Genomic DNA, 47,215 nt, shown 5'->3' on the forward strand with positions numbered 1-47,215 from the left:
CTGCTACATGACAGGAAGGAGCGAAGTCGCGCAATTGGCCTCGCATGCCTTCGTGCAGAACCTGTGCGCGCCATGAAGGCGCAGCCTCATCTCACACCGTGCATAAAGGAAGTACCATGAAGATGCGATATCCAAGACTTGCAACCACACTGGCAATCGTTGTGTGCGGGCTCTGGGTCCCTGCTGTGCAAGCGAACGGCATTTCATTCGAGAATTTTTCCTCCTCCAATGCGGCACAGGCTTTTGGCGGCTCATATCATATGTTGCCCCTGATAATTATGGGGCAAGCGAGCGAGTCGTTGAAATGGATGGAAATGATGCAGGGCATGAAGGCTGCAAATACAGGTAAAAATGAACTGCTGCCATTGCTGATGATGGCGAAAGGAGTATGAGCATACTTGGGATATGAATGCGCCTGGGGTGAATATGGGCGATATCGCAATGGTGGCTTGCCACAGCGAACTGGCCGATGAGAGCTTTCGCTCCAGGCGCCCACAGGCAACGCATGCATTTGTGCAAAACCTGTGCATTCCCTGGTCGTTAGTATCAATTCAAAAACGATGAGATAAAGGGGTTGAAATGAGATTTCGATATGAAAAATCATTGTCCACTATGGTGGTATTTGGTGTTTTAATGTCCTCCTCCGCGCTGCATGCGAATAATATTTATTTTTCGGAAGATGGTCTAATAAATTTGGAAAATAGCAGCCTGCATGCGGATGGTGGTTTCGTTAGAGCTGTCTCCCAATATTATTGTAAAGCTGTTTTGCTATTGAAAAATGACGAGCTGGAAGTTGGTTATTGCCTGTGGCATTCCTTTAAGAAATTTCATTAATCGGACCTTGAGAACAGGCTGTGCTAACTATTTGATTTCACGTGACTCGTTGTCCCGGCTTGCGATTTTGCATTGAGGGTATTCGATGGGTGATCACCAGCATCAAATCAGTCTGGCAATGCCATGCGGCCCAGCCTTCCGCCATGGCTGGGCGCCCGTTCCGGCGCAGGGGCATCGTCGGCCATCAACTTCCCCATCAGGCCTCGCAGGATTGCCAGCGTTGGCGCCTCGCTGCGCTGACGCAGCGTGACCAGCCCGAAGCGGGCGGTGCTGCGCATGGGCGGGTCCATGGGCAATTCGGCCAGGTCCGGGGCGACGGCGCGCACGGCCAGCAGCACGGTGTCGCTGTTGCGCGCAACGTCCACGAGGCTGGGCAGCTCCTCGCACTGCAGTGTGACGAACCGCGTCGGGTGGGCCGTGGCGCCATAGGTCTCCACCAGCAGCCAGGCCACCTGGTCGCTCAGCGGGGTGGAGGCGACGGGGTAGCGCTGCACCTCCTCGAAGCGCAGATCCCGCTGCAGGCGGGCCAGTGGATGGTCGGTGCGGCACATGAAGGCGGCGCGCATTTCGTGCACGACGTCCAGCGCAAGGTCGGGTGCGGGCCTCAGCGCGCGCAGGTCCACGACCAGGGCGTCGAGCAGGCGCTCGCGTAGCGAGTGCACCAGCAGATCGGTGCTGCCGCGCGCCACCTCGGTTCGCACGCCGGGATGGTGCACGGTCATGTGCTGCAGGAACGGCGTCATCAATATTGCGCCGGGGCCCGATCCCAGGCCCACACGCACGGTGCCGGCCGCACCCTCGCGCAATTGGCGCCCCCTGTCACGCAGCGCGTCGGCCTCGGCCACCAGGGCGCGCGCCCGTCCCAGCATCTCGCGGCCGAAGGCTGTGAGTTCGCTGTGGCGGCCGATGCGGTCGAACAAGGGTATGCCCAGCTCCTGCTCCAGCGCGCGCACGCTGCGGCTGAGGGCCGGCTGTGTCAGATGCATGGCCTCGGCCGAGCGGCTGAAGGAGCCGGTCTGCGCCACCGATATGAGATGCCTGAGCTGCACCAGCGTCATGATTTTTCGCGCCCTGAAGTCTGCATGAAACTCATGCTAATGCAGCCAACAATGCATTGGACGTTCGATGACCCGGCTCCTAGGATGCCGCGTATCCGGCCGACCGAGCCGGAGCCATCCACCAAGGAGACATGATGAGATTTTTGTTCCAGCGCGTTTGGCTGACGGGCGCCGGCCTGCTGCTGAGCGCGGGCCTGGCCTGTGCGCAGAGCCCGTCCTCCAGGCCCGTAAGCCTGATGGTTCCCTATCCGGCCGGCGGCCCTTCGGATGCCATTGCCCGCATCTTCAGCGTGCCGCTGGCCAAGGCGCTGGGCCAGCAGGTCATCGTGGAGAACCTGGGCGGCGTGAGCGGCGCCATGGCCGCACAGAAAGTGCTGGCCGCTCCGCCTGACGGGCACTACGTCTTCCAGGGCTCGCCCAACGAGGTGATCCTGTCGCCGCTGGCCAATGCCGCCGTGCGGCTCAAGGCCGAGGATTTCCGCCTGGTCCATCCCGTGGCCGAGGCTGTGATGGTGTTTGTCGCCCGCAAGGACCTGGAGGCCGGCAACGTGGATGAGCTGATCGCACTGGCCCGCAAAAGCGCCAGCCGGCCGCTGTCCTATGGCAGCGTCGGCATTGGCTCGCTCTACCACCTGATTCTGGAGAAGGTGCAGCAGGACGCTGGCATACAACTCATGCATGCGCCCTACAAGGGCAACGCGCCGCTGCTGCAGGACATAGGCAGCGGGCAGGTCGATTTCGCTGTGCTCGTCTACAGCGCAGCCATGGGCGCGCTGGCCGAGCAGGGCCGGCTCAAGATCCTGGGCCAGCTGGGGGAGCAGCGATCGGAGCTGCTCAAGAATGTGCCCACGGTGCGTGAGGGCCGGGAGCTGAAAAACTTCGCCTACAAGACCTGGACCAGTTTCCTGGTGCGCAAGGACACGCCGCAGGAGGTGGTGCAAAGGCTGCATCAGGCGATAGGCGCCATGCTCAAGGACCCGGGCGTGCGCGAGCAACTGGCCCTGCAGACGCAGCTGGCCGCGGCGCCCATGTCGCTGGCCGAAGCCGCGCAGTTCTATGAGGCCGAGACCGCCCGCTACCGCAGCATTGCCCGCTCCATCCGCCTGCAACCCCAGTGAGATGCCGCACATGAACACCCTTCTGGACACTTTGCGCGGCTCGGCCGCAGCCTTCGTCGAGGTGCGCCGCGACATCCACAGGCACCCCGAGCTCGGCTTCGAGGAGCACCGCACCAGCGCCCTGGTCGCGCGGCAACTGGAGCAATGGGGATACGAGGTGGAGCGCGGCCTGGGCGGCACGGGCGTGGTGGGGCGGCTGGTGCGCGGCAGCGGCAGCCGGCGCCTGGGCCTGCGCGCCGACATGGACGCGCTGCCCATCGCCGAGGCCAATGAATTCGCCCATGCCAGCACGCATGACGGCGTGATGCATGCCTGCGGCCATGACGGCCATACCGCCATGCTGCTGGCAGCGGCCCGGCATCTGGCCGAGCACGGCGGCTTCGACGGAACGCTCACGCTGATCTTCCAGCCTGCGGAGGAGGGCGGCGGTGGTGCCCTGCGCATGATGGAAGATGGGCTGTTCGAGCGCCACCCCTGCGACGCCATCTTCGCCATGCACAACATGCCGGGCATGCCCCAGGGACGGCTGGCGCTGCGCGAGGGCGCAGCCATGGCGTCCTCCGACTACGCCACGCTCACCCTCATCGGCGTGGGAGGGCACGGTGCCATGCCGCACCGCACGGCCGATCCCATCGTGGCGGCCGCCAGCATCGTCATGGCCTTGCAGACCATCGTCTCGCGCAACATCGATCCGCTGCAGATGGCGGTGGTGACCGTGGGCGCCATCCATGCGGGCAAGGCCAACAACGTGATTGCCCACAGCGCTGTGCTGGAGTTGAGCGTGCGTGCGTTGGATGCCGATGTGCGCAGGCTGCTGGAGCAGCGCATTCGCGAACTGGTGAGTGCGCAGGCCGAGAGCTTCGGCGTGCAGGCGCAACTCGAGTGGCGGCCCGGCTATGCCGTGCTGGTCAACACGCCCAAGGAGACGGACTTCGCGCGCCAGATCGCGCTGGAGCTGCTGGGCCCGGAACATGTCACGCTGCAGGCGCCACCCTTGCCGGGCAGCGAAGACTTCGCCTTCATGCTGCAGCGCGTGCCTGGCAGCTATCTGCTGATTGGCAATGGCGAGGGAAGCGAGCAAGGCGCCTGCATGGTGCACAACCCGGGCTATGACTTCAACGACGACAACATCGCCGTGGGCGCCGCCTACTGGGTGCTGCTGGCGCAGCGGTTTCTGGTGGCCGGTTGAACTGCTTGAGCCCGGCGCATCTCATTCGCCGGGGTGGACTTCCATCCAGCCCACGCGCCCCTGACCGCTCTCGTTGAGGCGGCTCACAAAGCCTTCAGCCTGCGACTGCGGCAGGCGCAGATCGAACTGCACCAGGGAGCCGTGCTCGACCTGGAGCAGCTCGGCGCCTGCTGCATCGATCTCGCGGCGCACCAGGCCTTCCAGCGCATAGGGCACGGCGCAGCGCAGCGATTGCATGCGCTGCAGTGTCACTTTCTCGGCGGTCAGCAGGGCCTGGGCCACGGCATCGGTGTAGGCGCGCACCAGGCCGCCTGCGCCCAGCTTGACACCGCCGAAGTAGCGCACCACGGTGGCCAGCACGCCTTCCAGATCCTGGTGGCGCAGCACGTCCAGCATGGGGCGGCCTGCCGTGCCGCTGGGCTCGCCATCATCGACGGCTGCCGACTGGCCGCCTGCCAGCAGCGCCCAGCAGACATGGGCGGCGCCGGGGTGCTCGCGCCATAGCGCATCGACCACCGCCTGGGCGCTTGCGCGGTCGGCCATCGGCTGCACGCAACCGATGAAGCGGCTTTTCTTGATGATGAGTTCGCTGTGCGCGGGCGCGCGGAGTGTCTGTGGCATGGAGGGCAGCAAGCTTACCCGATCGCCCCTGGCCCGGGGTTTGGCGCATGGATTCATTACGCCTTTATTACGAAGCGCTACACATTTGTGAGCATGCGTACCTTGTGTCATTTCAGCTTCAGAGGGTTGCATCCAGGTTTGTCCTACAGAAATCGTGAAAGATTCGCAGTAAGCTTTCTGTCAAGGAGGCGCAACCATGAACACCCCACCTTCCCGCGATCCCGTTCTCACCGAACACACCTTTGGCCGCGATCATTTCAGTCCCCCGCCCATGGCGCTGGAGCAAACTGGTCAGGACCATGAAGCCGCTGGCGGCGGCATTCCTCTGGATCTGGACCAGCGCATCCGCAACGTCGGCGAATGGTGATGGCAGGTGCCGCCTGGCCAAGGGCCTGCAGCGGCATCAGTACTGTCAGGTCCGGCTGGACCGTGCAGCGGCCCGCCGACAGGCGGTGACCCTCAAGCGAACAGACCGCGAACCAGGCGCAGAAGGCTCTTGCCTCGCTGCGCTGGATTTATCATTTCCAGTTTCCAATTTCCACGTACCTACCCACCCAGGCCGGCTGCGCGAAGCGTCGGCCTTTTTGCATTCCTGCAGGAACCATGAGCACTGACACAGGGCGCAGCCATTGGCTGCTGGCGCCTGCCTCCGCCAGCGACGCCAGCCTGCCCGTGCCCCTGGGCGATGTGACGGCGCTGCTGGAGCAGGTGGGCCGCTCCAGCGCCAGCAGCGACGAGGTGGCCGGGCAGTTGCTGCATTTGCTGGGCCGGCACGTGCCGCTGGCGCAGTGCACCATCTTCTCGTTCCAGGGGCGATCACGTCCGCGCATCGTGGGTTTTGGCGACCGGGCACGCACGGGGGCGCTGCCCATGATTTCGCAGGACTACAGCGAGCGCTTCTATCCGCTCGACGGCGCACAGCGCGTGATGCAGGCGGAACTTGCGCGGCAGCAGCACGACCCCCAGGCTCCCGCGCGCGTGTGGCTGCACCGCCAGCGCCCGTGCGATGTCAGCCATCCCGAGTACCGCCATGTCTGCTATGGGTTGCCGCGCCTGGTGGAGCGGCTCTCGCTGCTGACCCTGCAGCCTGGCGCACGGTGGCTGGCGGTGAACCTGTACCGGGGCGAGGAGCACGGCTGCCTTGATGCGCAGTCCATCGCACGCATCGAAGCCTTTGCGCCCCTGGTCATGCAGGCCATGCGCCTGCACTATGCGGGCCAGGCGCTGCAGGATGATCTGGCTGGGCTGGTGCTGGCGCGCCTGGCCGGGCGCTTTGCCCACCTCACGCAGCGCGATCTGGACGTGGTGCGCTGCGTGATCGAGGGGCTTGATGCCGAGCGGCTGGCGCAGCGCCTGGGCATCACCGTGTCCAGCGCGCGCACCTATCTCAAACGGGTCTGCGCCAAACTGGGCGTGCAGGGGCAGCGTGAGCTGTTTGCCTTGTTGATGGCGCCCGAGGCGCTGTCCTGAGCCCCGGAGGCGGGCGCCGCAGTCTGTCCCCATCTGGGGACATCGCTATGGTCGGTGCTGCCTACACTGCGCCCTGAACAAGACGCACGACGGAGACCCCCATGCACCAGCCCCATGCCCAGCCCAGGCAGTCCATCTACTACCGCTATCAGGTGCATCGGCCCTGGCTGCCATCGGAGCATCCGGGGGTGCAGCGGCACCCCGTCGTCATTGTCGGAACGGGGCCGGTAGGCCTGACCACGGCGCTGGAGCTGGCGCGCCACGGGCAGCGATGCGTGCTGCTGGAGTCCGAGCTGCAGGTATCCGAAGGCAGCCGCGCCATCGTCTTCACGCGCCGCTCCATGGAGATCCTCCAGCAGGTGGGCGTGGCCGGGCGGGTCAGCGACAGCGGGCTGCCATGGCGCTTTGGCAACTCCTTCTACCGGGGCCAGCGCGTGTTTCGCATGGAAGCACCGCACAGCGAGGACGACCGCTTCTTCCCCATGACCAACCTGCAGCAGCAGTACCTGGAGGAGTACCTGGTCGATGCCGTGCTGGCCCATCCGCTGATCGAGTTGCGCTGGGGCAACCGCGTGGAGCGGGTGGAGCAGGCTGGCGAAGGCGCCGCTGCAAAAGCGCGGCTGCAGGTGGACACGCCCGAGGGGCCGTATGCGCTGGAAGCCGACTGGCTGGTCGCAGCCGATGGCGCACGCTCGGGCATACGCACGGCCATGGGCCTGGTCATGGAAGGGGCGTCATACGAAGGCCGCTTCGTGATTGCCGACATCCGCATCGACCTGCCGCTGCCCACCGAGCGCCTGGCCTTCTTCGATCCGGTGTGGAACCCTGGCAACACCATCCTCATGCACCGCGAGCCGCACGGCATCTGGCGCGTGGACTACCAGTTGCCTGCGGGCGAAGATCCGCAGCAGGCACTGCAGCCCGAATCGCTCAAGGCGCGCATCGATGCGCAACTGGAGATGATCGGCTTTGGCGGCACCCCCTGGGAGATGGACTGGAGCTCGGTCTATTCGGCGCGCGCGCTGACCTTGCCGGACTACGTGCACGGCCGCGTGGTCTTCACGGGCGATGCGGCCCACCTGCTGCCCATCTTCGGGGTCCGCGGCGCCAACACCGGTTTCCAGGACGCCCAGGCCCTGGCCTGGCGCCTGGCCCTGGTGGCGCGCGGCGTGGCGCCGGCCCGCTTGCTGGACAGCTACAGCAGCGAGCGCGTGGGCGCGGCGCGCGAGATTGTCGAAGAGGCCGGCAAGAGCACGCGCTTCATGGCGCCGCCTTCGCGCGGCTTCCGGCTGCTGCGCGATGCCGTGCTGTCGCTGTCGCTCACCCAGGCCTTCGTGCGCCCGCTGTACCACTGGCGCACATCTCGCCCCCATGAGTACGCCCGCTCGCCCCTCAACAGCAGGGACGACGACAACCATTTGTTCAAGGGCGGTCCTGCCCATGGCGCGCCGCCGCAGAACGTGTGCCTGGCGCCGGACGACTATCTGCTGGACCACCTGGGCGGCGGATTCGACCTGCTGTATTTCACCGATGGCTCGGCCGTGCCGCCCGCGTTGAGCGAGGTTGCCCGCGTGGTGCGCGGCCGCGGCGTGGGCCTGCGCATCGTGGCCATCTCCAGCCAGGCGCAGCCGCAGCCAGTTCAGGGCGCTGACCTGACCCTTTCCGATAGTCAGGGCCGCTGCCGCGAACGCCATGGCGTGCCCGCTGATCCACCTTCTGGCGCCGCCTACCTGCTGCGGCCCGACCAGCACGTCTGCGCACGCTGGCTGGCGCTGGATGCGCGGCGCCTGCAATCCGCACTCGACAACGCCACCTGCACGCAAGGAGCCCAGGCATGAGCCCAGCACACACATCGCCAGACACGCTTGAATCGCCCGGCACCCTGGATATCGCCGGTCTGGAGGCCGTCTACGACCAACTGGCCACGGCCATTGACGCGGCAGGCCCGCAGCAGTCCGAGCTGTTTCTGGTCAAGCTGGCACTGCTGGCTGCCGAGCGGCTGGGCAGCGCCCGGCAGTTCTCCGAGCTGGTGCAGGCGGCGCAGCAGGATCTTCAGCCTAGGGTAAACAGCTAGCCCTGCCGGGTGGTTGCGAGGCCGGCGCTGGCTAACATCGGCCCGGAATCAAGGATGCCACGACCCCATGGATGTGCTGAGCGAAGTTCTCGATATTTGCCGGTCAGAGCGCGCCGTGACGGCGCGTTTTGCGCTGACCGCGCCGTGGAGCCTGAAGTCCACGGGCGTCACGGGCGCCATGATCCGCATGGCGCGCGGCGCGCCCTACTGGATACAGGTGGAGGGCATGCAGCCGCTGCGGGTCGAGCCGGGCGACCTGGTCATGCTGCCCATGGGTGCGGCACATGTGGTGGCCTCGGATCTGGGCATGGCCTGCGAGCTGTTCTCGCGGCTGATCTCCCGACATGCCGAAGGCCCGCAGGACGAGAATCCGCTGGTCTTCAGCCATGGCGGCGGGGGCGAGGCGACCGACATGTTTTCGGCCCTGCTGTGGTTTTCAGCCTATTGCCGGCATTCGGTGTTCCGCATCCTGCCGCCGCTCATCCACATACGTGCAAGCGATCTGCCACTGGCCGATTGCCTGGCCGCCACCATGCAGTCGCTCACGCTGGAGACGCTGGCGCGGCGCCCGGGCTGGCGCCTGTCGGCCGCGCGCATGGGCGAGCTTTTGCTGGTCAACATCCTGCGCGAGCACCTGGCGCGCGAGGCCGCCGTGGGTGAAGGCTGGCTGCGGGGCCTGGGCGATGTCTGCATTGCCCGCGCCATCGTCTGCATGCACCGGGAGCCGCAGCGCAGCTGGAGCGTGGAGACGCTGGCGGCCGAGGCCGGCATGTCGCGCACCCGCTTCAGCATGCGTTTCAAGCAGCTGGTGGGCGCCACGCCCATCGGCTACCTGACGGCGCACCGCATGGCGCTGGCCGCACAGCAGATGGAAGCCGGCGGGCTGTCATCGGCCCGCATCGCAGAGAACGCGGGCTACGACTCTCCCAAGGTGTTTGCGCGGGCCTTCCGCCGCTGGTCCGGGCACACGCCCAAGGCCTATCTGGCGCAGGAGGCCGCAAAGAGGTCGGGCTGGCAGCAGCAGGAAGGCCGTATCAGGGGGCTGGAGCAAGACCCTTAGCCAGCAGGGTTGAGTGCCGAAACGTACACTGGCCGGTTCCTTTCGCACAGGCTCCCAGAAGCCGAACCGCCCATCATGAACGCCCCCGTTGACGTTTCCTTTTTCCATCGCGCTGCCAAGCCGCTGACCAGCTACCGACCGTACTGGGCCAAGCGCTTCGGCACGGCCCCGTTCCTGCCGATGAGCCGGGCCGAGATGGACCAGCTTGGCTGGGACAGCTGCGACGTGATCCTGGTGACGGGCGATGCCTATGTGGATCACCCCAGCTTCGGCATGTCGGTGATCGGCCGGGTGCTGGAGGCGCAGGGCTTTCGCGTGGGCATCATCGCCCAGCCTGACTGGCAAAGCGCCGAGGCCTTCAAGGCCCTGGGCCGTCCCAACCTGTTCTGGGGCGTGACGGCGGGCAACATGGATTCGATGATCAACCGCTACACGGCCGATCGCAAGATCCGCTCCGACGATGCCTACACGCCGGGCGACGTGGGCGGCAAGCGCCCTGATCGCGCGGCCATTGTGTACAGCCAGCGCTGCCGTGAGGCATACAAGGACGTGCCCATCGTGCTCGGCGGCATCGAGGGCAGCCTGCGCCGCATCGCCCACTACGACTACTGGAGCGACAAGGTGCGCCGCTCCATCGTGGTGGACAGCAAGTGCGACATCCTGCTGTACGGCAACGCCGAACGCGCCCTGGTCGAGGTGGCCCACCGCCTGGCCGCGCGCGAGCCCGTGGAGAGCATTACCGATGTGCGCGGCACGGCCTTCTTCCGCCGCGAGTCGGAAGCGGGCTGGTTCGAGCTGGATTCCTCCGTGGTGGACGAGCCTGGCGTGGTCGAGCCCCACATCAACCCCTACATGACCACCAGCGAGCAGGCCGAGGCCCAGGGCCAGACCTGCTCCAAGGAAGAGGGTGATGCCGCCGCGAAGCCGGACGGTGCCTCGGTCGCCGCCGTTCAGACCATCCAGTTCGTGCCCAACCCGTCGCTGCGCGGCAAGGGCAAGCAGCCGCCGCGCGACAAGACCGTGCTGCGCCTGCCCAGCTACGAGCAGGTCAAGGCCGACCCCATCCTCTACGCCCATGCCAACCGCGTGCTACACCTGGAAACCAACCCCGGCAATGCCCGCGCCCTGGTCCAGGCCCACGGCGAGGGCGTGACCGCACGTGATGTGTGGCTGAACCCGCCCCCCATTCCGCTGACCACGGCCGAGATGGACTGGGTCTTCGGCCTGCACTATGCGCGCAGCCCCCATCCCAGCTATGCCGACGCCAGCGGCAGCCATGAAGGCGAGACCAAGATCCCGGCCTGGGAGATGATCCGCACCTCGGTCAACATCATGCGTGGCTGCTTTGGCGGCTGCACCTTCTGCTCCATCACCGAGCATGAGGGCCGCATCATCCAGAGCCGTTCCGAGGAGTCCATCATCCAGGAGGTCGAGGACATCCGCGACAAGGTCAAGGGCTTCACCGGCACCATCTCCGACCTGGGCGGCCCCACGGCCAACATGTACCGCCTGGGCTGCAAGAGCCCCGAGATCGAGGCCGCCTGCCGCAAGCCCAGCTGCGTGTTCCCCGGCATCTGCCAGAACCTGCACACCGACCACGCCCCGCTGGTCAAGATCTACCGCCGCGCGCGCAATCTGCCGGGCATCAAGAAGATCCTGATCGGTTCGGGCCTGCGCTACGACCTGGCCGTGAAGTCGCCCGAGTACGTCAAGGAGCTGGTGCAGCACCATGTGGGCGGCTATCTGAAGATCGCGCCTGAGCACACCGAGTCCGGGCCGCTGACCAAGATGATGAAGCCTGGCATCGGCAGCTATGACCGCTTCAAGCAGATGTTCGAGCAGTTCAGCGAGGAAGCGGGCAAGAAGCAGTACCTGATTCCGTACTTCATCGCGGCCCACCCGGGCACCAGCGACGAGGACATGATGAACCTCGCCATCTGGCTGAAGAAGAACGGATTCCGCGCCGACCAGGTGCAGACCTTCTATCCCAGCCCCATGGCCACGGCCACGGCCATGTACCACTCTGGCCGCAACACGCTGACCAAGGTGCGCCGCGAGATGCGCGACGTGAACGAGGAGTCGGTGGACATCGTGCGCGGTGAAAAGCGCCGGCGCCTGCACAAGGCCTTTCTGCGCTACCACGACCCGAACAACTGGCCGCTGCTGCGCGAGGCCTTGAAGGCCATGGGCCGTGCCGACCTCATCGGCAACGGCAAGCAGCACCTGATCCCCACCTTCCAGCCCCTGGTCGATGGCGGCTACCAGAGCGCGCGCCGCAAGAACAGCACGCAGGGCACGGGCGTGGCCGCACGTGCCGTGGTATCCCAGCAAGGCAAGGCCTACGCCCTCAACAAGGCCGGCGGCAAGAATGCCGGGCCGGGCAAGGTGCTGGCAGAGTCGCGCGAGCCTGCGGGCGATGTGCGTTTCCGTTCCAGCCAGCCCCAGCCGGGTCGCATGCTGACCCAGCACACGGGCCTGCCGCCGCGCCCCGGTGTGGGCGGTCCTTCCCGTTCTGCGGGCGCTGCCGGTTCGGGCCGCAAGGCGGCGCCGGGCGGTCGCAAGCCGCGCTGACGCGCCTTTGCCTCTAGCTGGCGGCCGGCGCCAGCGTGCCCTGCCATTCGCGGCGGGCGGCCTGGGCGCCGCTTTCAAAGTAATGCGTGTCCAGCGGCACGGGCCGTGCCAGGGCAAAGCCCTGTGCATAGTCCACGCCCACGGCCTGAAGGGCCTGGGCGATCTCGCGGGTTTCCACATACTCGGCCACGGTGCGCTTGCCCAGGATGTGGCCTATGCGGTTGATCATCTCCACCATGGCGTGGTTGCTGGGGTCCTGGAGCATGTCGCGCACAAAGCCGCCGTCGATCTTCAGATAGTCCACGGGCAGTTGCTTCAGATAGGTCAGCGAGGACATGCCCACGCCAAAGTCGTCCAGCGCAAAGCGGCAGCCCAGGGTGCGCAGGGCCTGGATCAGCCTGGTGGCACTGGACAGGCTGGCGATGGCGCTGGTCTCCGTGATCTCGAAGCACAGCAGCTGCGGCGCAATGCCATGCGTGCTCAGCTGTTTCTGCACGAAGTCCAGCAGCCCGTCGTCATCCAGGCTGGGGCCTGACAGGTTGATGGCGCAGGTGTCGATGTGGCGCAGTGCGGCCGGATGCTGGGCCAGCGTGGCCAGCGTTCTGGCGATCACCCAGCGGTCCACCGTGGGCATGATGCCGTAGCGCTCGGCCGCGGGAATGAAGGTGGCCGGCGAGATGATCTGGCCCTGCTCGTCGCGCAGCCGCAGCAGCACCTCGAAATGCAGGCCCCGCTGGCCGTCGGGCTGCAGCGGTGCAATGCTTTGGGCGTACAGGCAAAAGCGCTCCTGCTCCAGCGCCATGCGTATGCGTGTCACCCATTCCATCTCGCTGACGTGGCGGGTGTACTCGCCATCGTCGCTGCGGTAGACGTAGATGCGGTTGCGGCCGCGCTCCTTGGCGCGGTAGCAGGCCATGTCGGCCATGCGCAGCAGGTCCTGGGCCGACTGGACCTCGCCGCCGATGTGCACCAGGCCGATGCTCAGCCCCGTGCGCAGCACCTGCTTGCCCCAGTGCACGTGCAGGGCCTCGGTCGCCTGGCGCAGCTTCTCGGCAATGCGCAGGGCGGGCTCGGGCGGGCAGTTCTCCAGAAGAACGCCGAATTCATCTCCGCCCAGCCGCGCGAGGGTGTCGGTCTCGCGCAGGTTGTGCAGCAGCAGGCGGCTGACTTCGCACAGCATCTCGTCGCCCGCCGGGTGGCCGCAGGTCTCGTTGATGAGCTTGAACTGGTCCAGGTCCATGTACAGCACGGCCGAGGGCCGCAGCCTGTGCTGGCCCTGGTTGAGCAGGCGCTGCAGGCGGCGCTCGAACTCGACGCGGTTCTCCAGCCCGGTCAGCCCGTCGTGGCTGGCATGCCAAGACAGTTGGTCCAGGTACTGCTGCTCGCGCGAGACATCCCTGAGCACGATCACCGCACCGGCCGGGCGCTCCCCACCGCCGCTGATGGCCGACCCCATGAGCTTGACCGGCACGATGCTGCGGTCATGGCGCCGCAGCCAGCGCGTATGCTCCTCGCGCAGTTGCTGGCCCGACAGCAAATGGGCCAGCAGGCTTTCCGCGGTCTGGGTGGTGTCAATGCTGTTGAAATGCAGGCCCTTGGCCAGGTGCTGGCCCTTGAGCTGCTGCTCGCTGCTGCCCAGCAGGCCTAGCGCGGCGGGGTTGGCATAGTCCACCACGCCCTGGGCGTCCGTGGTGATCACGGCGTCCCCCAGCGAGGCCAGCGTGGTCTGGGCTCTTTCCTTTTCCGTCAGCAGGTCGTTTTGCACCTGCTGGCGCTGCTGCAGCATGCGCCGCGTATGCCAGAGCGCCACCAGGATCAGCGCCACACCCAGCACCAGATGGATGCCCTGCAGCCACATCACCATCTGCCGTGAACTGCGGCCCAGCGAAGCGCTGAACTGCTGGGTGGCCGGTGTGACGCCGGCGTTGATCTGCTCGATCTCGCGCTTCCAGGTGATGGCGTCCTCGGCGCTGACGCTGCCCACTGCGTGGCGCTGCTCTATCTCCTGGGCCAGCCTGTCGAGCTGCTGCAGATACTGGTCGCCTTGTTTCCAGTAGCGATAAGGCTCTTCCAGAAGCTCGACATGGCGGAAGGTCTGCATGAGCCAGATCAGCGCCTCGGCATCGTCAGGGTGGTTGCCTCCCAGAAGAATGCCGGCACGCGCATCCTTGACCCTGGCTGGCACATCGTCCAGCGCCATGCGCGCCTGCCAGTCGCCCGCGGGAATGGCCATGGCCTGCTCGAAGCGCGCCATGTCGCGCGCCGAGCCGCTGTCCACATAGCGGCTCAGGGCGTAGATGGCGTCCTTCTGTGCCTTGGACCACAGGCTTTCCCCGGCCACAAAGGCCCGCACGGCAGACACAAGGTACAGGCTGCCGCTGGCCATGACCACCAGCACCACGACCACCAGCACCAGGGGCCAGATGCGCTGCACCAGCTGCAGTACCGGCACATGGGCTGGGGGCTGGCTTTGCATGGGTGGAGCAGGGGAGGGTTGGCCGTGTGGGCGGCTCAGGCGCTGGCGCCAATGCGCCGCAGAACTGGCGCCGTATGGCTGGGTGGCTGACGCGTCCCGGATATCCGGGCGGTTGATGGATGTTCTCGAACCATGGGGCTGCCTCCAGATAAGCCGATTATGGGTGTTTCCAGATGTGTTCGGGTTGTCCGGTTGTATGCGCAACTCCGATTTAAGAGGAGCGGGCTATTACGGTAAAGAGGGTCATTGGCCGCAGCGTGCCAGCATGCTGCGGCCAGCCATGACCTGCGCGGCTTGTAGGTTGCGGGCAGGTGGTGCTTTTAGGTGTCCGCCTACAAGCGAGGCTGTGCCTGGGGTTGGCCGGGAAGAGGGTGCAGGGGCAGATCGTGCTGCTCGGCCAGGTCTGCCAGCTCGGCGCAGGACAAGGAGGCCAGGAAGGCTTGCAGGGCTGCATGCATGGCGGGGCTGCGCATGCTGGCGATGCTGCCATCGCCATTCACCGACGCCACGGCGCACAGGCGGGCCGCGAAATGCGGCTCCAGGGCCGCCACGGCCACCGATCCATCGGCGCAGGCGTAGACGCGATAGCCTGCGTGCGCGCCGCCCACATCGCCATCGGGCCGGGTCAGGCCCCAATGCCAGGGCAAAGCCAGCCACTGCGCGGCCTGGGCCAGGCCTGTTTCCTGGAGACTGCCGTGGCCGCTGCGCTGGCGCAGCAGCCAGGCCTTGAGCACGGCTTCGCTGGCCATCAGCGCACCGGCCATGTCGGCAAACAGGCTGGGTGGCATGGCGCCGCCCTGTACCAGCCCCGCCTCGGCCTGGTAGGTCAGGTCATGGCCCGGCACATCGGCCAGGGCTCCCGCGCTGCCGACGATGCGCACCAGCGACAGCTGCGGATGGCGCTGCTGCAGCGACGCCCAGTCCAGCCCCAGCTTGGCCAGTGCGGCGGGGCGGAACGAGGTGAGCAGGATGTCGGCCGCGTCCAGCGCATGGTGCAGCGCCGCCTGTCCTTCCTCGCTTTTGAGCTGTGCCTGCCAGACCGCAATGCCCTGGTGCATATCGGCATAGGCTTGCGGGCTGTAGCGCGCCATCGGGTCTGCACCGGCCGCACCGGCCGCACCGGCCGCGGCGGGCTGTGCAGACGGAGGCTCCAGCTTGCTGCACTGCGCGCCCATGGCGGCACAGCGCATCAGGGCGGCGGGGCCGGGCAGATTCAGGGCCAGACTCAGGATGCGCACGCCCGACAACGGCAGCCCGTTGGTGGGGGAAGAGGAGAGGGGCGCGTGTAGCGCAATGGGTTCAGGAGGCGCGTGATCGGGCATGGGAATGGAGCGTCTCGTTGTGCATTCGGTGTTTCAACTGCACGCATGATCGCACCCATGCCTCCCAGGGCCTGGCGCATACCGGACGGTGAGGATGCAAAAGCCGCCCGGAAAAAGAAAATGCCGCCAGGGCAATGCACCGTTGGCGGCATGTCTGCAAACCCGGCGCATGGCCGGGCAGCCGGGGCGGGGGTCAGACCACCTTGGCGATCGACTGGCAGACGTAGTCGATGTTCTTGCTGTTGAGCGCGGCCACGCACATGCGGCCCGTATCCGTGCCGTAGACGCCGAACTCGGTGCGCAGGCGCACCATCTGGTCCTTGCTCAGGCCGGAGTAGCTGAACATGCCGATCTGGGTGGTGATGAAGCCCATGTCCTGCTGGACACCGGCAGCCTTCAGGCCGTCAACCAGCTTCTGGCGCATGGCCTTGATGCGCACGCGCATCTCGCCCAGTTCCTTTTCCCACAGGGCGCGCAGCTCGGGGTTGTTCAGCACGGCGGCCACCACGGCGCCACCATGGGTGGGCGGGTTGGAGTAGTTGGTGCGGATGACGATCTTGAGCTGGCTCAGCACGCGGGCCGCTTCTTCCTTGTCGTTGGCCACCACCGACAGCGCGCCCACGCGCTCGCCGTACAGGCTGAAGCTCTTGGAGAACGAGGTCGAGACGAAGATGTTCAGGCCAGCGGCCACGAACTTGCCGATCACGGCGCCGTCTTCGGCAATGCCGTGGCCAAAGCCCTGGTAGGCCATGTCGAGGAAGGCCACCAGGCCCTTGGCCTTGACGGCGGCGATCACCTGGTCCCACTGCTCGGCCGTGATGTCATAGCCGGTCGGGTTGTGGCAGCAGGCGTGCAGCACCACGATGGTGCCGGCGGCGGCCGCGTTCAGGTCGGCCAGCATGCCTTCGAAGTTCACCTTGCGGTTGACCGCGTCGTAGTAGGCATAGGTGCCCACTTCGAAGCCTGCATTGGTGAAGATGGCCTTGTGGTTTTCCCAGCTCGGGTCGGAGATCAGCACCTTGGCGGCGGGGCTGATCTTCTTGAGGAAGTCGGCGCCGATCTTCAGGCCGCCGGTGCCGCCGATGGCCTGCACCGTGGACACGCGGCCGGACTTGACGACGTCGGACTCGGCGCCGAACACCAGGCCCTTGACTGCGGCATCATAGGCAGCGATGCCGTCGATAGGCAGGTAGCCGCGGGCCGTGGGCTTGTCCATCATCGCCTTCTCGGCGGCCTGCACGCATTCGAGCAGGGGCAACTTGCCGTTGTCGTCGAAGTACACGCCCACGCCCAGATTCACCTTGCTGGGGTTGGTGTCGGCAGCGAACTGCTCGTTCAGACCCAGGATGGGGTCGCGGGGGGCCATTTCGACGGCGGTAAACAGAGACATGAAGCGTCCTTGGGATGTCTTGGGAGGTGGAAAAAACGCGGCTAGCCCCAAGCTACGGTAGGCTTTCGGGTTAACCCATGAATTCTAGCGATCTCGCCGGCCGATACTCACTTTTGCGAACCCACGTCATGCACGAAGTCTCTGATTCCTCTCCAGCACCTGAGGCCTCCGGCCAGTTCGTGCATTTCGCGGACTCCCCCTTCGAGCTGTTCCAGCCCTATCCGCCGGCCGGCGATCAGCCCGCCGCCATTGAAAAGCTGGTCGAAGGCATCCAGGACGGCGAATCCTTCCAGACTCTGCTGGGCGTGACGGGCTCGGGCAAGACCTTCACCATGGCCAACGTGATCGCCCGCCTGGGCCGCCCGGCCATTGTCTTCGCGCCCAACAAGACGCTGGCAGCGCAGCTGTACAGCGAATTCCGCGAGTTCTTTCCCAAGAACTCCGTCGAATACTTCGTCAGCTACTACGACTACTACCAGCCCGAGGCCTATGTGCCCCAGCGCGACCTGTTCATCGAAAAGGACAGCGCCATCAACGAGCACATCGAGCAGATGCGGCTGTCTTGCACCAAAAGCCTGATGGAGCGGCGCGACGTGGTCATCGTCGCCACGGTCTCGGCCATCTACGGCATCGGCGAGCCCGAAAGCTACCACCGCATGATCATGACGCTGCGCACCGGCGACCGCATCAACCAGCGCGACGTCATCGCGCAACTGATCCGCATGCAGTACCAGCGCAACGACCAGGACTTCAGCCGGGGCAAGTTCCGCGTGCGCGGCGACACCATCGACGTCTTCCCCGCCGAGCATTCCGAGCTGGCCATCCGCATCGAACTCTTCGACGACGAGGTCGAAAGCCTGCAATTGTTCGACCCGCTCACGGGCCGCGTGCGCCAGAGCATTCCGCGCTTCACCGTCTACCCCAGCAGCCACTACGTCACGCCGCGCGACAAGGTCCTGGCCGCCGTGGAAACCATCAAGCTGGAGCTGGCCGAGCGGCTCAAGCAACTGGTGGGAGACGGCAAGCTGGTCGAGGCCCAGCGCCTGGAGCAGCGCACGCGCTTCGATCTGGAGATGCTCACCGAGGTCGGTCACTGCAAGGGCATCGAGAACTACACCCGCCACCTCTCAGGCGCCGCACCCGGCGAGCCGCCCAGCACCCTGACCGACTACCTGCCCGGCGACGCCCTCATGTTCCTGGACGAGAGTCACCAGATGATCGGCCAGCTCAACGCCATGTACAGCGGCGACCGCTCGCGCAAGACCACGCTGGTGGAATATGGCTTTCGGTTGCCTTCGGCGCTGGACAACCGGCCGCTCAAATTCGAGGAATTCGAGCAGCGCATGCGCCAGGTCATCTTTGTCTCCGCCACGCCGGCAGACTACGAAAAGACCCACTCGGGCCAGGTCGTGGACCAGGTCGTTCGCCCCACAGGCCTCATCGATCCTGAAATCGAAGTACGCCCGGCCACCAATCAGGTGGACGACGTGCTGCAGGAAATCCGCCTGCGCGTCGAACGCACGGAGCGTGTTCTCATCACCACGCTGACCAAGCGCATGGCCGAGCAACTCACCGACTACCTGAGTGAAAACGGCGTCAAGGTGCGCTATCTGCACTCCGACGTGGAAACGGTGGAGCGCGTGGAGATCATTCGTGACCTGCGCCTGGGTGTCTTTGACGTGCTCGTGGGCATCAACCTGCTGCGCGAGGGGCTGGACATCCCCGAAGTCTCGCTGGTCGCCATCCTCGATGCCGACAAGGAAGGCTTTCTTCGCGCTGAACGCAGTCTCATTCAGACCATCGGCCGCGCCGCGCGCAACCTGCATGGCAAGGCCATCCTCTATGCGGACCGTGTCACGGAGTCCATGAAGAAGGCCATCGGCGAGACCGAGCGCCGCCGTGCCAAGCAAATAAGCTTCAACGAGGAAAACGGAATCGAACCCAAGCAGATTGTCAAGCGGGTGAAAGACCTGATTGATGGTGTCTACAGCGAAAAAAGTGGCAAGGAAGCGGAACGCCTGCAGGCCAATCAGCTCGAAAGAGCGCGTGTCGAGGACATGTCCGAAAAAGATGTGGCCAAGGAAATCAAGCGTCTGGAGAAGCAGATGCTCGAACATGCGCGCAGCCTGGAGTTCGAACAGGCTGCGCGGGTGCGCGATCAGCTGGCGCTGCTCAAGGAGCAACTGTTCGGGGGCTCATCCGTGCAGGTTTCCTGAGGCGGCGCCTGGTCTGAAGCCCGTTAGCTCCTGTTACCCGACAAAATTGATGGGGAATGTGGTACACTAAGGGTCAACACTCAACAACAACAAAAACTTCGATGAAAAGAAGGGCTCTGAACCTTTTGAACAGGACGGAGTAAGGGCGGAGACTGTGCCCAACTCCAGTCAAATCGCTGGAGCGGGTGTTTCTGTAACGTACAAGCCTGACTGAAGGAGCTCGTAATGCGTCTCACCACCAAAGGCCGTTTTGCGGTCACTGCCATGATCGATCTGGCCCTGCGCCAGAACAATGGCCCTGTCACGCTGGCAGCCATCAGCCAGCGGCAACAGATTTCCCTGTCGTATCTGGAACAGCTGTTCGGCAAGCTGCGCCGCCATGAACTCGTCGAGTCCACCCGTGGACCCGGCGGCGGCTACACGCTCGCCCGCAAGGCCGGCGACATCACCGTGGCCGACATCATCGTCTCCGTGGACGAACCCATTGACGCCACCCAGTGTGGCGGCAAGGAAAATTGCCTGGGCGAAGCCGGCCGCTGCATGACGCATGAGCTGTGGGCCGCACTGAACCAGCGCATGGTCGAGTTCCTCGATTCCGTGACGCTGCAAAAGCTTGTGGACGAACAACTGGCCAAGGGCATCCAGATCGAGGATAAGCCCGTGGTGCGCCGCGCGATTTCCACGGCTCCCGTGGTCAAGCCCATCCGTGTGAATGCCCCGAACTCGGTATTCGCGCTGGGCAACGCCTTCGCCAAGTCCTGATCGACTTTTGACACCCTGAGGGCAGGGCACCGCCGCGCATGGCTGTGTGGCGCGGTGTTGTCCGCCTGGATGGATTCACCGGAGTTCATCGCCTTCCCGTTTTTTGCCAGCCTGAACCTTGATAAGAGCCAGTCATGGACATGACCCCGCATTTCCCCATCTATCTCGACTATGGCGCGACCACCCCCGTGGACCCTCGCGTGGTGGACGCCATGATTCCTTGGCTGCGTGAGCATTTCGGCAACGCCGCATCGCGCAGTCATGCCTGGGGTTGGGAAGCCGAGGAGGCCATCGAGAAGGCCCGCGGCCAGGTCGCAGACCTGATCGGCGCGGATCCCCGTGAGATTGTCTGGACCAGCGGTGCCACCGAGTCCATCAACCTGGCCATCAAGGGCGCGGCGCATTTCTACCAGGGCAAGGGCAAGCACCTGATCACGCTCAAGACTGAGCACAAGGCCGTGCTCGACACCATGCGTGAACTCGAGCGCCAGGGCTTTGAGGTGACCTACATGGACGTGCAGCCTGATGGCCTGCTCGACATTGAAGCCTTCAAGGCCGCGCTGCGCCCCGACACCATCCTGGTCAGCGTGCTCTTCGTGAACAACGAAATCGGCGTCATCCAGGACATTCCCACCATCGGCGCGCTGTGCCGTGAGAAGGGCATCCTGTTCCATGTGGATGCCGCGCAGGCAACGGGCCGCGTGGAGATCGACATGTCCAAGCTGCCGGTGGACCTGATGAGCATGACCGCGCACAAGACCTATGGCCCCAAGGGCGTGGGTGCCCTGTATGTGCGCCGCAAGCCACGTGTGCGTCTGGAAGCTCAGATCCACGGTGGTGGCCATGAGCGCGGCATGCGCTCGGGCACGCTGCCTACGCACCAGATCGTCGGTATGGGCGAGGCCTTCCGCATTGCCAAGGAAGAAATGGCTGAAAGCAACGCCAAGGCCTACGCGCTGCAGCAGCGTCTGCTCAACGGCTTGAAGGATCTGGAGCAGGTCTTCATCAACGGCAGCATGGAGCACCGTGTGCCGCAGAACCTGAACATGAGCTTCAATTTCGTCGAAGGCGAGTCGCTCATCATGGGCATCAAGGGTCTGGCGGTGTCCTCGGGATCGGCCTGCACGTCGGCCAGCCTGGAGCCCAGCTATGTGCTGCGTGCACTTGGCCGCAGCGACGAACTGGCGCACAGCAGCCTGCGCATGACGATCGGCCGCTTCACGACCGAAGAGGAAATCGACTACGCGATCAGCACCATCCGCACCAATGTGGTCAAGCTGCGCGAACTCAGCCCGCTGTGGGAGATGTTCAAGGACGGCATCGATCTCAGCACCATCCAATGGGCGGCTCACTGAGCATTGGCCGGCACGCGAATCAAGTATTGAAGAGGTAGACATCATGGCTTATTCCGACAAAGTGGTAGACCACTACGAAAATCCCCGCAACGTGGGCTCGTTCGACAAGAACGACGAATCGGTGGGCACCGGCATGGTCGGCGCTCCTGCCTGCGGCGACGTGATGAAGCTGCAGATCAAGGTCAATCCCGAAACCGGCGTCATCGAGGATGCGCGTTTCAAGACCTATGGCTGCGGTTCCGCGATTGCCTCGTCTTCGCTGGTGACCGAGTGGGTCAAGGGCAAGACGCTGGATGAGGCGGCTGCGCTGAAGAACAGCCAGATCGCCGAAGAGCTGGCTCTGCCTCCGGTCAAGGTGCATTGCTCCATCCTGGCCGAAGACGCCATCAAGGCAGCGGTCGATGACTACCGTGCCAAGCGCACTGCGGTGGTGGCCGCCTGATATGGCGATCTCGCTGACCGATTCTGCGGCACGCCACGTGAGCCGCTACCTGTCGCGCCGCGGCAAGGGCATCGGCGTGCGCCTCGGGGTCAAGACCACGGGCTGCTCTGGCCTGGCCTACAAGCTGGAGTATGTGGACGAGCAATTGCCCGAGGACGTGATCTTCGAGGACCACGGCATCAAGGTGCTGGTCGATCCCAAGAGCCTGGCCTATATCGACGGCACGGAGCTGGATTTCGTGCGTGAGGGCTTGAACGAAGGCTTCAAGTTCTACAACCCAAACGAGCGTGATCGCTGCGGTTGCGGCGAGAGCTTTCGCATCTGACCGGCATCTGCCGGGCGGCCGGGCCTTTGTGGCCTGGCGGCTGGGCCGGCAGACCCTGATTTCTTCTACTCCCTCAAGAGGCCGCCTTCGCTTCGGTGCTGGCGGCTTTTTATCGACATGAACCTGCAATCGGACGATTTCGAGCTGTTTGCGCTGCCGCGCCAATTTGCGCAGGAGCGCAGCACCATTGACGCGCGCTGGAAGGAGTTGCAGCGTGAGGCCCACCCTGACCGCTATGCTTCGCAGGGAGCCACCGCGCAGCGCGTGGCCATGCAATGGTCGGTGCGCATCAACGAGGCCTACCAGCGGTTGAAAGAACCACTCAGGCGCGCAGCGTATCTCTGCGAATTGCTGGGTGCACCCGTGCGTGCCGAGGACAACACGTCCATGCCCACCGCCTTTCTGATGCAGCAAATGGAGTGGCGCGAGGCGTTGGAAGAGGCGCAGGACGAGGCCGCCCTGGATGCGCTGGACGACGAGGTGCTGCAGGCGAGAAAGAGCATGCTGGCTGAATGCGGTCGTCAGCTGGATGAACTGCACGATGCGCAGGCGGCTGTGCAGCAGGTCAGAGCCCTCATGTTTGTTGCGCGATTTGCGCAGGACATAGAGCGTCGCCGCGATCAACTGGGACAATAACCCGCGATCCGCACCTCCCACGAGAGACCCTCATTCACAAGGCAGGCCGGCCGGCCCGGACCTGCAATTTCCCCGAGTATTTTCATGGCGCTTTTGCAGATTTCCGAACCCGGTCAGTCCCCCGATCCCCACCAGCGGCGCATTGCCGTGGGCATTGACCTGGGCACCACGCATTCGCTGGTCGCCGCTGTCCGCAATGGCGTGGCCGAATGCCTGCCGGATGACCAGGGCCGAGTGCTGCTGCCTTCTGTCGTGCGCTATCTGCCTCAGGGCCGCCGTGAGATCGGCCATGCCGCCCAGGCTGCACTGTCTACCGATGCGGGCAACACCATTGCCTCGGCAAAGCGCTTCATGGGCCGCACGCTGGCTGACATCGATGCGCCGGAAAAGCTGCCTTACCGCTTTGCGGAGCAGGAGGCCGGCCGTGGCGTGATCGGGATCGAGACTGTCGATGGCACCAAGACAGCCGTGGAGGTCAGCGCCGAGATCCTGGCCACGCTGCGTTTCCGTGCCGAAGACACCTTCAATGACGACATCCATGGCGCCGTCATCACCGTGCCCGCCTACTTTGACGATGCACAACGCCAGGCCACCAAGGATGCGGCAAAGCTCGCCGGCATCAACCTGCTGCGCCTGATCAACGAGCCCACGGCTGCAGCCATTGCCTACGGCCTGGACAACGGCTCCGAAGGCGTATACGCCGTCTACGACCTGGGTGGCGGCACTTTCGATATTTCTATCCTGCGCCTGTCCCAGGGTGTGTTCGAGGTCGTCTCCACTGGCGGCGATTCGGCCCTGGGGGGCGACGACTACGATGCGGCTTTGGCCGAGTGGGTGGCCCAGCAGACCGGCGTGGTTCCCCAGACGGCCGAAGACAAGGCGCGCTGGTGCATGGCGGCACGCCTTTGCAAGCAGGCATTGACGGAGGCACAGGTCGCAACGCTCACGGCCGAGCTGTCTACCGGCGCTGTGCATTTCGATGTAAAGCGCAGCGATTTCGATGCGAGCACGGCCCATCTGACGGCACGTTCGCTGGCGGCCGTGCGCCGCGCGCTCAAGGACGCAGGGCTGGCGCGCGACGAAGTGCAGGGCGTGGTGCTGGTCGGCGGTTCCACCCGCATGCCCCAGGTGCGCGAGGCCGTGGCCGAGTTCTTTGGCCGCGATCCTCTCATCAATCTCAACCCCGACGAAGTCGTCGCGCTGGGGGCCGCCATCCAGGCCAACCAGCTCGCTGGCAACAGCTCCAGCGGCGACATGCTGCTGCTCGACGTGATTCCTCTGTCCCTGGGCGTGGAGACCATGGGCGGCCTTGTCGAGCGAATCATCAGCCGCAACGAGACCATTCCCACAGCCCGTGCCCAGGACTTCACCACCTACAAGGATGGTCAGACGGCCCTGGCCGTCCATGTGGTGCAGGGCGAGCGCGACCTGGTGGCGGACTGCCGCAGCCTGGCGCGTTTCGAGCTGCGCGGCATCCCGCCCATGGCGGCCGGCGCAGCCCGCATCCGTGTGACCTTCACCGTGGATGCCGACGGCCTGCTGTCGGTAGGCGCCAAGGAGCAGACCAGCGGCGTCGAGGCCCATATCCATGTCAAGCCGTCGTACGGCCTGTCGGACGACGAGGTTGCCCGCATGTTGCAGGACGGCTTTGCCACGGCCCAGCAGGACATGCAGGCCCGCGCACTGGTGGAGGCGCGTGTCGACGCCGATCGCATGCTGATGGCCACCGAGAGCGCTCTGCAGGCCGATGGCGATGTGCTCGCCGCGGACCAACGCGCAGCCATCGATGCGCTGATCGACGCCCTGCGCGCCAGCGTGGGCTCCGAGGATGCCGCCGTCATCGAGGCCGCGACACAAGCGCTGGCCAAGGGCACGGAGTCCTTCGCCGCCGAGCGCATGAACCGCAGCATCCAGCAGGCCCTGGCCGGCAAGAGCGTGCAATCCCTTTCCTGATTTCTGATCCGACAGCAGATCCGTCATGCCCGTTATCAAAATACTTCCCCACGCCGAATACTGTCCCCAGGGTGCCGAAATCGAGGCGCCCGCCGGAACCTCGATCTGCGAGGCCCTGCTGGACAACAACATCAAGATTGAACATGCCTGCGACATGAGCTGCGCATGCACCACCTGCCATGTGGTGGTCAAGGCGGGCTACAACTCGCTGAACGAGGCCGAGGAAGAGGAAGAAGACCTGCTGGACCGCGCCTGGGGTCTGCAGCCGCAGTCCCGCCTGTCCTGCCAGGCCATCCTTGCACGCGAGGACGTGACCATCGAGATTCCCAAGTACTCGCTCAATCACGCCAAGGAAAACCACTGAGGGCCAGCGCATGTCGCGTCAAATCATTCTCGACACTGAAACCACTGGCCTGTCAGCCGACAACGGCGACCGGCTCATCGAGCTGGGCTGCGTGGAGATGGTCAACCGCAAGCTGACCGGCAACAACCTGCATCTGTATTTCAATGCGGGGCGCGACAGCCATCCGGACGCGCTGCGCGTGCACGGCATCACCACCGAATTCCTCAAGGACAAGCCGCGCTTCGAGCACAAGGTCGAGGAGATCTGGGAGTACCTGCAGGGCGCCGAGCTCATCATCCACAACGCGCCCTTTGACCTGGGTTTCCTGAACAAGGAGCTGGAGCTCGCCAACCGCCCGCCGATCCGCCAGTGCGTGAGCGGGGTCATCGACACCCTGGTCATGGCCAAGGAGATGTTCCCTGGCAAGCGCAACTCGCTCGATTCGCTGTGCGATCGTCTGGAGGTGGACAACTCCGGGCGCACGCTGCACGGCGCCTTGCTGGATGCGGAGCTGCTGGCCGATGTCTACATCAACCTCACGCGGGGCCAGGAGGCCCTGTTGATGGCGGAAGAGCCTGTCCAGTCCGAGGGTGGGCTGGTCGTGGCGCAGGTGGATCTGGCCAGCTTCAAGCTGCGCGTGGTGCACGCCAATGATCAGGAGCTGGCCGCACATGAGGATGTGATGGTGCAGATGGACAAATCGAGCGGCGGCAAGACAATTTGGCGCGGCTTCGAAAATCAGTCCTAGAAGTTATGACATAATCTAAGTCTTGTCGCAGTAACGACATATGGGTGATTAGCTCAGCGGTAGAGCACTGCCTTCACACGGCAGGGGTCACATGTTCGATCCATGTATCACCCACCATTTTTTCCAAAGAGGTTGGCCTAGCAGCCAGCTTCGCGGGTGATTAGCTCAGCGGTAGAGCACTGCCTTCACACGGCAGGGGTCACATGTTCGATCCATGTATCACCCACCAGTTTTTTCCAAAGAAGTTGGCCTAGCAGCCAGCTTCGCGGGTGATTAGCTCAGCGGTAGAGCACTGCCTTCACACGGCAGGGGTCACATGTTCGATCCATGTATCACCCACCAGTTTTTTCCAAAGAAGTTGGCCTTGCAGCCGGCTTCGCGGGTGATTAGCTCAGCGGTAGAGCACTGCCTTCACACGGCAGGGGTCACATGTTCGATCCATGTATCACCCACCAATCAAGCCCTCCTGAAATCTGTTCAGGAGGGCTTTTTCATTTCCGCTCGGTGCATGGTTTTCAGGCCCTGGAAATTCCAATGCGTCCAGATGATCTGTGGCGCATTCGTGTCTGACGCCGTCTGATAATCGGCTGCTGGACGGCGAAAGGGCAGACAAGATGAGCGAACAGGTCGATTGCGTGGTGGTGGGTGCGGGCGTGGTGGGGCTGGCGGTGGCCAGGGCGCTGGCGTTGCAGGGCAGGGAGGTCATGGTGCTGGAGGCGGCTGAAGCCATTGGCACGGGCACCAGCTCGCGCAACAGCGAGGTCATCCATGCCGGCATCTACTATCCCGAAGGTTCGTTGAAAGCCCGTTTGTGCGTCGAAGGCCGGCAGCGTCTCTACGCCTACTGCGGTGAACGCGGCATTGCCCATCAGCGCTGCGGCAAGCTCATCGTGGCAACGGATGAGGCGCAGCGCGGCCAGCTCCAGATCATTGCACGCAAGGCCGAAGCCAATGGCGTCCACGACCTGCGCTGGCTTGAAGGCGCCGAGGCACGTGCCATGGAGCCCGCGCTGCACTGTGCGGCGGCACTGCACTCCCCCAGCACCGGCATCATCGACAGCCACGCACTGATGCTGGCCCTGCAGGGCGATCTCGAAAACGCAGGCGGCATGGTGGTCTGCCATGCCGAGGTGCAGGAGGCAGCCATCCATCCAGGCGGCGTGTGGCTGCGCACGGCCGATGGGACGGAACTGACGGCCCGCACCCTGGTCAATGCGGCAGGTCTTCATGCGCCATTGCTGGCGGCCCGTTTGCAGGGGTTTCCGCAGCAGTTTGTGTCGCAGGCCTTCTATGCCAAGGGCAACTATTTCACGCTGTCCGGGCGGGCACCGTTCTCGCGCCTGATCTATCCCGTGCCCGAGGCGGCGGGCCTGGGCGTGCATCTCACGCTGGACATGGGTGGCCAGGCCAAGTTCGGCCCCGATGTGCAGTGGGTCGAGAGCCCAGGTGATCTGCAGGTCGATCCCGTACGCGCCGACGCCTTCTACGCAGAGATCCGCCGGTATTGGCCGGGTCTGGCCGATGGCGCGCTGGTGCCCGGCTACGCCGGCATCCGCCCCAAGATCAGCGGCCCCGGCGAGGCCGCCGCAGACTTCGTGATTCAGGGGCCTCAGACCCACGGCGTTGCGGGCGTGGTGCAACTGCTGGGCATCGAGTCACCGGGATTGACCAGCTGCCTGGCCATTGGCGCGCACGTGGCGCAATTGCTGGCCTGAGGATCTGCCGGTTCACGACACACGGCCATGGCAGGCCTTGTCTGACAAGGCTCAGGCCCCCTCGCTTCCCGGAAGCCCGGGAACAATTGGATAAGATGCTTGCATGTAACAAGGGCCTTGCCCATGTTGCGTGACAGGTATCGGGCGACATGATTGCCTGCTCCCCGCTGTATTTGTTTTCACCTCAATAGAAAGGCTCATCATGACGAAATCGATCACTGACACCGTCTCCACCGCACAAGCCGATCTTGAAAAACTGGTCGGCGACCTGCGTGGTCTGCTGTCTGCCAAGGAGCTGGATGCCGTGCCGGAAATCCATATGCTGCGCCAGCGTATCGATGATGGCATGTCCAATGTGCGTGAGTCCGCGGTGCGTGCGGCGCAGGAAGCGGCCCGCCAGGCCAAGGATGCCGCCTACGCTGCCGATCGCTACGCCCACGATGAGCCGTGGCGCGTCGCAGGCGCTGCCCTTGCCATGGGCGCCTTGCTGGGCTTCCTGCTGGGTCGTCGCTGATCAGCGGCATGCCTGACCAGAAAAGGATGCCTGTGAATTGGATTTCCCTTCTGGGTTTGGATGCCTGGGTGGCGCGCTGGCGCGCTTCCGTGATCGAGCTGGCCATTGCCGCAGAAGACCGCACGGACCTCGCGCGGCTTGAATGGGCCGAGCACAAGCGCAGCATGCAGACGGTGGTCGTGCTGCTGATTGCGCTTGCTGGACTCAGCGTCGTGGTCATGCTCACGCTGTCGGTGGCCTTGCTCGTGCAGTTCTGGGACACCGAGCACCGCGTGCTGGTGGGCTGGCTGGTGGGCGGTGGCTGGCTGGCGGTCTGGGCCATTGCCCTGTGGCAATTGCTTGCTGCCGTGCGCCGCCTGGCCCGCCCCTTCATCCTTACCCGCAACGAGCTGAGCCAGGACTGGCAGGCGCTGAAGAAGAGGCTGTAGCCATGGTCGATGCTTCCAACGCTTCCCCGTCCCGCAACGCTGTCACGCCACCCGCGCCCACGGGGCTCAACGCGGAGCTCTGGGTCACATCGACCGTTGAGCAGCAGCAGGTGATGCAACGCATTGCCCAGCAACGCGAGCGCCTCAAGGCGCGCTCTGCGGCCGTGGCCCAGGCCCGGGCATTGAGCCGCTCTGCCACCCATGTGCAGCCCGATGCACCGCTGGTGGAGCGTGCCATCACCTTTGCGCGCCTGCATCCCGTGGCCGTGGCCGTGGCGGCCGGTGCCGCACTGATGGTGGGCCCGCGCAAGCTGCTGCGATTCGGCACCACCGTCATGCCCTTGATCCTGCGCTGGCAGCAGCGCAGGGGTTGAGGGCCGAGAAGCCTGCTTCTCTCCCAAAGAAAACGCCCGGCATGCCGGGCGTTTTCGCGTTCTGCGTTCAGTGCGCTAGCACTGGCTATGTCTTGACTCAACTGCCTTGGGTCGAAACGCCAGGCAACCACCTGTCTGGCGCGAGCCTCAACGCAGCTGGGCTATGGCGCGTGCGGTCTCGGGCACCAGGGCAGGGCCTCGGTAGATCAGGCCGCTGTAGATCTGGACCACGTCGGCGCCTGCGCGGATTTTGCTGACGGCATCTTCGCCGCTGAGAATGCCGCCCACGCCGATGATGGGGTAGCGGCTGCCCAGGGCGGAACGCAACTGGCGAATGACTTGGTTGCTGGCCTCCAACACCGGCGCACCGGACAGGCCGCCCGTTTCCTGCGCGTGGGGCAGGCCCTTGACGGCTTCCCGGCTGATCGTGGTGTTGGTGGCGATCACACCATCCATGCCATGGCGCTGCAGCGTGGCGGCGATGACGCCGACCTGCTCTTCATCCAGGTCGGGTGCAATCTTCACGAACACCGGCACCCGCTTGCCATGCTGCGTGGCCAGCTGCTCACGGCGCTCGGCAATCGCACCCAGCAGGGCGTCCAGCGCTTCGTCGCTTTGCAGGGCGCGCAGGTTCTTGGTGTTGGGCGAACTGATGTTCACCGTCACGTAGTCGGCATGCGGGTACACGCCGTCCAGCGCCTTGAGATAGTCGCTGGTGGCATCTTCGATGGGAGTGGTCGCGTTCTTGCCGATGTTCAGCCCCAGCAGCATGGGCTTTCCCTGGGCGCGGGCCTGCGAGCGCTTGACGTTGCTCAGGAAGGCATCCAGGCCTTCGTTGTTGAAGCCCAGGCGGTTGATCAGCGCATTGCGTTCGGGAATGCGGAACATGCGCGGCTTGGGGTTGCCCGGCTGCGGGCGGGGTGTCACGGTGCCCACCTCGACGAAGCCGAAGCCCATGGCGGCCAGCGCGTCGATGCAACGTGCATTCTTGTCCAGACCCGCTGCCATGCCCACGCGGTTGGGGAACTTGAGGCCGGCAAGCTCGACGGGGTCACTCACCATGGGCTGTGCCCACGCCTGCTGCAAGAGCGTGTTCTGCCCCTTTGCCATCAGGTTCATCGTGAGATCGTGGGCGGATTCGGGGTCCATGCCGAAGAGAAAGGGACGGGTCAGGGCGTAGGGGATCAGAGACATGGGGATAATCAAAGGATTACCTGGATTTTCCCTCATGACGACATCTGCTGCCTCTTTTTCCCAAGATGAACTCAAAGCCCTGGTCGGGCAAGCCGCTCTGGCCTATGTGGTGCCCGGCGAAATCGTCGGCGTTGGCACCGGCTCCACGGTCAACAAGTTCATCGATGCACTGGCCACCATCAAGGACCAGATCCCGGGCGCCGTGTCCAGCTCCGAGGCCAGCACCGAGCGCCTGAAGGCGCTGGGCATCAAGGTGCTGGATGCCAACGAAGTCGCCAGCCTGTCGGTCTACATCGACGGAGCCGACGAGATTGACGGCCGCGGCTACATGGTCAAGGGCGGCGGCGCCGCGCTGACGCGCGAGAAGATCGTCGCTGCGCTGGCCGAGCGCTTTGTCTGCATTGCCGATGCCTCCAAGCGCGTCGAGGTGCTCGGAGACTTTCCACTGCCTGTGGAGGTGATTCCCATGGCGGCTGCCCAGATTGCGAACCGCTTCAAGGCCATGGGTGGCCGTGCCGAGATCCGCATGAAGGACGGCGCGCCCCTGGTGACGGACAACGGCCAGCACATTCTTGATGTGCGCGGCCTGAAGATCGCCGAGCCGCTGGCCTTCGAGTCCGACGTCAACCAATGGCCCGGCGTGGTCACCGTGGGAGTGTTTGCGCACCAGAAGGCATCGGTCTGCCTGCTGGGCACGCCCGAGGGCGTGCAGACGCTCAACTATTGAGCGAAGGCCCACCGGCCTCGGCTAGCCGAGGCTCTCGAACGCCACGGCGCCTGTGATCCAGGCGAGCAGGGCCAATGCACCCAGGCACAGCGCGCGCAACGAAGCTTGCGCGCGTTGTTTTTTGTGGCGCTGCATGAGCAAGGCGATGGCCGCCAGCCCCGTGTAGACGGCAAGGAACGCAGCCGTCGCCATATAGTAGGCCAGACGGTTGAGGCCATTGCCCAGGCCTCCGTCATGCATGAACCACAGCGTGATCAGGCAAGGCACCAGCGCCAGGCTGGCCAGCCTGAAAGGCTCGCGCCATGAAGGCCTTGCAACCAAGGTCCACGCGATGAGCGCGGGCAAGCCGACAAGCGTGGCAAGCCTTGCCATGGTCCAGACCACATCGGACAGCATGGAATCCACTGCCGGGCTCCTGATTGCGGCAGGCGCTTGCCTAGAAGCTCAGGCCTGCGGGGTTGTCGTTGGTGCGTGCACCAGGCGCTGGGGCGGGCATGGGGGTGCGCCGGCTGCCCGGGACCTCGGCGGCGGCGGGTGCTGCTGCGGGCGCCGATGCAGCGGGCGTAGGCGTGGTCAATGGCTGTGCCGATGGCCGCTTGTACTGGGCAGGCAGTTGCGAGGTCGCAGGATAGCCTGCGGCATCCAGGTATTGGGTCCATTCGCTGGATGAGAAGCCGCTCAGGAACTGCTTGCCAACAGTGGCAAACGGCAGGCTGTTCTGGCCGCTGAGCTTTTGCAGGGCAGCGGCGTCCGCCTCGGTCTGCACCAGGCGTTCGGCATAGGGAATGCCTCTGGATTGGAGCAACTGGCGCGCGCTGTCGCAGGGCGCGCAGTCGGATGAGGTGTACAGCGTCACCGGAAAGCGGCCTGTGATCTGGCGCAACGCATAGGGCAGGTTGGCATTGCTGTCAGCGGTGCCCGCGACTGACGGGGCGGCAGGGGCGGCAGGCGCTGCCTGCTGCTGGGCGCTTTGGGCCGGGCGGTCCGAGAAAGTGACTTTTCCATCGGGGCCGACGATGCGGTACACCTGCTGCGCACCGGCCGGCAGTGCGGCGGCAAGGCAGGCGAGGGCGAGGCATGGCATCAGGTGGCGCAGGGCGCCGCGGCCAAGGCTGGGAGAAGACTGCATGGACGATCTCGGTTTCGGAAGAAGGGTTTCGTGCCGGGGGCCACCACTCGTCGGATGGATGCCCGCACAGGAGTGCCTGCAAGCATAGCGTGCCATTCATCCTGGGCCATCTTCTGGAGCCACAGGATGTGGCTGCGCGCATCCGATGGAGTGGCCGGGCCAGGAAAAAGCGCCCCGTCGGGGCGCTGCAGACCTGGGGCCGGGCTCTCAGGCCTGGGCCATGCCCTGGTGGCGCAACAGCGCATCCAGCTGGGGTTCGCGGCCACGGAAGGCCTTGAACGACTCCATGGCCGGGCGTGCCCCTCCGGCCTCCAGAATCGCCTCACGGTAGCGGCGGCCTGTTTCGGGGTTGGGGGTTCCATCGGCCAGCATGGTTTCCTCGAAGGCCGCATAGGCATCTGCCGAGAGGACTTCAGCCCACTTGTAGCTGTAGTAGCCGGCTGCATAGCCGCCTGCAAAGATGTGGCTGAAGGTGTGGGCCGAGCGGCTGTAAGGGGGCGACGGCAGCACGGCCACCTCGGCGCGCACGCGGGCCAGCAGCGGCATGATGTCTGCCTTCGGATCGTGCTCGGTATGCAGCAGCATGTCGAACAGCGAGAACTCGATCTGGCGCAGCGTCTGCATGCCCGACTGGAAGTTCTTGGCCGCGATCATCTTGTCGTACAGGGCGCGCGGCAGCGGCTCGCCGCTGTCCACGTGGGCGGTCATGTGCTTGAGCACTTCCCATTCCCAGCAGAAGTTCTCCATGAACTGGCTTGGCAGCTCCACGGCATCCCATTCCACGCCCGCGATGCCTGAGACGTCGCGCTCGTTGACCTGGGTCAGCATGTGGTGCAGGCCGTGGCCGGTTTCATGGAACAGCGTGATCACGTCATCGTGCGTGAGCAGGGCCGGCTTGCCGTCAACGCCGGTGGCAAAGTTGCAGACCAGGTGAGCGACCGGCGTCTGCAGCCTGTGGTTGTCAGGGCGCAGCCAGCGGGTACGCACATCGTCCATCCAGGCGCCGCCACGCTTGCCCGACCGCGCCGGCTGGTCTAGGTAGAACTGGCCGACCAGCTCGGGGCCTTGCGGCGTGCTGCGCTCGATGCGGTAGAACTCGACGGCGGGATTCCAGACCGGCGCCGCGTCGCGGCGGATGGCCACGTCGAACAGCGTCTCGACGATCTTGAACAGGCCGGCCAGCACCTTGGGCGCAGGGAAGTACTGCTTGACCTCCTGCTCGCTGAAGGCATAGCGTGCCTCCTTGAGCTTTTCGGAGACATAGGCCCAGTCCCAGGGCTGGGGATCGGCCAGGCCCAGTTCATCGCGTGCGAAGGCGCGCAGGTCGGCGACATCCTTCTCGGCATAGGGGCGGGCCCGGTGCGCGAGATCGCGCAGAAAGTCGATCACCTGCTGTGGCGAATGCGCCATCTTGGGAACCAGCGAAATCTCGCCGAAATTGCGGTAACCCAGCAACTGCGCCTCTTCCTTGCGCAGGGCCAGGATCTCCGAGATGTTGGCCGTGTTGTCGAAGCGGATGGCATCGCCCTCGGCCTGGTCGGAGGCGCGTGTCACATAGGCGCGGTAGAGCTTCTCACGCAGCGCACTGCTGGTCGCGAACTGCATCACGGGCAGATAGCAGGGCATCTTCAGCGTGAGCTTGAAGCCTTGCTTGCCTTCGGCCTCGGCGGCGGAGCGGGCTGCCTGGCGCACATCCTGCGGCACGCCGTCCAGCTCCTCGGCCGTGGCGTAGTAGGCGAATGCATCGGTGGCGTCGAGCGCGTTCTCGCTGAACTTCTGCGTCAGTTCGGCCGAGCGTTCCTGGATCTTGGCAAAGCGCAGCTTTTCCTCGCCCCGCAGCTCGGCGCCGGAGAGCACGAAGTTGCGCATGGCATGGTCCCAGGCCGCACGCTGCTCGACATTGAGCGTGGCGGGGTCAATGGCCTTGTACTTGGCATACAGGCGCTCGTCTGCACCCAGGCGCGTCCAGAATTCGGTGACCTTGGGCAGGGACTCGTTGTAGGCGGCGCGCAGCTCGGGTGTATCGGCCACGCTGTTGAGGTGGCTGACGGCGCCCCAGGCCGTTCCCAGCTTCTCGGTGGCGACATCGAGCACGGCCGAGATCGAATCCCAGCGCGCCGGAAAGTCGGGTGCCGTGACGGTCTCCAGGGCCTCTGCGGCCCCGGTCAGCAGGATATCGATGGCCGGGCCCACATCGGCAGGGCGTATGCGATCGAACAGGGGCAGGTCGGAGGATTCGAGGAGGGGATTGCTCATGCGTGTCAGATGCCGTCGGGTGCATTGAAATCAAGCGGCTCCCCAGGGAGCCGCCCGATGCTTGTCAGCTCCTGGTCAGCCGGCGGCGCGCTCGGCCGCCTCCATGGTGTTGACCAGCAGCATGGTAATCGTCATGGGGCCGACACCGCCGGGTACGGGCGTGATGAAGCCGGCCACTTCCTTGACGCCGTCAAAGTCCACGTCGCCGCAGAGCTTGCCTTCGTCGTTGCGATTCATGCCCACGTCGATGACCACGGCGCCGGGCTTGCACATGTCGGCCGTCAGCACGTTGCGCTTGCCCACGGCGGCGACCACGATGTCGGCCTGGCGCGTCATGGCGGCGAGATCGGCCGTGCCGCTGTGGCAGATGGTGACGGTGGCATTGGCGGCCAGCAGCATCATGGCCATGGGCTTGCCGACGATGTTGGAGCGGCCGATGACCACGGCGTGCTTGCCGCGCAGGTCCTTCATGCCGATGGATTCGAGCATCTTCATGCAGCCGTAGGGGGTGCAGGCCTTGAAGCCGACTTCACCCACCATCAGCGCGCCTGCACTGGCCACGTGAAAGCCATCCACGTCCTTGAGCGGCGAAATGGTCTCGATGACCTTGTGGTCGTCGATGTGTGCGGGCAGCGGCAGCTGGACCAGGATGCCGTGGATGCTGGGGTCGTTGTTCAGCGCCTCGACGCGGGCCAGCAGTTCGGCCTCGGTCATCGAGGCATCGTACTTCTCCAGCACCGAATGAAAGCCCGCGTCCTCGCAGGCCTTGACCTTGTTGCGCACATAGACCTGGGAGGCAGGGTTGTCGCCGACCAGGACCACGGCCAGGCCGGGCGTGGTGCCGCGGGCCTTCAGGGCGGTGGCGCGCTGGGCGACTTCGGCACGCAGTTGGCGGGAGAGGGCGTTGCCGTCGATGAGTTGGGCTGTCATTGCAGTGAATACCAATAAAAATGCTGCTAGGGCTTGTTGATCAAGCGCTAGCAGCTCTTTGAAAAAAAGCGGTGGTGTCTTGGCTTATCCGGCGACGGCTGCCTTGGCCGCTGCAGCGGTCTGGCCCTGGCCCAGGGCGATCTTGAGCAGATCGGCCACGGTGTTGGCGTTGAGCTTTTCCATGATGTTGGCGCGGTGCGCCTCCACCGTCTTGATGCTGATGCCAAGATCGTCGGCGATCTGCTTGTTCAGCCGGCCGGCGACGATGCGCTCCAGCACCTGGGCTTCACGGCTGGTCAGCTTGGCCAGCAGCGCGTCGCGGCTGGCGGCCTGCTGGTGGCCGGCAAAGGCTTCGCGGGCATGGTCCAGCATGCGCTCGACCAGGTTCAGCAGTTCCTCTTCGTTGAACGGCTTCTGGATGAAGTCCAGTGCGCCCTTCTTCATGGTGTTCACCGCCATGGGCACGTCGCCGTGGCCGGTGATGAAGACGATGGGAAGGGGGGACTTGCGTTCGATCAGGCGGTCCTGCAGTTCCAGGCCCGTCATGCCGCCCATGCGGATGTCGACGATGAGGCAGGCGATCTCGCGTGGGTCGTAGCGCGAGAGGAAGGTCTCGGCCGAGTCGAAGCAGCGCACACGATAGTCCTTGCCCTCCAACAACCATTGCAACGAATCACGAACCGCTTCGTCGTCATCAACTACGTACACAGTGCCTTTTTTCGGGATCAAGCTCATGCAATCGTCCTTGTTGTGGGTTCAATGGTCGCTGCCGGCGTTGTCGCGTCGCCCGGCGGGGCCAGCGGCAGCCAGAATGAAAACCGGCAGCCGACAACCTCGGAACCATTGTAGAGGTTCTCGGCACGCATCCGGCCCTGGTGGGACTCGACAATGCTGCGGCACAGATTCAGCCCCATGCCCATGCCTTCGCTCTTGGTGGTGAAGAAGGCCTCGAAGAGGCGTTCCAGCACCTCGGGCGGCAGGCCCTTGCCGGTGTCCTGCACGTTGAATTCAATGACGCGCTGGTCCTCGATGGTGCGCGGCACCACGCGCAGCTCCACATTGCGCTGGTGGCTGGGGCGGCCCGACTGCTCGATGGATTCGGCGCCGTTCTTCATGAGGTTGACCAGCACCTGCTCGATGAGGATGGTGTCGGCCATGATGGCCGGCATGCGCTCGGCCACGTGGTAGGTCAGCTGCACATTGCGGCGGCGCAGCTCGATCCCGGCCAGCTCCACGGCCTCGCTGACCATATCGGTGACCTGGGCCAGGGTGCGGTTGGGCTCGCTGCGCTTGACGAAAGAGCGTATGCGCAAAATGATCTGCCCCGCGCGCTGCGCCTGGTGGGCGGTTTTCTCCAGCGCGAACTTCATCTGCTCTTCGGTCAGCGTGCCCTTTTCAAGCCGGGTGAGCATGCCGCTGCAGTAGTTGCTGATGGCGGTCAGCGGCTGGTTGAGCTCATGGGCGACGCTGGAGGCCATCTCGCCCATGGTGATCAGGCGGCTGACGGACTGGGCGTGCTCGGCCTGGCGATCGGCCTGCTCCTCGGCCAGGCGGCGCGGCGTGATGTCGGTGGCGATCACCATCTGGGCCAGGCGGCCGTCCACCCAGCTCAGGTAGCGCGATCGCACTTCCAGCCACTTGCCCAGTTCGGGCAGGTAGATCTCGGCGTTTTCGCTGCGTGCGCTGGTCAGCGAGTCGGTGGGCAGGCCCATGAGGCCGTCCTCGTCGTCCATGCCTTGCGGCTGCGAGCGCACGGGCAGCACGCCGGCCTGGGCGACGAGCTGCAGGTGGCCATCGGTCTGCGAGCCAAACCATTGCCGGTACAGCTTGTTGGCGAACAGCAGCTCGGCGCTGCCCAGCGGGGCGACGGACACCGAGGCGTCCAACGCCTCCAGCACGATGGTGAAGCGCTCATAGGAGGCGGACAGTTGCTCGCGGATGCGGTTGGGCTCGGTGATGTCGGTCATGGACGACATCCAGCCCGTGTGCTGGCCATGGGCGTCGATCAGCGGCGAGACATACAGGCGCGCATCGAACTGCGTGCCGTTCTTGCGCTGCACGCGCACCTGGAAGCCGCCGACGATGGTCTTGCCCGAAAGCTCTTCGCGCAGCTTGGAGTGCAGGTTGTCGTAGTCGTTGTCGGGCCAGTAGGAGTAGGGCGGCATCTGGCCGACCAGCTCTGATTCGCTCCAGCCCGTCATCTGGCAGAAGGCTGCATTCACATAGGTGATACGGCCTTGCAGGTCCAGCGCGCGCATGCCGGTGAGTACGGAGTTTTCCATGGCGCGGCGGAAGTTGGTTTCCGCGACCAGGGCCTCCTGGGCGCGCTGGCGGCGGCGCGTGTGGCGCCAGGTGGCCAGCAGCAGCCATGCCGTCATCGCACTGAGTGTGCCCACCAGCCAGAACAGGCCGCTGCCGACCACGCCCAGCGAGGTGCGATAGGCCTGGGCACGCAGCACCAGACTGTTGCCGACGGGAGCGACGGGGGCCTCGTCCTCGTTGGCAACGGTGCGCCAGCGCAGCAGTTCGGTGGCGGTCTGCTTGCGCGGTGTCAGCGGCGTGCCTGCCAGCACCTGGCCCCGGCTGTCGAGCATGGTCATGGCGTAGCGGGCCATGATTTCGGTGGGCGTTCCATAGCGCAGCAGGCTGTCGATGGAGTACTCGCCCAGCAGCTCGCCGATGTAGCGGCCGTCCTGTGCCAGCGGCACATGCAGTTGCAGCAGCGGCGCGGCTTCCCCCTTGTGGGCCAGTCCCTGCACGTAGATGGGTTGCTGCATCTCACGCGCGAGCTGGTAGGCCTCCAGCGCGTCTCCGGCGCGCAGCACTTCACGCGGGATGCGCAGCTGCTCGCTGCTCACTGTGGGGGCGGACTGGCTGGCCAGGATGCGCCGCTGTGCATCGATCCAGGTGATGGACTGCAGTTCGGGGTATTGGCTGATGAGTGCTTCGGCGCGGCTGGCAAAGTCGGACTCGCCCAGGTCGTGGTTGCCGATGTCGCGCGCCATGCGCATCAGTTGCTCCTGGCGCTCGAGCAGGCGCAGGCGCACGCGTTGCTGGGCATATTCCACGTCGCGGTGCAGCGCTTCCTTCTCGCGGTCGATCTCCTCCATGCGCAGGTACCAGAAGGAGGCCACGATGGCCGCCATGAACATCAGTACGGCCGCGAGGGGGGCGAGCGCCGCGAAGCGGTCCTGGCGCGTGGGGGAAAGACTGCGCCACCAGCTGCGCCACCAGCGCACTGGCGCGGCCACGCCTGCCATGGGGGCAGGGCTGTGCGTGCCGTGCTCGGAAGGGGAGGATTGCATGCGCCCAGTGTAGGGGAGAGTCTGACTGTTTTTAAGGAGTATTGGAGTCGCCGCCGAGGCGCTTCGGCGACGTTCTTTGGGGTCTTCACTGTATGTGCGTTTGCAGCAAAATTTCAAATTATGAAATCAAAAAGCACCATTTGAAATTCGAAAAAAGTATGCGACACTCGCCGAGCATTGAGGCAGTGAATCGGTATTTTCAAGTTCGCCAGACAGGGTCTGTGCCGCGCAAGGCGTGGTGAACTACCCGCCTGCGTTGGCGCGCTGCGCCGCTCACTGGTTCGACCCCAAGACGCTACCTTCTGCAAGGAGACATTCCCATGACAGCTCAGACTGACCCGCAAGGCAATGCAGGCGTTCCCGCCGGCCTGGACCAACAAGAATCGCGCGAATGGATGGACGCCCTGTCGGCCGTCATCGACCGTGAAGGCGCCGAATACGCGCACAAGCTGATCGAGGACCTGCTCGAACACGCACGCCAGAACAGCGTGGACATGCCTTTCTCGGCCAACACCGGCTATGTGAACACCATCGAGACCTCGCAGGAAGCCCGCTGTCCCGGCAACCTGGAAATCGAAGGCCGTCTGCGCGCCTACATGCGATGGAACGCCATGGCCATGGTGGTCAAGGCCAACCGCCTGCACCCGCCCGAAGGCGGTGACCTGGGCGGCCACATCGGCTCCTTCGCTTCGCTGGCCAACATGTTCGCGGCCGGCTTCAACCATTTCTGGCACGCCGAAAACGAGAACCACGGCGGCGACTGCCTGTACATCCAGGGCCACGTCTCGCCCGGCATCTATGCCCGCGCCTACCTGGAAGGCCGCATCTCCGAAGAGCAGCTGCTGAACTTCCGCCAGGAAGTGGACGGCAAGGGCCTGTCCAGCTACCCGCACCCCAAGCTGATGCCCGAGTTCTGGCAGTTCCCCACGGTGTCCATGGGCCTGGGCCCGCTGATGGCCATCTACCAGGCACGCTTCCTCAAGTACCTGCATGCCCGTGGCATTGCCGACACCGAAAGCCGCAAGGTCTGGGTGTTCTGCGGCGACGGCGAAATGGACGAGGTCGAGTCGCTGGGCGCGATCTCGCTGGCCGCCCGCGAAAAGCTGGACAACCTGATCTTCGTGATCAACTGCAACCTGCAGCGCCTGGACGGCCCGGTGCGCGGCAACGGCAAGATCATCCAGGAACTCGAAGGCGAGTTCCGCGGCTCCGGCTGGAACGTCATCAAGCTGCTGTGGGGCAAGGGCTGGGACGAGCTGCTGGCCAAGGACAAGGACGGCGTGCTCAAGAAGATCATGGCCGAGTGCAACGACGGCGACTACCAGTCGTTCAAGGCCAATGACGGCGCCTACGTGCGCAAGAACTTCTTCGGCCGCGATCCGCGCGCGCTGAAGATGGTCGAGCACATGAGCGACGACGAGATCTGGAACCTGCGCCGCGGCGGCCACGATTCGCAGAAGGTCTATGCGGCCTTCCACGCCGCCAATTCGCACAAGGGCCAGCCCACCGTGCTGCTGGTCAAGACCGTCAAGGGCTTCGGCATGGGCAAGATCGGTGAAGGCAAGAACACCGTTCACCAGACCAAGAAGCTGGGCGACGAGGACATCAAGGCCTTCCGCGACCGTTTCAACATTCCCATTCCCGACAGCCAGATCGCCGACCTGCCTTTCTACAAGCCGGCCGACGACACCCCGGAAATGCGCTACCTGCACGAGCGCCGCAAGGCCCTGGGCGGCTACCTGCCGCACCGCCGCGTGAAGGCCAGCGAGCAATTCACGGCGCCTGCGCTGGATACCTTCAAGGCCATTCTTGAAGCCACGCCCGAAGGCCGTGAGATCTCGACCACCCAGGCCTATGTGCGCTTCCTCACGCAGCTGCTGCGCGACAAGGAAATCGGCCCGCGCGTCGTGCCCATCCTGGTGGACGAGGCACGTACCTTCGGCATGGAAGGCCTGTTCCGCCAGATCGGCATCTACAACCCCGCTGGACAGCAGTACACCCCGGTCGACAAGGACCAGGTGATGTACTACCGCGAGGACAAGGCCGGCCAGATCCTGCAGGAAGGCATCAACGAAGCCGGCGGCATGAGCAGCTGGATCGCGGCAGCCACGAGCTACAGCACGAGCAACCGGATCATGATCCCGTTCTACGTGTACTACTCGATGTTCGGCTTCCAGCGCATCGGTGACCTGGCCTGGGCGGCCGGAGACATGCAGGCGCGCGGTTTCCTGCTGGGCGGCACTTCGGGCCGCACCACGCTGAACGGCGAAGGCCTGCAGCACGAAGACGGCCACAGCCACATCCTGGCCAACACCATTCCCAACTGCGTGAGCTACGACCCGACCTTCGCCCACGAAGTCGCCGTGATCATGCAGGACGGCCTGCGCCGCATGGTGCAGAACCAGGAAAACGTCTTCTACTACATCACGCTGCTCAACGAGAACTACGCCATGCCCGGCCTCACGCCCGGCACCGAGCAGCAGATCATCAAGGGCATGTACCTGTGCAAGCCCGGCCAGAAGGTGCCGGAAAGCGGCCTGCGCGTGCAACTGCTGGGTTCTGGCACCATCCTGCGCGAATCCTTCTTCGCCCAGGAACTGCTGCTGGCCGACTGGGGCATTGCCGCCGACGTGTGGAGCTGCCCGAGCTTCAACGAGCTCACCCGCGACGGCCAGGAGGCCGACCGCTGGAACCTGCTGCATCCGCTGGACACCCAGAAGGTGCCCTTCGTCACGCAGCAGCTGCAGTCGCACAATGGCCCGGTGATCGCATCCACCGACTACATGAAGGCCTACGCCGAGCAGATCCGCCCCTACATGCCCAAGGGCCGCACCTACAAGGTGCTGGGCACCGACGGCTTCGGCCGTTCGGACTTCCGCCGCAAGCTGCGCGAGCACTTCGAAGTGGATCGCCACTACATCGTGGTTGCCGCACTGCGTGCGCTGGCCGAAGAAGGCAAGATCAACGCCACCACCGTGGCCGAAGCGATCGCCAAGTACGGCATCAAGGCCGACAAGATCAACCCGCTGCACGCTTGAGTAAGAACGGGAGACACATATGGCATTGGTAGAAATTCAAGTCCCCGATATCGGTGATTTCGACGAAGTTGCTGTGATCGAAGTGCTGGTCAAGGCCGGCGATCAGATCAAGGCCGAGCAATCGCTGATCACCGTGGAGTCCGACAAGGCCTCCATGGAGATCCCCTCCAGCCACGCTGGCGTGCTGAAGGAGCTGCGCGTCAACATGGGCGACAAGGTCAAGCAGGGCAGCATCATTGCCGTGGTCGAGTCGGCGGAAGCCGCTGCCCCGGCACCTGCAGCCGCCGCACCGGCCCCCGCCGCTGCAGCCCCGGCCCCGGTGGCTGCGCCTGCGCCTGCGCCGGCCGCTGCTCCCGCTGCCGCGCCTGCGGCCTCGGGCGCCGCCACGCAGATCGACATCAAGATTCCCGACATTGGCGACTTCAAGGACGTGGCCGTGATCGAGATGCTGGTCAAGGTCGGCGACACCGTGACGGCCGAGCAATCGCTGTTCACCGTCGAGTCCGACAAGGCCTCGATGGAAATCCCGTCGCCAGCGGCCGGCACCATCACGGCGCTGACGCTCAAGATCGGTGACACGGTCAACGTGGGCGACGTGGTCGGCCAGATGAGCGTGCAGGGCGCTGCCGCGCCTGCAGCCCAGGCTGCGGCCCCGGCACCTGCTGCTGCAGCCCCTGCACCGGCAACTGCTGCCCCGGCCGCTGCAGCTCCGGTGGCTGCCGCTGCAGCGTCGGCTCCCGCCGCTGCACCTGCGCACAACCCCACCGTGGCGCCCACGGGCAAGCTGCCCCACGCGTCGCCCTCGGTACGCAAGTTCGCCCGCGAGCTGGGTGTGCCGCTGGACGAGGTCAAGGGCTCGGGCAACAAGGGCCGCATCACGGCCGACGACATCCAGGCTTTCACCAAGTCCGTCATGGCGGGCGCCGTGCAGACCAAGGCCCAGGCCGCGACCGCTCCCAAGGGTGGCTCCGGCGGCGGCGCAGGTCTGGACCTGCTGCCCTGGCCCAAGGTCGACTTCGCCAAGTTCGGCCCGGTCGAGCGCAAGGACCTGTCGCGCATCAAGAAGATCAGCGGCGCCAACCTGTCGCGCAACTGGGTCATGATCCCGCACGTCACCAACAATGACGAGGCCGACATCACCGACCTGGAAGCCTTCCGTGTCTCCACCAACAAGGAGAACGAGAAGAGCGGCGTCAAGGTGACCATGCTGGCCTTCGTGATCAAGGCGGTGGTTGCGGCCCTCAAGAAGTTCCCCGAGTTCAATGCCTCGCTGGACGGCGACACCCTGGTCTACAAGCAGTACTTCCACGTCGGCTTCGCGGCCGACACGCCCAACGGCCTGGTGGTCCCCGTGCTGCGCGATGCCGACAAGAAGGGCATCCTGCAGATCAGCCAGGAAATGGGCGAGCTGGCCAAGAAGGCCCGCGACGGCAAGCTCGGCGCTGCCGACATGCAGGGCGGCTGCTTCTCGATCTCGTCGCTGGGCGGCATCGGTGGCACGAACTTCACCCCCATCATCAACGCCCCTGAAGTGGCCATCCTCGGCCTGTCCAAGGGCCAGATGAAGCCGGTGTGGGATGGCAAGCAATTCGTGCCGCGCCTGACGCTGCCGCTGTCGCTGTCCTATGACCACCGTGTCATCGACGGTGCCTCGGCCGCGCGCTTCAATGCCTTCCTGGGCCAAGTGCTGGCGGACTACCGCCGCATCCTGCTGTAAACGGAGGCCCGACACATGGCAATCATCGATATCAAGGTGCCCGACATCGGCGACTTCGCCGAAGTGGGCGTGATCGAACTGCTGGTCCAGCCCGGTGACACCGTCGCCAAGGACCAGTCCCTGATCACCGTGGAGTCCGACAAGGCCTCCATGGAGATCCCCTCCAGCCATGCCGGCGTGGTCAAGGAACTCAAGGTCAAGATCGGCGACAAGATCGCCGAAGGCGGCCTGATCCTGACGCTGGAGGCCGCTGGCGAGGCGGCCGCCGCACCCCAGGCGGCAGCACCGGCCCCTGCAGCGGCGGCTCCAGCGCCTGCCGCTGCAGCGCCCGCAGCATCGGCTCCCGCTCCGGCCGCAGCCAGCTACGCTGGTGGCGCGGCCGATTACGACTGCGACGTGGTCGTGCTCGGCGGCGGTCCTGGCGGCTACTCGGCAGCCTTCCGTGCGGCCGATCTGGGCCTGAATGTGGTCATCGTCGAGCGCTACAAGAGCCTGGGCGGCGTCTGCCTGAACGTGGGCTGCATCCCGTCCAAGGCGCTGCTGCACGTGGCCGCCGTGGTGGACGAGGTCAAGCACCTGGAGGTGGCCGGCGTCAAGTTCGGCGCGCCCGAGGTCAACATCGACCAGCTGCGCGGACACAAGGACAAGGTCATCGGCAAGCTGACCGGCGGCCTGGGCCAGATGGCCAAGATGCGCAAGGTCACCGTGGTGCGCGGCTACGGCAACTTCGTCGGTGCCAACCACCTTGAGGTGGAAGAGACCACGGGCGACGGCCAGGAAAAGACTGGCAGCAAGAAGATCGTGCAGTTCAAGCGCGCCATCATTGCCGCCGGCAGCCAGGCCGTGCACCTGCCCTTCATGCCCAAGGACCCGCGCGTGGTGGACTCCACCGGCGCGCTGGACCTGGCCAGCGTGCCCAAACGCATGCTGATCCTGGGCGGCGGCATCATCGGCCTGGAAATGGGCACCGTCTACTCCACGCTGGGCGCACGCCTGGACGTGGTGGAGATGATGGACGGCCTCATGCAGGGCGCCGACCGCGACCTGGTCAAGGTCTGGCAGAAGATGAACGCGCCGCGCTTCGACAACATCATGGTCAACACCAAGACCGTGGGTGCCGAAGCCACGCCCGAAGGCATCAAGGTCAGCTTTGCGCCTGCCAAGGACGGCATCACCGTGCCCGAGCCCCAGGTCTACGACTTGGTGCTGCAGGCCGTGGGCCGCACGCCCAACGGCAAGAAGATCGCTGCCGAGAAGGCCGGCGTGGCCGTCACGGACCGCGGCTTCATCGAAGTCGATATCCAGATGCGCACCAATGTGCCCCACATCTTCGCCATTGGCGACGTGGTGGGCCAGCCCATGCTGGCGCACAAGGCCGTGCACGAGGCCCATGTGGCCGCCGAAGTCATCGCCGGTGAACTGCAGGGCAACAAGGAGCTGGCTGCCAGCGCCTTCAATGCCCGCGTGATCCCCAGCGTGGCCTACACCGACCCGGAAGTGGCGTGGGTGGGCCTGACCGAGGACCAGGCCAAGGCCCAGGGCATCAAGGTCAAGAAGGGTGTGTTCCCCTGGACGGCTTCGGGCCGCGCCATTGCCAATGGCCGCGACGAAGGCGTCACCAAGCTGCTGTTCGACGACAGCCCCGAGGCGCACGGCCATGGCCGCATCCTGGGTGGCGGCATCGTCGGCACGCATGCGGGCGACATGATCGGCGAGATTGCGCTGGCCATCGAAATGGGTGCCGACGCCGTGGACATCGGCAAGACCATCCATCCCCACCCCACGCTGGGCGAAAGCCTGGGCATGGCGGCCGAGGTGGCGCACGGCTCCTGCACGGACCTGCCGCCGCAGCGCAAGTAAGCGCAAGGCCGGGCGTTCAGGCCCGGCAAGAACAGAAAGGCAGCTTCGGCTGCCTTTCTGCTTTGGGAGATGCAGACAAGGACACAGACATCAGTCCGAACACCGGTCCAGACACAGGCACGGCAAAGGGGACAGAGCTGTTCAGGCCTGGGCGCGCAGCCACTGCAGCAATTGGTCGTGCACACCATCTGGCGTGGGCGGAGCGGGGGACAGCAGGCAGTAGCGCGAACCGTCCTCGACAAAGCCCATGGGCGCTGCCAGCACGCCGTTGGCGACGTCGTCGCGCACCAGTTGCCAGGGTCCGATGGCCAGTCCCATGCCTGCCACGGCGGCCTGCAGGCTGAAATAGAAATGGTCGAACTGCAGCTGGGATCCCGACGGCGGCGGCTGGCCGCTGTGCTCTGCCCATGTGGACCAGGCCCCCGGGCGGGTGCGGCTTTGCAGCAAGGGTGCCTCCGGGCGCAGCCCGGTGGCATGCCCCTCGTCGGAGCGCGTGCACCACTGCGCCAGCCGTTCGGGCCGGCAGACCGGGCCTATGCGCTCGGCAAACAGGGTCTCGGCATGACAGCCCGCTGGCGGAGAGAAGTCATCGCGTCGTATGGCCAGATCGATGCCGTCCGCGAAAGAGAAAGGCCCGCCGCCCGCCATCAGGTGCAGCTGCAACTCCGGGTGTTGTTCCTGGAACTGCGGCCAGCGCGGGATCAGCCAGCGCATGAGCAAGGTGGGCTCGCAGGACAGCACCCAGCGGCGCGCCTGCTGCGCGCGCGAGCGCAACTCCTGCGTGGCCTGGCGCATGCGCTCCAGGCCTTCGTGCACGGCCTGGGCCAGGTGGCGGCCCGCCTCGGTCAGGAAGACGCGGCGGCTGCGGCGGTCAAACAGGGTCACGCCCAGATCGTCCTCCAACAGGCGCACGGCCCGGCTGATGGCGCCATGGGTCAGGTGCAACTCTTCTGCCGCCTTGCTGAAGTTCTCCCGCCGGGCGGCCGCTTCGAAGCAGCGCAAGGCCTGCAGCGACGGCAGCCGCTTGCTCGGGGTATGTGAGTTGAGTTCACCAACTGTGTCAGAAAACATCGTTATGTATTTTCATGGAAGGCCAATACTATCCGGCGCGTTGCATTGAATCGAATGGATAACCGATGACCGAATGGATAGCTGTAGTCACCATTACCCTGCTGGCCGTCATCAGCCCAGGGGCGGATTTCGCCATGGTCACACGCAACAGCCTGCTGCGCTCGCGCCGCGCGGGCCTGCTCACGGCGCTGGGCATTGGCCTGGGGGTGCTGGTCCATGTCGGCTATACCTTGCTCGGGGTCGGACTGCTCATGCAGCAGTCCACCTGGTTGTTCGACGTGGTCAAGCTGCTGGGTGCAGCCTATCTGATCTATCTGGGCGTGACCATGCTGCGCAGCCGCCCGGAGGGCGATTTGCCCAGCCAGCCCGTGGCCGCGCTCTCCGACATGGCGGCACTGCGCACGGGCTTTCTGACGAATGCGCTCAATCCCAAGACCACGGTGTTCGTGGTCAGCCTGTTCCTGCAGATCGTGGGACAGGACACGCCGCTGGCCACGCAGCTGGCATATGGCGGATTCATCTCGCTGGCCCATGTGGCGTGGTTCTGCATCGTGGCGCTGTGCTTTTCGGCCCAGCGGGTGCGTGCACGGCTGCTGGCCGTGCGGCATTGGATAGACAGGGCCTTTGGCGGCATGTTGGTGGGATTTGGTTTGCTGCTGGCAACGGCCAAGCTGCGGCTGTGACGTGGTGATGGTCTGACAGGAATTGGTGGGGGAGGACGGGCAGGCAGGCGGCTGCTGCCCGGCATGCGAGGCCTGCGGGGTGCCTTCTGGTACCTCGCAGGCCTGGCTGTTTCTGGCGAGTGTCAGGTTCGCCCGGCAAGCGGGCCGGCGTCCCAGTGGCTTGCGGTTCGACCTGGCACGGCAGGTGTTCATGGTGGGGGCGTGCCATCGTCTCCATGGTGAACGCCAAGGCCTGCTCCCATGCCTGTCTCTTATAGAAATCTGACGCTGCCGACGATCTGACGCGCGTAGATCGTGGTGTCTGCTGTGTC

At 65.0% G+C, this 47,215-nt stretch carries 41 protein-coding genes and 4 tRNA genes (1 of these 45 cut by a window edge); 32 read left to right on the forward strand and 13 right to left on the reverse strand.

Going from position 1 to position 47,215, the window contains the following annotated elements; translation table 11 throughout:
* Nucleotides 1-76, forward strand: partial view of an HAF repeat-containing protein gene (locus INR38_RS21665; protein WP_207443097.1) — the 3' end only. Its footprint begins 1,139 nt before the window's first position; 76 of the gene's 1,215 nt are visible here — the last part of the coding sequence; its start codon lies off the left edge, out of view; it ends in the stop codon at nt 74-76.
* A 40-nt stretch (nt 77-116) separates the two neighbouring features.
* Entirely contained in the window at nt 117-392 is a 276-nt protein-coding gene (locus INR38_RS21670) for a hypothetical protein (RefSeq protein WP_160854666.1), read from the forward strand.
* 549 nt (nt 393-941) lie between these two features.
* On the opposite strand, the gene INR38_RS21675 is transcribed toward INR38_RS21670, so the two are convergent.
* Nucleotides 942-1,892 carry a LysR family transcriptional regulator gene (locus INR38_RS21675; RefSeq protein WP_207443096.1) on the reverse strand — a complete coding sequence of 317 codons (951 nt, stop codon included), beginning with the start codon at nt 1,890-1,892 and terminating at the stop codon, nt 942-944.
* Nucleotides 1,893-2,026: 134 nt separating this feature from the next.
* Between INR38_RS21675 and INR38_RS21680 the strand changes: the two genes are divergently transcribed.
* Nucleotides 2,027-3,010 carry a tripartite tricarboxylate transporter substrate binding protein gene (locus INR38_RS21680; protein ID WP_192366748.1) on the forward strand — a complete coding sequence of 328 codons (984 nt, stop codon included), beginning with the start codon at nt 2,027-2,029 and terminating at the stop codon, nt 3,008-3,010.
* A gap of 10 nt (nt 3,011-3,020) precedes the next feature.
* Nucleotides 3,021-4,199, forward strand: a complete 1,179-nt coding sequence (locus INR38_RS21685) for a M20 aminoacylase family protein (protein WP_207443095.1) — start codon at nt 3,021-3,023, stop codon at nt 4,197-4,199.
* 21 nt (nt 4,200-4,220) lie between these two features.
* Here INR38_RS21685 and INR38_RS21690 read toward each other — a convergent pair whose 3' ends face one another.
* On the reverse strand, nt 4,221-4,820 hold the full coding sequence (locus INR38_RS21690) for a YigZ family protein (RefSeq protein WP_013802201.1): 600 nt from the start codon (nt 4,818-4,820) through the stop codon (nt 4,221-4,223).
* A gap of 196 nt (nt 4,821-5,016) precedes the next feature.
* On the opposite strand from INR38_RS21690, the gene INR38_RS21695 reads away from it, so the two are divergent.
* From INR38_RS21695 to INR38_RS21720, 6 genes are all read left to right on the forward strand, one after another.
* Entirely contained in the window at nt 5,017-5,187 is a 171-nt protein-coding gene (locus INR38_RS21695; protein WP_207443094.1) for a hypothetical protein, read from the forward strand.
* A gap of 236 nt (nt 5,188-5,423) precedes the next feature.
* Nucleotides 5,424-6,290: a LuxR C-terminal-related transcriptional regulator gene (locus tag INR38_RS21700; RefSeq protein WP_207443093.1), complete on the forward strand. Its 867-nt coding sequence runs from the start codon at nt 5,424-5,426 to the stop codon at nt 6,288-6,290.
* Between the two features lie 101 nt (nt 6,291-6,391).
* Nucleotides 6,392-8,128 (forward strand): FAD-dependent monooxygenase, encoded by a 1,737-nt coding sequence (locus INR38_RS21705; RefSeq protein ID WP_192366750.1) that lies wholly within the window; start codon nt 6,392-6,394, stop codon nt 8,126-8,128.
* Nucleotides 8,125-8,364, forward strand: coding sequence for a DUF2783 domain-containing protein (locus INR38_RS21710; RefSeq protein WP_099733488.1), 240 nt, complete (start codon nt 8,125-8,127; stop codon nt 8,362-8,364). The genes INR38_RS21705 and INR38_RS21710 overlap by 4 nt, the downstream gene beginning before the upstream one ends.
* A gap of 67 nt (nt 8,365-8,431) precedes the next feature.
* The gene (locus tag INR38_RS21715) at nt 8,432-9,424 is read left to right on the forward strand and encodes an AraC family transcriptional regulator (RefSeq protein ID WP_123693579.1); all 993 of its coding nucleotides are present in this window, start codon (nt 8,432-8,434) and stop codon (nt 9,422-9,424) included.
* A 75-nt stretch (nt 9,425-9,499) separates the two neighbouring features.
* A complete protein-coding gene (locus tag INR38_RS21720; protein WP_013802206.1) occupies nt 9,500-11,995 on the forward strand; it encodes a YgiQ family radical SAM protein in 2,496 nt (831 codons plus the stop codon).
* Between the two features lie 13 nt (nt 11,996-12,008).
* On the opposite strand, the gene INR38_RS21725 is transcribed toward INR38_RS21720, so the two are convergent.
* The 3 genes from INR38_RS21725 to INR38_RS21735 all read right to left on the reverse strand — a co-directional run bounded on the left by INR38_RS21725 (nt 12,009) and on the right by INR38_RS21735 (nt 17,183).
* Nucleotides 12,009-14,471 carry an EAL domain-containing protein gene (locus INR38_RS21725; protein WP_013802207.1) on the reverse strand — a complete coding sequence of 821 codons (2,463 nt, stop codon included), beginning with the start codon at nt 14,469-14,471 and terminating at the stop codon, nt 12,009-12,011.
* Nucleotides 14,472-14,803: 332 nt separating this feature from the next.
* Nucleotides 14,804-15,793 carry a CoA transferase gene (locus INR38_RS21730; RefSeq protein WP_207443092.1) on the reverse strand — a complete coding sequence of 330 codons (990 nt, stop codon included), beginning with the start codon at nt 15,791-15,793 and terminating at the stop codon, nt 14,804-14,806.
* Nucleotides 15,794-15,986: 193 nt separating this feature from the next.
* Entirely contained in the window at nt 15,987-17,183 is a 1,197-nt protein-coding gene (locus INR38_RS21735) for an amino acid aminotransferase (protein ID WP_012205827.1), read from the reverse strand.
* A 128-nt stretch (nt 17,184-17,311) separates the two neighbouring features.
* Between INR38_RS21735 and uvrB the strand changes: the two genes are divergently transcribed.
* From uvrB to INR38_RS21820, 17 genes are all read left to right on the forward strand, one after another.
* Nucleotides 17,312-19,399 carry an excinuclease ABC subunit UvrB gene (gene uvrB / locus INR38_RS21740; RefSeq protein ID WP_043782068.1) on the forward strand — a complete coding sequence of 696 codons (2,088 nt, stop codon included), beginning with the start codon at nt 17,312-17,314 and terminating at the stop codon, nt 19,397-19,399.
* A gap of 225 nt (nt 19,400-19,624) precedes the next feature.
* Nucleotides 19,625-20,161 (forward strand): Fe-S cluster assembly transcriptional regulator IscR, encoded by a 537-nt coding sequence (iscR, locus tag INR38_RS21745; RefSeq protein WP_012205825.1) that lies wholly within the window; start codon nt 19,625-19,627, stop codon nt 20,159-20,161.
* Nucleotides 20,162-20,295: 134 nt separating this feature from the next.
* Nucleotides 20,296-21,516 (forward strand): IscS subfamily cysteine desulfurase, encoded by a 1,221-nt coding sequence (locus INR38_RS21750; protein WP_012205824.1) that lies wholly within the window; start codon nt 20,296-20,298, stop codon nt 21,514-21,516.
* Nucleotides 21,517-21,559: 43 nt separating this feature from the next.
* Nucleotides 21,560-21,958 carry a Fe-S cluster assembly scaffold IscU gene (iscU, locus tag INR38_RS21755; RefSeq protein WP_012205823.1) on the forward strand — a complete coding sequence of 133 codons (399 nt, stop codon included), beginning with the start codon at nt 21,560-21,562 and terminating at the stop codon, nt 21,956-21,958.
* Between the two features lies 1 nt (nt 21,959).
* The gene (gene iscA, locus INR38_RS21760) at nt 21,960-22,283 is read left to right on the forward strand and encodes an iron-sulfur cluster assembly protein IscA (protein WP_207443091.1); all 324 of its coding nucleotides are present in this window, start codon (nt 21,960-21,962) and stop codon (nt 22,281-22,283) included.
* A gap of 117 nt (nt 22,284-22,400) precedes the next feature.
* Complete coding sequence (gene hscB, locus INR38_RS21765) at nt 22,401-22,919, forward strand: Fe-S protein assembly co-chaperone HscB (RefSeq protein ID WP_207443090.1); 519 nt, start codon at nt 22,401-22,403, stop codon at nt 22,917-22,919.
* A gap of 84 nt (nt 22,920-23,003) precedes the next feature.
* Nucleotides 23,004-24,872, forward strand: a complete 1,869-nt coding sequence (gene hscA, locus INR38_RS21770) for a Fe-S protein assembly chaperone HscA (protein ID WP_207443089.1) — start codon at nt 23,004-23,006, stop codon at nt 24,870-24,872.
* Between the two features lie 25 nt (nt 24,873-24,897).
* On the forward strand, nt 24,898-25,236 hold the full coding sequence (fdx, locus tag INR38_RS21775; protein ID WP_013802212.1) for an ISC system 2Fe-2S type ferredoxin: 339 nt from the start codon (nt 24,898-24,900) through the stop codon (nt 25,234-25,236).
* 10 nt (nt 25,237-25,246) lie between these two features.
* Nucleotides 25,247-25,963 (forward strand): DNA polymerase III subunit epsilon, encoded by a 717-nt coding sequence (gene dnaQ / locus INR38_RS21780; RefSeq protein WP_034394212.1) that lies wholly within the window; start codon nt 25,247-25,249, stop codon nt 25,961-25,963.
* A 42-nt stretch (nt 25,964-26,005) separates the two neighbouring features.
* A tRNA-Val gene (locus tag INR38_RS21785) sits at nt 26,006-26,080 on the forward strand.
* Between the two features lie 37 nt (nt 26,081-26,117).
* A tRNA-Val gene (locus INR38_RS21790) sits at nt 26,118-26,192 on the forward strand.
* A gap of 38 nt (nt 26,193-26,230) precedes the next feature.
* Nucleotides 26,231-26,305, forward strand: a tRNA-Val gene (locus INR38_RS21795).
* Nucleotides 26,306-26,343: 38 nt separating this feature from the next.
* Nucleotides 26,344-26,418 (forward strand) — tRNA-Val (locus tag INR38_RS21800).
* Nucleotides 26,419-26,577: 159 nt separating this feature from the next.
* The gene (locus INR38_RS21805) at nt 26,578-27,678 is read left to right on the forward strand and encodes an NAD(P)/FAD-dependent oxidoreductase (protein WP_207443088.1); all 1,101 of its coding nucleotides are present in this window, start codon (nt 26,578-26,580) and stop codon (nt 27,676-27,678) included.
* A gap of 202 nt (nt 27,679-27,880) precedes the next feature.
* A complete protein-coding gene (locus INR38_RS21810) occupies nt 27,881-28,192 on the forward strand; it encodes a DUF883 domain-containing protein (protein WP_012205816.1) in 312 nt (103 codons plus the stop codon).
* Nucleotides 28,193-28,200: 8 nt separating this feature from the next.
* A complete protein-coding gene (locus INR38_RS21815) occupies nt 28,201-28,620 on the forward strand; it encodes a phage holin family protein (RefSeq protein ID WP_012205815.1) in 420 nt (139 codons plus the stop codon).
* A 2-nt stretch (nt 28,621-28,622) separates the two neighbouring features.
* The gene (locus tag INR38_RS21820) at nt 28,623-28,994 is read left to right on the forward strand and encodes a hypothetical protein (RefSeq protein WP_013802215.1); all 372 of its coding nucleotides are present in this window, start codon (nt 28,623-28,625) and stop codon (nt 28,992-28,994) included.
* 147 nt (nt 28,995-29,141) lie between these two features.
* On the opposite strand, the gene INR38_RS21825 is transcribed toward INR38_RS21820, so the two are convergent.
* Nucleotides 29,142-30,188: a quinone-dependent dihydroorotate dehydrogenase gene (locus INR38_RS21825; protein WP_013802216.1), complete on the reverse strand. Its 1,047-nt coding sequence runs from the start codon at nt 30,186-30,188 to the stop codon at nt 29,142-29,144.
* 34 nt (nt 30,189-30,222) lie between these two features.
* Here INR38_RS21825 and rpiA point away from each other — a divergent pair, with 34 nt between their 5' ends.
* The gene (rpiA, locus tag INR38_RS21830; protein WP_097202237.1) at nt 30,223-30,915 is read left to right on the forward strand and encodes a ribose-5-phosphate isomerase RpiA; all 693 of its coding nucleotides are present in this window, start codon (nt 30,223-30,225) and stop codon (nt 30,913-30,915) included.
* 21 nt (nt 30,916-30,936) lie between these two features.
* Here the strand turns inward: rpiA and INR38_RS21835 are convergent, their stop codons facing one another.
* From INR38_RS21835 to INR38_RS21860, 6 genes are all read right to left on the reverse strand, one after another.
* Nucleotides 30,937-31,311 (reverse strand): hypothetical protein, encoded by a 375-nt coding sequence (locus INR38_RS21835; RefSeq protein ID WP_232240371.1) that lies wholly within the window; start codon nt 31,309-31,311, stop codon nt 30,937-30,939.
* A 40-nt stretch (nt 31,312-31,351) separates the two neighbouring features.
* On the reverse strand, nt 31,352-32,044 hold the full coding sequence (locus INR38_RS21840; protein WP_207443087.1) for a glutaredoxin family protein: 693 nt from the start codon (nt 32,042-32,044) through the stop codon (nt 31,352-31,354).
* 207 nt (nt 32,045-32,251) lie between these two features.
* The gene (locus tag INR38_RS21845) at nt 32,252-34,300 is read right to left on the reverse strand and encodes a M3 family metallopeptidase (protein WP_207443086.1); all 2,049 of its coding nucleotides are present in this window, start codon (nt 34,298-34,300) and stop codon (nt 32,252-32,254) included.
* A gap of 75 nt (nt 34,301-34,375) precedes the next feature.
* Nucleotides 34,376-35,230 (reverse strand): bifunctional methylenetetrahydrofolate dehydrogenase/methenyltetrahydrofolate cyclohydrolase FolD, encoded by an 855-nt coding sequence (gene folD / locus INR38_RS21850; RefSeq protein ID WP_012205808.1) that lies wholly within the window; start codon nt 35,228-35,230, stop codon nt 34,376-34,378.
* A gap of 84 nt (nt 35,231-35,314) precedes the next feature.
* Nucleotides 35,315-35,965, reverse strand: a complete 651-nt coding sequence (locus INR38_RS21855; protein WP_012205807.1) for a response regulator transcription factor — start codon at nt 35,963-35,965, stop codon at nt 35,315-35,317.
* Entirely contained in the window at nt 35,962-38,535 is a 2,574-nt protein-coding gene (locus INR38_RS21860) for a PAS domain-containing sensor histidine kinase (RefSeq protein WP_012205806.1), read from the reverse strand. The genes INR38_RS21855 and INR38_RS21860 overlap by 4 nt, the downstream gene beginning before the upstream one ends.
* 320 nt (nt 38,536-38,855) lie before the next feature.
* Here INR38_RS21860 and aceE point away from each other — a divergent pair, with 320 nt between their 5' ends.
* Genes aceE through lpdA form a run of 3 tightly spaced genes read left to right on the forward strand, consistent with a single transcriptional unit; the run spans nt 38,856 to nt 45,150 of the window.
* Nucleotides 38,856-41,573, forward strand: a complete 2,718-nt coding sequence (aceE, locus tag INR38_RS21865) for a pyruvate dehydrogenase (acetyl-transferring), homodimeric type (protein WP_088164547.1) — start codon at nt 38,856-38,858, stop codon at nt 41,571-41,573.
* Between the two features lie 19 nt (nt 41,574-41,592).
* A complete protein-coding gene (gene aceF, locus INR38_RS21870) occupies nt 41,593-43,290 on the forward strand; it encodes a dihydrolipoyllysine-residue acetyltransferase (RefSeq protein WP_207443085.1) in 1,698 nt (565 codons plus the stop codon).
* 15 nt (nt 43,291-43,305) lie between these two features.
* Nucleotides 43,306-45,150, forward strand: a complete 1,845-nt coding sequence (lpdA, locus tag INR38_RS21875) for a dihydrolipoyl dehydrogenase (protein WP_034394189.1) — start codon at nt 43,306-43,308, stop codon at nt 45,148-45,150.
* 141 nt (nt 45,151-45,291) lie between these two features.
* On the opposite strand, the gene INR38_RS21880 is transcribed toward lpdA, so the two are convergent.
* Nucleotides 45,292-46,221 carry a LysR family transcriptional regulator gene (locus INR38_RS21880; RefSeq protein WP_034394186.1) on the reverse strand — a complete coding sequence of 310 codons (930 nt, stop codon included), beginning with the start codon at nt 46,219-46,221 and terminating at the stop codon, nt 45,292-45,294.
* Between the two features lie 65 nt (nt 46,222-46,286).
* Here INR38_RS21880 and INR38_RS21885 point away from each other — a divergent pair, with 65 nt between their 5' ends.
* Nucleotides 46,287-46,904, forward strand: a complete 618-nt coding sequence (locus INR38_RS21885; protein WP_013802226.1) for a LysE family translocator — start codon at nt 46,287-46,289, stop codon at nt 46,902-46,904.
* The last annotated feature ends 311 nt before the right edge of the window (nt 46,905-47,215 follow it).

It is taken from the genome of Delftia sp. SD018 (assembly GCF_017355445.1).
In the GTDB taxonomy this organism is placed as follows: Bacteria; Pseudomonadota; Gammaproteobacteria; order Burkholderiales; family Burkholderiaceae_C; genus Comamonas; species Comamonas acidovorans.

What these genes read in the sequence shown, in the direction of transcription:
- aceE (WP_088164547.1), top strand. Translation starts at nt 38,856, where the DNA reads ATGACAGCTCAGACTGACCCGCAAGGCAATGCAGGCGTTCCCGCCGGC.
- INR38_RS21690 (WP_013802201.1), bottom strand. Translation starts at nt 4,820, where the DNA reads ATGCCACAGACACTCCGCGCGCCCGCGCACAGCGAACTCATCATCAAG.
- INR38_RS21715 (WP_123693579.1), top strand. Translation starts at nt 8,432, where the DNA reads ATGGATGTGCTGAGCGAAGTTCTCGATATTTGCCGGTCAGAGCGCGCC.
- INR38_RS21815 (WP_012205815.1), top strand. Translation starts at nt 28,201, where the DNA reads ATGCCTGACCAGAAAAGGATGCCTGTGAATTGGATTTCCCTTCTGGGT.
- INR38_RS21680 (WP_192366748.1), top strand. Translation starts at nt 2,027, where the DNA reads ATGAGATTTTTGTTCCAGCGCGTTTGGCTGACGGGCGCCGGCCTGCTG.
- INR38_RS21675 (WP_207443096.1), bottom strand. Translation starts at nt 1,892, where the DNA reads ATGACGCTGGTGCAGCTCAGGCATCTCATATCGGTGGCGCAGACCGGC.
- INR38_RS21685 (WP_207443095.1), top strand. Translation starts at nt 3,021, where the DNA reads ATGAACACCCTTCTGGACACTTTGCGCGGCTCGGCCGCAGCCTTCGTC.
- INR38_RS21880 (WP_034394186.1), bottom strand. Translation starts at nt 46,221, where the DNA reads ATGTTTTCTGACACAGTTGGTGAACTCAACTCACATACCCCGAGCAAG.
- INR38_RS21825 (WP_013802216.1), bottom strand. Translation starts at nt 30,188, where the DNA reads ATGTCTCTGATCCCCTACGCCCTGACCCGTCCCTTTCTCTTCGGCATG.
- folD (WP_012205808.1), bottom strand. Translation starts at nt 35,230, where the DNA reads ATGACAGCCCAACTCATCGACGGCAACGCCCTCTCCCGCCAACTGCGT.
- INR38_RS21885 (WP_013802226.1), top strand. Translation starts at nt 46,287, where the DNA reads ATGACCGAATGGATAGCTGTAGTCACCATTACCCTGCTGGCCGTCATC.
- iscU (WP_012205823.1), top strand. Translation starts at nt 21,560, where the DNA reads ATGGCTTATTCCGACAAAGTGGTAGACCACTACGAAAATCCCCGCAAC.
- INR38_RS21725 (WP_013802207.1), bottom strand. Translation starts at nt 14,471, where the DNA reads ATGCAAAGCCAGCCCCCAGCCCATGTGCCGGTACTGCAGCTGGTGCAG.
- fdx (WP_013802212.1), top strand. Translation starts at nt 24,898, where the DNA reads ATGCCCGTTATCAAAATACTTCCCCACGCCGAATACTGTCCCCAGGGT.
- iscA (WP_207443091.1), top strand. Translation starts at nt 21,960, where the DNA reads ATGGCGATCTCGCTGACCGATTCTGCGGCACGCCACGTGAGCCGCTAC.
- INR38_RS21695 (WP_207443094.1), top strand. Translation starts at nt 5,017, where the DNA reads ATGAACACCCCACCTTCCCGCGATCCCGTTCTCACCGAACACACCTTT.
- rpiA (WP_097202237.1), top strand. Translation starts at nt 30,223, where the DNA reads ATGACGACATCTGCTGCCTCTTTTTCCCAAGATGAACTCAAAGCCCTG.
- INR38_RS21710 (WP_099733488.1), top strand. Translation starts at nt 8,125, where the DNA reads ATGAGCCCAGCACACACATCGCCAGACACGCTTGAATCGCCCGGCACC.
- INR38_RS21750 (WP_012205824.1), top strand. Translation starts at nt 20,296, where the DNA reads ATGGACATGACCCCGCATTTCCCCATCTATCTCGACTATGGCGCGACC.
- INR38_RS21840 (WP_207443087.1), bottom strand. Translation starts at nt 32,044, where the DNA reads ATGCAGTCTTCTCCCAGCCTTGGCCGCGGCGCCCTGCGCCACCTGATG.
- INR38_RS21835 (WP_232240371.1), bottom strand. Translation starts at nt 31,311, where the DNA reads ATGCTGTCCGATGTGGTCTGGACCATGGCAAGGCTTGCCACGCTTGTC.
- INR38_RS21855 (WP_012205807.1), bottom strand. Translation starts at nt 35,965, where the DNA reads ATGAGCTTGATCCCGAAAAAAGGCACTGTGTACGTAGTTGATGACGAC.
- uvrB (WP_043782068.1), top strand. Translation starts at nt 17,312, where the DNA reads ATGCACGAAGTCTCTGATTCCTCTCCAGCACCTGAGGCCTCCGGCCAG.
- INR38_RS21720 (WP_013802206.1), top strand. Translation starts at nt 9,500, where the DNA reads ATGAACGCCCCCGTTGACGTTTCCTTTTTCCATCGCGCTGCCAAGCCG.
- INR38_RS21670 (WP_160854666.1), top strand. Translation starts at nt 117, where the DNA reads ATGAAGATGCGATATCCAAGACTTGCAACCACACTGGCAATCGTTGTG.
- aceF (WP_207443085.1), top strand. Translation starts at nt 41,593, where the DNA reads ATGGCATTGGTAGAAATTCAAGTCCCCGATATCGGTGATTTCGACGAA.
- lpdA (WP_034394189.1), top strand. Translation starts at nt 43,306, where the DNA reads ATGGCAATCATCGATATCAAGGTGCCCGACATCGGCGACTTCGCCGAA.
- INR38_RS21700 (WP_207443093.1), top strand. Translation starts at nt 5,424, where the DNA reads ATGAGCACTGACACAGGGCGCAGCCATTGGCTGCTGGCGCCTGCCTCC.
- INR38_RS21805 (WP_207443088.1), top strand. Translation starts at nt 26,578, where the DNA reads ATGAGCGAACAGGTCGATTGCGTGGTGGTGGGTGCGGGCGTGGTGGGG.
- INR38_RS21705 (WP_192366750.1), top strand. Translation starts at nt 6,392, where the DNA reads ATGCACCAGCCCCATGCCCAGCCCAGGCAGTCCATCTACTACCGCTAT.
- INR38_RS21845 (WP_207443086.1), bottom strand. Translation starts at nt 34,300, where the DNA reads ATGAGCAATCCCCTCCTCGAATCCTCCGACCTGCCCCTGTTCGATCGC.
- INR38_RS21730 (WP_207443092.1), bottom strand. Translation starts at nt 15,793, where the DNA reads ATGCCCGATCACGCGCCTCCTGAACCCATTGCGCTACACGCGCCCCTC.
- hscB (WP_207443090.1), top strand. Translation starts at nt 22,401, where the DNA reads ATGAACCTGCAATCGGACGATTTCGAGCTGTTTGCGCTGCCGCGCCAA.
- iscR (WP_012205825.1), top strand. Translation starts at nt 19,625, where the DNA reads ATGCGTCTCACCACCAAAGGCCGTTTTGCGGTCACTGCCATGATCGAT.
- dnaQ (WP_034394212.1), top strand. Translation starts at nt 25,247, where the DNA reads ATGTCGCGTCAAATCATTCTCGACACTGAAACCACTGGCCTGTCAGCC.
- INR38_RS21860 (WP_012205806.1), bottom strand. Translation starts at nt 38,535, where the DNA reads ATGCAATCCTCCCCTTCCGAGCACGGCACGCACAGCCCTGCCCCCATG.
- hscA (WP_207443089.1), top strand. Translation starts at nt 23,004, where the DNA reads ATGGCGCTTTTGCAGATTTCCGAACCCGGTCAGTCCCCCGATCCCCAC.
- INR38_RS21735 (WP_012205827.1), bottom strand. Translation starts at nt 17,183, where the DNA reads ATGTCTCTGTTTACCGCCGTCGAAATGGCCCCCCGCGACCCCATCCTG.
- INR38_RS21820 (WP_013802215.1), top strand. Translation starts at nt 28,623, where the DNA reads ATGGTCGATGCTTCCAACGCTTCCCCGTCCCGCAACGCTGTCACGCCA.
- INR38_RS21810 (WP_012205816.1), top strand. Translation starts at nt 27,881, where the DNA reads ATGACGAAATCGATCACTGACACCGTCTCCACCGCACAAGCCGATCTT.